Raw genomic sequence first — 57,103 nt, forward strand, 5'->3', positions numbered from 1 at the left:
TCGGCCAGCGTGACCGCTCAGGCCGCGGGCGAAGATCCGGGCCTGTCGAGCTGGGTCGCCGATGAGGTCGCGGAAAGCGACCGGCCGGAACTGACCTCGGCGGGCCGCGTCGTCTCGGGCGGGCGCGGCGTCGGATCGGAGGAAAACTTCGCCATCATCGAGGCGCTCGCCGACAAACTGGGCGCCGCCGTCGGTGCATCCCGCGCGGCGGTCGATTCAGGCTTTGCGCCCAACGACTGGCAGGTCGGCCAGACCGGCAAGATCGTGGCGCCCGAACTTTACGTGGCCGTCGGCATCTCGGGCGCGATCCAGCACCTTGCGGGGATGAAGGATTCGAAGGTCATCGTCGCGATCAACAAGGACGAAGAAGCGCCAATCTTCCAGGTCGCCGATTACGGCCTTGTGGGTGACTTGTTCCAGATCGTGCCGGAACTGACTGAGAAGCTTTAAGGCATCGCCGAAAAATCCCGAAACGCCCCGAGGCATCCCCTCGGGGCGTTTTCATTTGGGGGCGGTCATCGCGGACGCTTTCATGTTAGACTGATCCTGAAGGGGGTCATCATGGCATCAGTATTCATTATCGGCGGCGCGGGCGGTGTTGGCAGACGGCTGGGCCCGCTGCTTCTGTCCGCAGGACACGGCGCAGGACCGATGGCGCGCAAGCCCGAGCAGATCGAGGCGTTGCGCAAGCAAGGGCTGACACCTGTCGAAGGCGACCTTCTCGCGCTCGATTCAGCGGGGCTTTCGTCGCTGATGTCGGGCTTCGATACCGTGGTTTTCAGTGCCGGTGCCGGCGGCAAGGGCGGACCGGAAATGACCCGTGCGGTCGATGGCGACGGGCTGGAAAAGGCGGTCAGCGCGGCGAAAGGCGCGGGGATCAGCCGCTTCATTCTCGTGTCGGCCTTCCCCGATGCCGGGCGCGGTGCAAACCCGCCGAATGATCGGTTCGAACTGTATATGCAGATCAAGCGCAAGGCTGACGTGCGTCTGACGGACAGCGGCCTCGATTGGGTGATCCTGCGGCCCGGCACGCTGACGGATGAGGCGGGCAACGGCAAGGTCCGCGCGGGTGCGGCGATCCCTTACGGCAATATCAGCCGGGACAATGTGGCGGCGACGCTGGCGGCGATCGTGGCCAATCCGGCTGTGAGCCGCCAGATCATTGAGGTGACAGACGGCGACACCCCCGCCGACAAAGCCGTCGCGGCGCTGACAGGCTGAGATTGCCCTAACCCACCGCCTGGCCGCGATAAGCGCCGGGCGTAGCACCATAAGCCTCGCGATAGGCGCGGGTGAACTGTGAACGCGAGGCATAGCCTGCGGCATCCGCAGCCTCGGTCACGCTGGCACCGGTTCGCAGGGCCGCCTCTGCCGCGTCCATCCGCACCTCTGCCAGAAGCTGCCGGAACGGCCGGCCCGCCGCGGTCAGGCGGCGGCGCAGGGTGGATGCGCCGATGGCAAGCTGATCCGCCATTTCAGCGACCGTCCAGTCATGGCTGGGGCGCGCGGCCAACTGCCAGCGCGCGCGGGCGACCAGATCGCTGGCGGCCAGCATCTGACCTGCCGGATCGCAGTCGAGAAGCAGAAGAAGTTCTGTCAGGCGAAGCTGCGCAAGGGCGTCGCAATGTTCGGTGGTGGCAATCGCGGTCGCTGCATGGCCAAGCGATTCGATAAGCGCCGGCGTCAACGCGACGGCGAAATCGGGAATGCGGCGGGGCAGCGCGCGTGGACGGATCTGCGGCGGCAGTTGCGGTACAGGCAGCAGAAGCGATTCATAAATGCCAGTGCGGTCATCGGGGATATTCACGATATCCAGCGATACGCCGCCCGGAAAGACAAAGACCGTGCCAGCCGTCAGCATCTGCGTGCGTCCGGCGTGCCAGACCTCTTTCGCGCCGCGGAGCACGATGCCGATGACCGGGTCGGATGGCGTGACCGACTTCAGCCTTTCCCTGTCGAGCGCGCAATAGCTGAACATCTGGCAGCCATGCGGATATTCGCCCTGCCTGTCAGCCGGGGCGAAAAAGGGACGAAGGCGCTGCAGCAGCAATTTGCGCAGATCGGGGGCGAGCATGTTCATGAAAGCTGTCTTAACGCCTTTTCAGCAACGTGTCGCAGCGGATTGAGCGTTTCGGGCACATATCGGGACGATCGGGGCGCATTATCGGCGTCCCGGGATGCGAGGAAGCGAGGCAGAAGAAGGAGAGTTTCATGCGTCGCTACATTATTGCCCTTGCCGCTTTCACGGCACTGCCCGCCACAGCCCAGACCCCGGAAATGGCGCTTTGGCGTCTGGATTGCGGGCGGATCGTGGTCAATGACCTGAATATGTTCTCGGACACGCTGGATTACAGCGGCAAATCGAAGGAACTGACCGACAGCTGCTATCTGATCCGCCATGACGACAGCTATATGCTGTGGGACGCGGGTTTGCCTGCCGCCATGCTGGGTGCGGAAAATGATCCGGCGCAACCGGCTGTCCCGATTCTTGACCGGCTGCTGACAGATCAGTTGGCCGAGATCGGCGTGACGGCGGATCAGATCAGCACCATCGGGATCAGTCACAACCATTTCGATCATCTTGGGCAGGCCGCAGATTTCCCGCAGGCGCGGCTGCTGATCGGGGCGCTGGATTGGCAGGGCTTGCAAGCCAGTCCGCCGAGCTATGGCGCTGACCCCGCACTGGTGCAGCCCTGGCTCGACGCGGGCAAGGTCGAGCCTGTCCACGGCGATCTGGACATCTTCGGCGATGGCAGCGCGATGATGCTGACAATGCCCGGCCACACGGCGGGGGAAACAGCGCTGCTGCTGCGCCTTCCCGAGACAGGGCCGGTCCTGCTGTCAGGCGATGTCGCGCATTTTACCGAGCAACTTGCCAATGAACGCGTGCCGCCGATCAACTTTGACCGGGCGGATTCGCTGGCGGCGATGGACCGGCTGCGAGATGTGGCCGCGTCGACAGGCGCCACGATCGTCATTCAGCACGAGCCTGCTGATATCGCGAAACTGCCTGCCTTCCCGGACCCGGCCCGCTAACCTCGTCCGCCCGGCGCATTCTTCATTGATCCCCTGCGCCGGCGGGCCTATCGTCCGGCGCAGGAAAAAGCGGGGGTTAAAATGGCTATTCAATCGGTTGGCGTCGTTGGCGCAGGGCAGATGGGCAACGGTATCGCGCATGTCTTTGCCCTTGCCGGATATAACGTGCTGATGACCGATATCAGCCAGGACGCGCTCGACAAGGCGATGAAGCTGGTGGCAAAGAACCTTGACCGGCAGGTGAAGGGCGAGAAGATCACCGAGGCCGAGAAAGATGCCGCCCTTGGCCGGATCGCGACGACGCTGACACTGACCGATCTGGGCAAATGCGACCTGATCATCGAGGCCGCGACCGAGAAAGAGGCCGTCAAAAGCAAGATCTTCGAAGAGCTTCTGCCGCATCTGAAGCCCGAAACGATCCTGACCTCCAACACCTCGTCGATCTCGATTACGCGGCTGGCGAGCCGGACCGACCGGCCGGAAAAGTTCATGGGCTTCCACTTCATGAACCCGGTTCCGATCATGCAGCTGGTCGAACTGATCCGCGGCATCGCCACGGACGAGGAAACCTACAACACCCTTCTGGAAGTTGTTGAAAATATCGGAAAAACAGCGGCCACCGCAGAAGATTTCCCGGCTTTCATTGTCAACCGCATCCTGATCCCGATGATTAACGAGGCTGTCTATACGCTTTACGAAGGCGTCGGCTCGGTCAAATCAATCGACCAGTCGATGAAGCTGGGTGCGAATTGGCCGATGGGCCCGCTGGAACTGGGCGATTTCATCGGGCTGGATACGTGCCTTGCAATCATGAACGTGCTGCATGACGGGCTGGCCGATACGAAATATCGCCCTTGCCCGCTGCTGGTAAAGTATGTCGAGGCCGGCTGGCTGGGCCGCAAATCGGGCCGGGGCTTCTATGATTATTCGGGCGAGACGCCAGTGCCGACACGCTGAGCGTTGCAACCATGAAAGAAAGGGCCGGGAAGCGATTGCTTTCCGGCCCTTTTTCTGTGTTCTCGTCCGATTACGCCTGGGACGGCGCGTCGCTGTCTTCAGGCTGGCGGCGGTCGCGGCGGTCCGACATGAATTGGTCGAACTCGGCCTTGTCGCGCGCCTCGCGCAGTCTGGTCAGGAAGGACATGAATTCTTCATGCTCGTCTTCCAGCCGCTTCAGCGTTTCCTCGCGATAGGCGTCGAAGGCACTGTTGCCGGTGCGGCCGGAATAGCGGCGCACGGAACCCTTGCGACGGTTTGCACATCCCGTCATGCGATTGCTCCCGATCATGTAAAACAGAATCGCCAGACCAACGGGCCAGACGAAAATGAAGGCTGCGATCATGGTGGCGATCCAGGCCGGGCGGCCCTTTTCATCCAACCAGTCACGTGCGCGGATCAAGCCTTGCTTGAAGCGGCTGATCAGCCCCGGACGGTCATCCCTGACCGGATAGTAATAGGTGGTAGCTCCCTGGTCCATACTGCATCCCTTTGCTATGTGAATACCATTCACATTAAATGAGATGGTGGGTGAAACGCCTCAATCAAGGGCGTTCGGCCGAAAAATCGCACATGGATCAGAAACTTCGCGCGGAGCGGGCTGTCTATTGCCCGATCAGGCCGAGCCCGCGCAGATAGACGAGCGCGGCGGAACTGAGCATATCCTCGGGCGAAATGGGCGAGCGCGCGCCGGGCGCGCCCCTGCCGAAAAGCTCGACCACGCCATGCGACATCGCCCATATATGATTGGCGAACATGCGCGGCGGCGGGCGTTTGTCGCGGGGCAGCGGCCGCGACAAGGCTTCGGCAGCGGCAAGGAGGACGCCGAAGCCGTGTTCGGAAAGCTCCCACAATTCGGTATTCGGGGCGAGTGCGACGCCGCTTTCGAACATGGCGATGTAATAGGCCGGCCGCTCGCGCGCGAAATCGAGATAGCATTGCCCGAGCCGCGAAAATGCCGCGAGCGGGTTGGGCAGGCCATCATCCCACGCATCCCACATTGCGCTGCCGAATTCCTCGAAACCGCGCTTTGCAATCTCCTCAAGCAGGTCGTCCCTGCCTTTGAAATGCCGGTAAGGTGCGGCAGCGGAAACGCCGGCGCGTCGCGCGGCCTCGGCAAGGGTGAAGCCCTGCGGACCCGATTCCTCGATCAGGGCGACCGCGGCCTCAACCAATGCCTCGCGCAGGTTTCCGTGATGATAGGGGCGGTGGTTCGGCAAAAATCAGGCGTCCTCACCGAATCTTTGCGCGACGAGGGTCGTCAATGCCTCGGCCAGTTCCGCGGCCTGAGGACCAGAGGTCTGAAGTGCGATCTCGCTGCCGCGACCAGCGGCCAGCATCAGCAGCCCCATGATCGAATCGCCCGAAACCGTCATGCCTTCCCGCGTCACCTTGGCATCCGCATCGTAGCTTTCGACCATCTCGACAAATTTCGCCGAGGCACGTGCGTGCAGGCCCTTCTCGTTCACGATGGGCAAGACCATGCTGACAGTTTCGTTCATTGAGCCACCTGACGCGGGACAAGCTCGTCATAGACATTGAAGCTGTCTATGTATTTTCGCCCTGCCTCGGCGGCCATCGCGGCGGCTTGCCCGGCCGGAAGCTGGCGCAGTTTGGCAAGTTTAAGCAACATGGGCAGATTCGCACCGTAAAGGATGACGCGGTTCTGCGCCGAACAGGCCGGAAGCGACAGGTTCGACGGCGAGCCGCCGAACAGGTCGGTCACGACAACGACGCCGTCGCCGGTATCCACCTCGTCAGCGGCAAGGCATATCTCGCGGCTTTTGGTGTTCCGGTCGTGGATATCTTCAATGGTTATGGTCCGCACCCCGGACAAAGGTCCGACGACATGCTCCATCGCGGCCAGATATTCCCGCGCGAGCCCGCCATGTGCGACGATGACAATTCCGATCAATTCTGCGTTCCCTGAGGCGTCGAAGCCGAAATCGTGTGAGATGCCGCGTCAGCGTCGCGGCGTTCAAGTTCCCTGTGGCGTATTGACACTTGCCAGCCCTGCTGAGCAAGCGCCTGTGACATCGTTTCCGTCAAAGTGACGGAACGATGTTGCCCACCCGTGCAACCAAAGCCGATTGCAAGGTGGGTTTTTCCTTCCGCAAGATGTGCGGGCAGAACAAAAAGAATCAAGTCCCGGACCCGATCAAAAAACTCGGCGAAGCGCGCATCCGACTGCACAAAACGCTGAACGGCCGCATCGCGACCGTCCTTTGCACGCAATTCCGCCTGCCAGTGCGGATTGTCCAGGAACCGGCAGTCGAACATCATGTCGATGCCGCGCGGCACGCCGCGCTTATACGAAAAGCTTTGCACCGAAACCGTCAGCCGCCTGTCGGCATCGGTTTCGAAAAAGCGCGCGAGTTCGGCCTTCAGGTCATGGGGCGACATGTCTGAGGTATTGACCAGAACATCGGCACGCGCCCGGATCGGGCGAAGCAGATCCTTCTCTGCCTGAATACCGTCAAGCGGCGCGCCCGCATCTGCCATCGGGTGACGGCGGCGGGTTTCGTTGAAGCGCCTGACAAGCGTCGTCGAGTCACAATCGAGATACAGGACCTCTGCCTCGTAACCGGGGTTGCGGGTCAGGCGGTCGATCAGTTCGATCACGGCGGTGGCGGAAAAGTCGCGGTTGCGCACATCCAGCCCAAGGGCAAGCGGCGCGAGCCTTGCAGGGCCATCCAGCAATCGCGGCACCAATGACAGCGGCAGGTTGTCGATTGCCTCGTAACCCATATCCTCAAGCACGTTGATTGCCGTCGAACGCCCCGCCCCTGAGGGTCCGGTCACAAGCACAACGCGTGTCAGCGCCTCGTCGGCGCCCGTCTGTCGGGCCGGTTCGGGCTGGGTCGATATTTCATTCATCGCGTGTCCGGTTACAGATCAGCCTCTGGATCAAGACGCCCACCCCGCAATAACAGGCAGATCGCCGGACAAAGATGGTCCGATAGAGGACCAAGGACAAGGGGGCGTGACATATCCATTACGGCAGTGTGGCGAATTGGCGGCAGCCTTTCTCGTTCCTCGCGGCCAAGATCGACGACCAGGCGCACCGGCGCAGGGGCGAATTCGGTTCGAATCAATCCGATCCCCCGTGCTTCGATCAGCCCTGCGATTCTGTCGGGCGGCGCGGCGATTACCTCTTCCTTGTCGCGGCGAAGGGCAATCCGGTCGTCGCCGATCAGGATGCCGCCGCTTCCGATCAGGCGCAGGGCCAGGGTCGATTTCCCTGAACCCGACGGGCCAAGGATCAGAACGCCCTGCCCGTCTATGGCAACCGCGCTGGCATGGATGTCTGACCCGAGAATCATCTCGCGCCCCCTTTTCGTCCAAATTTCTGCTGGGCCACGAACAGTTTACGCCCGTTGATTGCGCTAACTGAAACTGATTTCGCTAACATCCTGTCAACGCCTCTGTTTTAGCAGAATCGTCATGCTATAGGGGCTGAAACGCAATATACTGTCCTTTCCCCAGCCGGAGACATTCGCAGATGGCACAGCCCCGTGTTAACCCCAATTTCAGGATTGAAGATCAGGGAATAGAGGGCGTTGCTGCGGTCTATTACAACCTGCTGGAACCGGCACTGATCGAACACGCGATCAGCCGCGGCGAAGGCAAGCTGGGCAAGGGTGGGGCGTTTCTGGTTTCGACCGGCAGCCACACCGGCCGGTCGCCCAAGGACAAGCATGTGGTGCGCACCCCGGACGTCGAAGACAGCATCTGGTGGGAAAACAACCGCGCGATGGAGCCGGCGGCCTTTGACCGGCTTTACGCGGACATGCTGGCCCATATGAAGGGCAAGGAATATTTCGTGCAGGACCTTTACGCCGGGGCGGATGCCGAACAGCGTCTGGATGTGCGGGTCGTATCGGAACTGGCCTGGCATAACCTGTTCATCCGCCACCTGCTGCGCAGGCCCGACGCATCCGAACTGGCAGAGTTCGTGCCCGAATTCACGATCATAAATTGCCCCAGTTTCAAGGCGGATCCCGAACGCCACGGCTGCCGGTCGGAAACCGTGATCGCGCTGAACTTCGAAAAGAAGCTGATCCTGATCGGCAACACCGAATATTCCGGCGAGAACAAGAAGGGTGTGTTCACGCTGCTGAACTATATCCTTCCCGCGCGCGGCGTGATGCCGATGCATTGCAGCGCCAATCATGCGCATGACGATTCTGACGACGTGGCCGTGTTCTTCGGGCTGTCCGGGACCGGCAAGACGACGCTTTCGGCCGATCCTTCGCGCGTGCTGATCGGTGATGATGAGCATGGCTGGTCGGATAATGGCGTGTTCAACTTTGAGGGCGGCTGCTACGCCAAGACGATCAATCTGTCCGAGAAAGCAGAGCCGGAAATCTACGCCACCACCCATAAGTTCGGCACCGTGATCGAGAACATGGTCTATGATCCGGAAACGCTGGAACTGGATTTCGAAGACAGCAGCATTACCGAAAACATGCGCTGCGCCTATCCGCTCGATTACATCTCGAATGCATCGAAAACCGGCCTTGGCGGCGTGCCGAAGAATGTCATCATGCTGACCTGCGACGCCTACGGCGTGCTGCCGCCCATCGCGCGGCTGACACCGGCGCAGGCGATGTATCACTTCCTGTCGGGCTTCACCTCGAAAACGCCGGGCACCGAGGTCGGCGTAACCGAACCGACGCCAACCTTCTCGACCTGTTTCGGCGCACCTTTCATGCCGCGCCGCCCCGAGGCCTATGGCGAGTTGTTGCAACAGAAGATCGCCGAGACGGGCGCGACCTGCTGGCTTGTGAATACCGGCTGGACCGGCGGCGCTTTCGGCACCGGCTCTCGTATGCCGATCAAGGCCACGCGCGCGCTGCTTACCGCTGCACTCGACGGGTCGCTGAACGACGCGCAATTCCGCAAGGACCCGAATTTCGGCTTCGAAGTTCCGGTTTCCGTGCCCGGCGTCTCTGACGTGTTGCTGGACCCGCGCCGCACCTGGGATGATGGTGCTGCGTATGACCGACAGGCAAAGAAGCTTGTCGAGATGTTCTCGGAAAACTTTGCCCAGTATATCGACAAGGTCGACGATCAGGTGAAATCGGCCGCCATCGGCTGAACCGATCCGCATCCTCCGAAACGCCGGTCCTTTGGGCCGGCGTTTTGCGTTCCTGCGGTTGTCACGCTGCGCACGGCATCGCAAGCTTGCGCCGAGGCATTTCACCGGAGGAACCACATTGCTTAGAATTTTATCGCGCCCGGCCACGCGCCTGATGGAGCGTTACCTGCCCGACGCCTTCATTTTCGTGCTGGTGCTGACGATCATCGCCATGCTTGCGGCGCTGGGAATCCAGCGGACGAACCCGATCGAGCTGATCCGCATCTGGGGCACCGGCTTCTGGGAATTGCTGAGCTTTTCAATGCAGATGCTGCTGGTGCTGGTGACGGGCTATATCCTCGCCTCGTCGCCGCCCGTCAGGAAGGTGCTGGCATCGCTTGCCACGCAGGCGAAATCGCCCGGAGCGGCAATTGTCATGGTCACGCTTGTTTCGCTGGCGGCAAGCTGGCTCAACTGGGGTTTCGGGCTGGTCGTCGGCGCGATCTTCGCGCGCGAACTGGCGCGGCATGTGAAGGTGGATTATCGCCTGCTGGTTGCCTCGGCCTATTCTGGCTTCGTGATCTGGCATGGCGGCATTTCGGGTTCGATCCCGCTGACCGTCGCAACCGAAGGCCATTTCACCGCCGACCAGATCGGCGTGATCCCGACATCGGAAACCATCTTCGCGTGGTGGAACCTGCTGATCGTCGGCGTGCTTGTGGTGGTTCTGCCCATCGCCAACCGCATGATGATGCCGCGACCCGAGGAAACTGTTCTGGTTGACCCGCGCGTGCTGGGCAATGACGAGGATCAGCCCCGGCTTCGATCCGACGCCACCCCGGCAGAGCGTCTGGAGAATTCGCGCATCCTGATCTATCTGGTCGGTATCCCCGGCATTATCTGGCTGATCCTGCACTTCGCCGCCGGCGGCGGCCTGAACCTGAATGTGGTGAATTTCGCATTCCTGTTCATTGGCCTGACCCTTCACGGAACGGCGCGCAGCGTCCTCGCGGCGCTTGATGATGCGGTCAAAGGCGGCGCCGGCATCGTCATCCAGTTCCCGTTCTATGCCGGGATCATGGCGATCATGACCGGCACCGGGCTGGCGGCGACGATGTCGGAATGGTTCGTCTCGATATCAAGCGCCACGACCCTACCCTTCTGGAGCTTTATCTCGGCCGGGATCGTCAACATCTTCGTGCCCTCTGGCGGCGGTCAATGGGCGGTTCAGGCACCGATCATGCTGCCCGCAGCAGAAGCGCTTGGCGCCGATATCAGCAAGGTCATCATGGGTGTCGCCTGGGGTGATGCCTGGACGAACCTGCTGCAGCCTTTCTGGGCGCTGCCGATGCTGGGCATCGCGGGCCTGAAGGCACGCGACATCATGGGCTTCTGTGTGGTTCTGCTGCTGATCACCGGCGTGATTATCGGCGGCATCCTGTGGGCGATCTGACCCTCGCGCGGCGATCAGGCGACGGTCAGACCGGCGCCGTCGCCTTTTCCAGCCAGGCCCGCGTTTCGTCATCGACGCGCGGGCTGATAAGGTCCAGCACCTGCGCGTGATAGGCATTCAGCCAGTCCCGCTCTGCCGGTGACAGCATATCGGTCACGATCATCCGCCGGTCGATGGGCGCGAAGGTAATCGTCTCGAAGCCCAGCATATCGCGCCCGTCGGGGCTTTCGGCCCGGATCACGACCAGAAGGTTTTCGATCCGTATCCCGAAAGCGCCCTCGCGGTAATAACCCGGCTCGTTCGACAGAATCATTCCGGGCTGCAGCGGCACCTCTGACACGCGGCTGATGCGCGCCGGACCTTCATGCACGCACAGGGCCGCGCCGACACCGTGTCCGGTTCCGTGGTCATAATCCAGCCCCACCGACCAAAGCGGCGCGCGCGCAACGGCGTCAATATCGCGACCCGACAGCCCCTGCGGAAAGCGCAGCCGCGACACCGCGATCATGCCCTGCAGGACGCGGGTGAAGGCGTCGCGCGCCGCATCCCCGACATCGCCGACCGCTATCGTGCGGGTAATGTCGGTCGTGCCGTTTTCATACTGCCCGCCGGAATCGACCAGCAGCACCTTGCCGTTTTCCAGCGGCAAATCACTCGCTTCGCTCGCGTGATAATGGGGCAGCGCGGCATGGTGGCCAACGCCGCTGATCGTGTCGAAACTGATGTCGAGAATGCCAGCCTCGCGCCGGAATTCCTCCAGCTTGTGCGCCACCGACATCTCAGTCAGGTCGCCCGGAGCATGATTGTCGAGCAAGGCGAGGAAGCGCGCCATTGCGGCCCCGTCGGCCAGATGGGCGGCGCGCATGCCTTCGATCTCGGCCTCGTTCTTGGTCGCCTTGGCCATCACCAGAGGGTCATCCGCTTCGGCAATCGTGACGTCGCGGTCCTGAAGGATACTGAACACGGCCTCGGGTGCCGATCCGGGGTCAAGCCGCACCGGCCCGGACAGGTTCGCAAGCGCCGCCTCGAAACCCTTGGGGTGGATGATCGAGACCTCGTTGCCAAGCGCCTGCCGAATGTCAGCGCCAAATTTCTCGGGGTCGGCAAAGACCTGCACGGCCCCATGCTCGTCAATGACCGCAAACCCCAGCACGACGGGGTTGCAAGGCAGATCGCTGCCGCGAATGTTCAGAAGCCATGACAGCGAATCCGCCAGCGTAATGACCGCTGCCACCTGCCCGGCCTTGCGCAATTCCCCCGCAATCCGGGCGCGCTTGTCAGCCGCGCTGGCACCCGCAAGCCGGTCGTCATGCAACCTGACGCGGCCTTTCGGCGGCTCGGGTCGGTCAGACCAGATGCGATCGACAAGGTTTTCGACCGGGATGAGGCCGATATTATCGTCCTCCAGGCGTGCGCGCAGCTTCTCGACCTCATCATGCGTGTGCAGCCAGGGATCGAAGCCGACACGTCCCCCATCAGCAAGCGCGTCTTCCAGCCAGTCGGCAGGCCGGGTCTTGGGGAAATCAACCGGCGCGAAATGATCGAGATCGAGCTCCTCTTTCGCCTGCACCGTATAGCGCCCATCCACGAGCACCGCTGCCTGATCGGCGGTGACAATGGCGACACCCGCGCTGCCCGAGAACCCGGTCAGCCAGCGCAGCCGGGCATCGGCATCCGCGACATATTCGCCCTGATGCGCATCCGCGCGCGGGATCAGGAAGGCGTCAAGGTCTTCGGCGGCCATGGCCTCGCGCAGATCGGCAAGCCTTTGCGGATGACCTGACCTTTTATCGGCCTTCTCGAAATGCTGCGCACTCAATTGAAGCTTCCTTTTGCTGATGCCACGCCACCGATCACGCCGTTCGCCGGGAAGATACGCCAGACGGCGCCATCAATGGCGGCCTTGCGCCCGGTTTCAAAAAGCGAGCGCATATAGGACTGATCGAAGGGCATTTCGGGCTGAACCGGGAAATTCGGCGGCACGGCGGTCAGATGGAAGGCAAATCCATCCTCGCGCGCCTGCTCCCGCATCGTCTGAATGTCGGCATTGGACTGCGCCTTGATCATCGTGCTGATGCTGCGCCCGGAAATCGCGACGATATTGCCGCCGGTTTCGTCATATTCAGGGGTCAGCTTGCTGTTGCGGATCACCCACATATGACGCGGCGCGGTCCGCACCGGAGGGTTTGCGCCCGGCGGATAAGCGAAGATACCGCGCGTCACGCCTCCATCGACATGCATTTCCTGATAGCGCTGTCCGTCGATTGTGACATCGATCCGCACGGGCGGAAACGCGCCGGGGATCGAGGCAGAGGCCAGAAGAACCTTGTGGATCAATTCGACCCGATCCGGCTGGCCCGAGGCTGCAATCCGCCCGATGTCCCAAACGACCTGCCGTTGCGCGTCGAGATTCGTGGTGCCGACCAGCAGCAGCCGTCCCTTGCGCCGTTCGGCCGCAATGGCGTCGATTACGGCAGGCGTCATCGCCGTGCGGATCTGCCGCGCGAGCGGCGCGCTGTCGCCAACGCTGCTGCTGCCGAACAGCGCCGTGATCGGGCGCGGCAGGACAATGTCTGAAACCTTGGTCTGCGTGTAGAAATCGCGCAGTTGACGGTCATACGCGGGGCCAAGAAAGGCGAAGGGTGCGATCAGCGCGCCGGTCGAAACGCCAGTCACGATGGTGAATTCCGGGCGGTCGCCATGCTGCGTCCAGCCGTTCAACACACCCGCGCCATACGCGCCCGCGTCCGATCCGCCCGAAAGCGCCAGCAGGTCGATCCGTCCTGCGCCGAGACGCACGGCCGCCGCGCGGGTCAGCGCGTCCTGGGGCGCGGTATAATCCTGAAGGTCAGCATAGACGCGTATCGACTGATAGCCCGCAACTTGCGCCAGATCATAGCGTTCGGCGGGCGGGATCGCGCGCGGCGTGCCGCCGCAGCCTGCCAGAATGATCGCCAGCAGCAGGCCCGCAACGGACTTCCGCATCAGCCGTTTCTCCGCATTGCCTGCCTGCCCATGGCCCGCGCACGCTGACGCGGATCGGATTCGAACAATCCGGCAAGTTGCTCGGTCATCGCCCCGCCCAACTGTTCAGCATCGGTTATCGTGACGGCGCGTTCATAGTATCTGGTCACGTCATGGCCGATGCCGATGGCAAGCAGTTCGACCTGACGGCGCTTTTCGACCATGGCGATCACATCGCGCAGGTGCTTTTCCAGATAGTTCGCCGGATTGACGGAAAGCGTCGAATCATCGACAGGTGCGCCGTCCGAAATCACCATCAGGATCTTGCGGGCCTCGGGCCGCTTCACCAGCCGGCGATGCGCCCATTCCAGCGCCTCGCCGTCGATGTTTTCCTTCAGCAACCCTTCCTTCATCATCAAGCCAAGGTTCGGACGCACCCGACGCCAGGGTGCATCGGCACCCTTGTAGATGATATGGCGAAGGTCGTTCAGGCGCCCCGGCGTGGCGGGGCGGTTTTCCTTCAGCCATTGCTCGCGGCTTTGACCGCCCTTCCATGCACGCGTGGTAAAGCCGAGGATTTCGACCTTGACCTGCGAGCGTTCCAGCGTCCGCGCGAGCACATCGGCGCAAATGGCGGCGATGCTGATCGGACGGCCGCGCATGGAGCCGGAATTGTCGATCAGCAGCGTAACCACCGTATCGCGAAACTCGGTATCCTTCTCGACCTTGAAGCTCAGGGGCGTCGTCGGATTGGCGACCACGCGCGCAAGGCGGCCCGCATCCAGCACGCCTTCTTCCTTGTCGAATTCCCAGCTGCGGTTCTGTTGCGCCTGAAGCCGGCGCTGCAGCTTGTTCGCCAGCCGGCTGACCGCGCCGCGCAGGGGTTCAAGCTGCTTGTCCAGATAGGCGCGCAGCCGTTCCAGTTCGGCGGGCTCGGCAAGATCTTCCGCCCGGATCTCCTCGTCATAGGCCTGGGTAAAGACCTTGTAATCCGCGCTCGCATCGCTGACCGGCGGCGGCAGCTCCTCGGGCATTTCGCTGTCGGCCATCTCGGCATCTTCCGAGAACTCCTCTTCCGAGGAATCGTCCATCGAGACCTGCGCCTGCCGTTCGTCCTGCGTGCGTTCCTGACTGCGCTCGGGCGAGGATTCGCTGTCCTCGCTTTCGTCCTGATCGCGGGCCTGATTGTCGCCGGCCTCGGGATCGGGTTCCGCCTCTTCGCTGGCATCGTCTTCCGGTTCGGCATCCGGGTCCTCGCCCAGCTGGTCGCCATAACCGAGATCTTCGATCATCTGCCTGGCAAGACGTGCGAAAGCGGCCTGATCGGGCAACGTCTCGCGCGCCGCATCAAGGACATGGCCGGCCTGCTGGCTGACGAACGGACGCCACAAATCGGCGACATGCGCGGCGGCAGGCGGCAATTTTCGGCCCGTTGCCGCCTCGCGCAGCAGATAGCCTGCCGCGACGGACAGGGGCACATCGGCAGGCTGCTTGACCTGCGCGTAGCCGCGCTTTTCGGCCTCTGCCCCCATCTTTGCGTCTATGTTCGACAGTGCACCCGGCATCGCGCGCGCGCCAAGCGCTTCGACGCGCGCTGTCTCCACAGCGTCGAAAATCTCGCGTGCCATGGGACCGGCCGGTGCATATTTCGCATGCGTCGATGGGTCATGATGACGAAGCCGCATCGCCAGCGCGTCGGCGGTGCCGCGTGCCTGAATGATTTCATCGCGCCCCATCCGCCGGCTGATCTGGGGCAACCGCATCGTATCGCCCGCCACCCCCGACGGATCGGCGGAAAATGTCACGTTCAGCTCTGCCTCATCCGCCAGCGCGCGGGTCGCTTCGGTCAGGGCCTTCTTGAACGGATCGGCGGGGTTGTCGGTCTTGTTCATCATTCCACTCCGGCTTCTGCCAGCGTCTTCCGGCCGGTCGCAAGATCGGCAAGGACGGCCGCATGAATCTCCAACGCGTCGATCACGGGGAAGCCCGGATCACGGCCGTCGAAGGCCAGCAGCAGATCAGTTCCGGCAAGGGCGACAGCTTCGGCACCTTTCCGGATCATCCCGGCACCAGCCGCGAAAAGCAAGCTGCGGGTGGCATCGTCACAGGACGCGTTGACGGCCATGTCCTGATAGGCCTTGCCCGATTCCTCAAAATTTTCAGGAACGATCACGGGGATGCGGGTCATCTGCCCAAACAGGCGCGTACGCATCGCCCTGGCCGTCCCCAAGAGGCCGATCTTGTCATAACCCCGATCGGCGCAATAGTCCTCCAGCGGCCGGATCGCTGACAGCATCGGCAACGGGCTGAGGGCGCGCGTTTCCTGCCAGCAGAAATGAGGGCCAATGGCGGTGATTGATGCGAAATCCGCCCCCGCAGCCTTCAATCTGCGCAACAGATCAGCGAAGATTTCGGCCTGCTCCTGCGTGCGGCCAGAAAGGTTATTGGCCAGAACCTCGCGGATGTTTCCCTCGACCATCGTCAGTTCCAGCTTGCAGCCGCGCGCGGCAGCGGCATCCGTCAGGCGCTGGTAATAAACGATGCTCGCCGCCGGACCGAGGCCGGTGATCAGACCGACATGCAATGCTTTCGATCCGGCAGTCTGCCCCATCACCCGGCCTTGGCCGCAGCGCTTTCCGGCAGTTCTTCGTCGAACAGGCGCTGATAGAACTCTGCCACGGTCTGGCGCTCCAACTCGTCGCATTTGTTCAGGAAGGTCAGGCGGAAGGCGTAACCCACATTGTCGAAGATGCGGGCGTTCTGGGCCCAGCTGATGACGGTGCGTGGCGACATGACCGTCGACAGGTCGCCCTGCATGAAGGCGGTCCGCGTCAGATCGGCCAGCGTCACCATGCGGGAAATCACGTCGCGGCCCTTCTCGTTATTATAGTTCGGGTTCTTGGCAAGAACGATGGCAGCTTCTGCATCGTGGCTGAGATAGTTCAGCGTCGAGACCAGCGACCAGCGGTCCATCTGGCCCTGGTTGATCTGCTGGGTGCCGTGATAAAGGCCCGTCGTATCGCCAAGACCGACCGTGTTGGCGGTCGCGAACAGGCGGAAATAGGGGTTCGGCGTGATGACCTCGTTCTGGTCGAGAAGCGTCAGCTTGCCGTCAGCTTCCAGCACGCGCTGGATGACGAACATAACGTCAGCGCGGCCTGCGTCATATTCATCGAACACAATCGCGGTCGGGTTGCGCAGCGCCCAGGGCAGGATGCCTTCATGAAATACCGTGACCTGCTTGCCGTCGACCAGCTTGATCGCGTCCTTGCCGATCAGGTCGATCCGCGACACGTGACTGTCGAGGTTCACGCGCACGCAGGGCCAGTTCAGGCGCGCGGCGATCTGTTCGATATGCGTGGATTTCCCGGTGCCGTGATAGCCTTGGATCATCACGCGGCGGTTATAGGCAAAGCCCGCAAGGATCGCCAAAGTCGTGTCGGGATCGAACTTATACGTCGAATCCACGTCCGGCACACGGTCGGTCCTGTCAGCGAAACCCTTGACCTTCATGTCGCTGTCCAGACCGAAAACCTCGCGCAGGTCAATTTCCTCGGTCGGTTTCGCGCTCGTTTCCAGATCGGCCATGATCTCGCCCTTTCCCTTGCATCGCGGATGTAGTGAAGGATTCCCGCCCGCAGTGCAAGCACGGCCCGCTATGGAACCTTCGGGCTTCGGCGCTATTATGCGTGTGCGGCAAGGAAAGGACATCGCATGAGCGGCTTGATCGCCCTACTCGACGACGTGGCAGGCATAGCGAAGGTGGCGGCGGCCTCTATCGACGATGTGACCGGCATGGCAGCCAAGGCAGGCGCGAAGGCGGCGGGCGCGGTGATCGACGATGCGGCGGTGACGCCTAAATACGTTCACGGCTTCGATGCAAAGCGCGAATTGCCGATCATCTGGAAGATCGCCAAGGGGTCGATCTTCAACAAGGTGGTGATCCTGCTGCCGATCGCGCTGCTCTTGTCTGCTTTTGCGCCCTGGCTGATCTCTCCGCTGCTGATGCTGGGCGGGTCTTATCTGTGTTTCGAAGGCGCCGAGAAGGTTTATCACGCGATTTCGCCCCATAACGATCCGCATGACCATTACGAGGGCGGAAAGGGCGACCCGACCAAGCTGGAAGAAACGAAGGTCGCCGGCGCGATCAAGACCGACTTCATCCTTTCGGCCGAGATCATGACGATTGCGCTGAATGAAGTTACCGCGCTGATGGCCGATACGCCGCTGCATGGCACGGCGAAATTCGCGACCGAGGCAGGGGTCCTGTTCGTCGTCGCAGTGGCAATCACGCTGGTCGTCTATGGCTCTGTTGCGCTGATCGTGAAGGCGGATGATGTCGGCGTGGCGCTGGCGAAACGTGGCAATGGCATCATCGCGGCGCTTGGCCGGGGACTGGTCAAGCTGATGCCGGTGATGATGAAGGTGCTGACCGTCGTCGGCACCGCCGCGATGATCTGGGTCGGCGGCAATATCATCGTGCATGGCCTGCACGATCTGGGCTGGCACCTGCCCTATGAATGGATCCATCATCAGGCCGAGGCCGCAGCCCACGCCCTGCCGCAATTCGCCGGCATCGTGTCCTGGGCTGTCACCGCGTTCTTTGACGGCATCATTGGCCTTGTCTGGGGCCTGATCCTGATCCCGCTGTCTGAATACATCATCGTGCCTCTGGCGAACGCGACCATCGTTCCGCTTATCAACGGCGTGAAATCGCTGTTCGGCCGCAGCGAGGCATAGGCTGCGCAGAAATTCGGCATAAGGGGCGGCAGGTTAATCCGGGCCGCCCTTTTTTCAGACTGTTGACCGACGGCTCAATTCTGTCACATTTCCTTCACAGAACCGACACCCGCCATTCACGCGGCGGGACTAGTCAGGCGACGCCCTCAACAGGAAGGACAATGAGAATGAATCGCATATTTACCGCATCGGCCGTGGCGCTGATCGCATCGCTTTCGGCAGCAAATGCCGCGACCGAAATCCAGTGGTGGCACGCCATGGGCGGCGAGCTGGGCGCGAAAGTCGAAGAGATCGCCAAGAACTTCAACGAATCGCAGTCGGATTATGTCGTTGTCCCATCCTACAAGGGCAACTATGTCGAGACGATGACCGCCGCGATCGCGGCCTTCCGCGCGAAGGAACAGCCTGCAGTCGTGCAGGTGTTCGAGGTCGGAACCGGCACCATGATCGCCGCGCAGGGCGCGATCTATCCGGTCTATCAACTGATGGCCGACAATAACGAGCCGTTCGATCCCGCAAGCTATCTGCCTGCCGTGGCCGGGTATTATACCGATACCGACGGCAACATGCTGTCGATGCCGTTCAACAGCTCGACCCCGATCATGTATTACAACAAGACCGTGTTCGAGAAGGCCGGCCTTGATCCGAACGCCCCGCCCAAGACTTGGGCCGAAATGGAAGAAGCATCCAAGAAGATCGTCGAATCAGGTGCGGCGACCTGCGGCTTTACCACTGGCTGGATCAGCTGGATCCAGACCGAAAACCTGTCCGCATGGCACAACGTTCCGATCGGCACGCTTGAAAACGGCTTTGGCGGGCTGGACGCGCGACTGGAGCTGAATGGCCCGGTGCAGGTCAAGCATTGGGGCAACATGAAGAAGTGGGCCGATGAGGGTCTGTACAAATATGCTGGCCCGCTTGGCGGCGATAACGCCCCGCCAATGTTCTACAGCCAGGAATGCGCGATGATGATGAACTCGTCGGGCTCGCGCGCGGCAGTTGTTGAAAATTCCAAGGATTTCGAACTTGGCTATGCGATGCTGCCCTACTACGACGATGTGGAAGGGGCCCCGCAGAACTCGATCATCGGGGGCGCGACGCTCTGGGTGCTTCAGGGCCGTCCGGCCGAGGAATATGCAGGTGTCGCGAAGTTCTTCACCTATCTGTCCTCGCCCGAGGTGCAGGCCGACTGGCATCAGGTTACCGGCTACCTGCCCATCACCACGGCTGCCTACGAGCTGTCGCAGGAGCAAGGCTATTACGAGGCCAATCCGGGCGCCGACACCGCGATCAAGCAGATCAACCTGAACCCGCCGACGCCGAATTCAAAGGGTCTGCGCTTCGGGAATTACGTGCAGGTCCGCACCATCATCGACGAAGAGTTCGAGGCGCTTCTGGGTGGTTCCAAGGATGCACAGGGCGCGCTTGATGCGGTGGTCGAGCGTGGCAACAAGCTGATCGAAGAGTTCCAGGCCCAGAACCAGTAATCACCACACGCGCCCGCGGCATTCCCGCGGGCGCTTTCTTCTGCCGGAGCCGTCGATGAAGCGTGCCCTTTTCCACAATAAATTTCTGCCCTGGCTGCTGTTGGCCCCACAGTTGATCGTCACCGCGATCTTTTTTCTGTGGCCGGCCGCGCAGGCAATCCGTCAAAGCTTTCTGCGCGAAGATGCCTTCGGCCTTCGCAGCCAGTTCGTCGGACTTGCGAATTATCGTGCGCTTTGGGGAAGCAGCGAATATCTGAACAGCTTCAAGGTCACGCTGATCTTCACCGTGTCCGTCACTGTGCTGACCATGGTCTTTGCGCTGCTGATGGCGGTCGCTGTGGACCGCCTTGTGCGGTCCGAGAAGGTCTATACGACGCTGCTGATCTGGCCCTACGCGGTGGCGCCCGCCGTGGCTGGCGTGCTGTGGTGGTTCATCTTCAACCCCTCCATCGGCATCCTGCCCTACGTTCTCAGCCAGATCGGGATCAGCTTCAACTGGATCTACGACAAGACCGACGCGATGATCTTCGTCGTCATCGCCTCGGCCTGGAGCCGCATTTCCTATTCGTTCCTGTTCTTCGTGGCTGGCCTGCAATCCATCCCCGGATCACTGCGCGAGGCCGCCGCAATCGACGGCGCCGGGCCGGTGAAGCGCTTCTTCACGATCACCTTGCCCCTTCTGTCGCCGACAACCTTCTTCCTGCTGGTGGTCAACCTTGTCTATGCGATGTTCGAAACCTTCGCGGTGATTGACGCGACCACGCTTGGCGGCCCCGCGCAGTCGACGAACATTCTTGTCTACAAGGTCTATCAGGACGGCTTCGTCGGGCAGAATCTCGGCTCATCTGCGGCACAATCCGTTGTACTGATGGTGATCGTGATCGCGCTGACCGTGATCCAGTTCCGTTTCATCGAAAAGAGGGTGGCCTACTGATGGTCGAAAATCGCCCCTTCCTCAATTTCCTCGCGCATCTGGTGCTGATCCTCGGCGTCGTCGTTGTGGCGCTGCCGGTCTGGATCGCGCTTGTCGCATCGACTCGCGCCTCGAACGATTTTCTGCAGGGCGTCGTGCCGATGTGGTTCGGCACTCATGGCCCTGAAAACTATGCCCGGATGCTGGGTCAGGGCATCTCGACCTCTGGCATGCCTCCGGTGGGCTGGATGATGGTCAATTCGCTTATCATGGCGCTTGGCATCTCGTTCGGGAAAATCGCCATCTCGATCACATCGGCCTTCGCCATCGTCTATTTCCGCTTCCCGTTCCGCATGGTCGCGTTCTGGATCATCTTCGCGACGCTGATGCTTCCGGTCGAGGTGCGGATCGTTCCGACCTTCAAGGTGGTCGCCGATCTGGGGATGCTGAACAGCTATCCCGGCCTTATCATCCCGCTGATCGCGTCGGCCACGGCCACCTTCCTGTTCAGGCAGGTCTTTCTGACCATGCCGGACGAGTTGACCGAGGCCGCGCGAATCGACGGCGCAGGCCCGATGAAATTCTTCCGCGACATCCTGCTTCCGCTGTCGCGCACAAATATCGCGGCGCTTTTCGTCATCATGTTCATCTATGGCTGGAACCAGTATCTCTGGCCGCTTCTCATCACGACCGGATCGGACATGTATACCGTCGTCGCGGGCATCAAGCGGATGACCACGGTGGCCGATACCGACCCGCAATGGAACTACATCATGGCCACGGCAGTCATGGCCATGCTTCCGCCGCTTCTTGTCGTCATCTTCATGCAGCGGCTTTTCGTCAAAGGCCTTGTGGAAACGGAAAAATAAGAATGGCTCAGATCACCATCGACAAACTCGGCAAGGTCTATACCGGCGGCACCCACGCGGTCGAAGATATCAATATCGACATCGCTGACGGCGAATTCATCGTCCTTGTCGGGCCGTCCGGCTGCGGCAAGTCGACGCTTCTGCGCATGGTCGCGGGCCTCGAATCGATCACCGAAGGCACTGTGTCCATCGGCGGTCGCGTCGTGAACGACGTCGAGCCTGCGGAACGCGACATCGCCATGGTGTTCCAGAACTATGCTCTCTATCCGCATATGACGGTGCGCCAGAACCTCGCCTATGGGCTGAAGAATCGCGGCACCTCGAAGCCCGAGATCGAACGTCGCGTGGCAGAAGCTGCCGAGATCCTTCAGATCGGTGCCTTTCTTGACCGGAAGCCGCGCGCGCTTTCAGGCGGTCAGCGTCAGCGCGTCGCGATGGGGCGCGCCATTGTGCGCGAGCCTGCGGCATTCCTGTTCGACGAACCGCTGTCAAATCTGGACGCGAAGCTGCGCATCACGATGCGGCTTGAGATCAAGGAGCTGCAAAAGCGGCTTGGCACGACGTCGATCTATGTCACCCACGACCAGTTGGAGGCGATGACACTGGCTGACCGGCTTGTCGTGCTGAACAAGGGCCGGGTCGAACAGATCGGCTCGCCGCTGGAGGTATATCGCAAACCTGCCTCTGCCTTCGTCGCGGGCTTTATCGGCAGCCCGGCAATGAACCTGATCCAGGCCCGCGCCGTGCCGCATCTGCCGGGCACCGGCCATGCCGGACTGATCGGGATTCGCCCCGAAGACCTGCACCCCGCCACCGACGGACAAATCGAGATGAAGGTCGACGCGGTCGAGGAACTGGGTGCAACCCGTTTGGTTCACGGCAATATCGGTGGCGAGAATGTCACCGTCACATTGCCTGCCGATGCCGATCTGCCGGAAAGCCTCCGCCTTGCGGTTGCGCCGGGTGCGCTGCATCTGTTCCATGCCGAAACCGGGGCGCGCATCGCGTGACCCCAGCCTGACATCTGGTAGCGCCGCGGATTTCATCCACAAGATTTTGTCGAAATTAACGAAAAATTTCTTTACAGCGGCCGCCTGCTGGCACACCCTTATCTTGTAGGGCGGATACGGAAAACCACATCCTGTCGCGGTCCTACACGATAAAAGGTGGGATGTACCACCGGAACACGAAGGGGCAGCAGGCATGGCACAGGCGGACAGCTTTATCCTTAGCAGCGAGATCCACCCGATCGACATCGTCGAGACCATCGCAACACATCATGACTGGGATTTCGACCGGCTGGCCGACGATCAGATCGCCATGGCGGTCGAGGGGCAATGGCGCACCTATTCCATCACCCTCGCATGGTCGGCGGCCGAGGATATGCTGCGCCTGATCTGCACTTTCGACATGGACCCGCCGGCGGACCGGATGCCCGCGCTTTACGAGGCGTTGAACATGGCCAATGATCAGGTCTGGGACGGCGCTTTCACCTTCTGGCCCTCGCAGCGGATGATGGTGTGGCGGTACGGGCTGTGTCTGGCGGGTGATTCCATCGCCAGCGCAGAACAGATCGACCACATGATCCGCAACGCATTCGAGCAGGCCGAACGGCTTTATCCAGCCTTCCAACTCGTGTCATGGGGCGACAGCACGGCAGAGGCCGCTATGGACATCGCGATGGGCGCAGCCTACGGACGGGCATAGGCGGGGCCGCATCCGGCGCGGCCCCTGGATGACGGGGGACGCAATGGAATTTTCCGATATCAATTCGCGCGGGCTGGTGCTTGTGGGCTGCGGACGCATGGGCGGGGCGATGCTCCGCGGCTGGCTGGCGAATGGGATCGCGCCAGAGGCCGTGACGGTGATCGACCCGAATGCCCGCCCGGAGCTTGCCGACAAAGGCGTGCATGTGAATGAAGCCCCACCCGCCGACCCGGCCGTGCTGGTGCTTGCCGTCAAGCCGCAGATGATGGGCGATGTCCTTCACGGCATGAATGTCGGGCCTGACACGCTGGTCGTATCGGTTGCCGCCGGCGTCACCCTTGCCACCTATGGCAGCGCATTCCCGGATGCCCCGGTGGTGCGCGCCATGCCCAATACGCCAGCAGCAATCGGCCGTGGGATCACCGCGCTTATCGGTAATGATGCGACTGCCGCCGAAGATCTGGACCGGGCCGAGGCGTTGATGTCCGTGGTGGGCGAAGTCGTGCGCCTTCAGAACGAGGCGCAGATGGATGCCGTGACCGGGCTTTCCGGTTCCGGCCCGGCATATGTGTTCCACATGATCGAGGCGCTGACCGAGGCCGGCGTGGCGCAGGGTCTGTCGGCGAATATAGCGCTGCAACTGGCCCGCGCGACGGTCGCAGGGGCTGGTGCGTTGGCGATGGCAGACGACACACCCCCCGCTTCGCTGCGCGAGGCCGTCACATCGCCCAACGGAACCACCGCTGCGGGGCTTGAGGTGCTGATGGACAGGAACACAGGGCTTCCCCCGCTGATCGGGCGCACCGTCGCCGCAGCCGCCGACCGCTCTCGGGAACTGGGCAAGTGAACATCACATTTGACGACTTCCAGAAGGTCGATATCCGCGTCGGTACGATCATCCGCGCAGAACCCTTTCCCGAGGCGCGAAAGCCCGCGATCAAGCTGTGGATCGATTTCGGCCCCGAGATAGGCGAGCGGAAAAGCTCTGCCCAGATCACCCGCCACTACTCGACGGACGATCTGCCCGGACGGCAGGTTCTGGGCGTGGTAAACTTTCCCCCGCGACAGATCGGCAGATTCATGTCCGAGGTTCTGGTTCTGGGCCTGCCCGACGCGGATGGCGAGGTCGTGCTGATCGAGCCATCGCAGCCGGTGCCAAACGGTGGAAGGATGTATTGATGAAGCTGCTGGTAACGCGGCGCATGACAGCGGCGGCCGAAGACGAGATCACCGCCTGTTTCACCGGTGTTCGGTTTCGCGACAGCAACCTGCCCCTGACGCTGGACGAGGCCTGCGCAGCGCTCGCCGATCACGACCTGATCATGCCGACACTGGGCGATGCCTTTCGTGGTCCCGCCTTTCGCGCCGGCACCCCGCGCACCAAGCTTCTGGCGAATTTCGGGGCCGGCTATAATCATATCGAGATCGAGGCCGCGCGCTCTGCTGGGGTTGCTGTAACCAACACGCCCGACGTGGTGACGGATGCGACCGCCGATCTGGCCGTGACCCTGCTTCTGATGACCGCGCGACGCGCCGGCGAAGGCGAGCGTCTGGCGAGGCGTGGTGAGTGGACCGGCTGGCACCCGACGCAGTTACTGGGCACCCATGTCAGCGATCGAACCGTCGGGATCGTCGGCATGGGCCGGATCGGGCGCGCGATTGCCCGCCGCCTTCATTTTGGCTTTGGCATGCAGATCCTGTTCTTCAACCGCTCGCAGATTCAGCCGCGCGCCTTCCCGGCGCGCCAGACGGACAGTCTGGAAGCGTTGATGTCGCTTTCTGATTTCATCGTCATAGCCGTTCCGGGCGGCGCGGAGACGCATCACCTTATAAACGCCAAAATGCTTTCGGCGCTCGGCCCGGATGGAATCCTTATCAATATCGCGCGTGGTGATGTGATTGACGAGGACGCGCTTATCCGGGCGCTTCAGGGCGGCACGATCAAGGCCGCAGGGCTTGATGTCTATGAGAACGAGCCGGACATTCCGTCAGAACTGCGCGATCTGGAGAATGTCGTTCTTCTTCCGCACCTTGGCACAGCGGTCGAGGAAACGCGGACAGAGATGGCCTTGCGTGCGCTTGGAAATCTGATGGCGTTCAGGAATGGAGAGCCGTTGCCTGACCTTATCACGACGGCGTGACTAACCAAGATTAATGAAACCCGGATTTCGCCAGATCGTTATCACAGCACAATGACGCCAACCGAAAGGATTTTGTCATGAACTGGGATATTGTCGAAGGCAAATGGGACCAGCTGAAAGGCTCCGTCAAGGAAAAATGGGGCCAGATGACCGATGATGAACTGACCGAAGCGGGCGGGAAGAAAGACAAGCTGTCCGGCAAGCTTCAGGAAAAGTACGGCTGGACCAAGGAAGAAGCAGACAATGAGCTGGACAACTTCTTCCGCGACAAGAGCTGATCGGAAATTATTTCCGAATGAAGAAAGGGCGCCCATCGGGCGCCCTTTTTCTTTGCAGCCGCGGCTGTGTCTTTCGACACAGCCGCCACTCTAACACACCACTCTTTACACGATGTGAACGTAACAAACATTTCGGGTTTTGCGCAGTCGAATTTGGCCGTTTGACCTGTCTTTTTCGGCAGATACAGGTAACAAAATTACTCAAAACCACCCTGTCGCGGGCCTGAGACTGAACAACGTTCAAAACATCACGAATCAATCACCGGATCGTGAGCGTTTGATGCCTTTGGTCTATCTTTACGTAAACGTTACCGTTAACGTTCCTGACCATGCGGCACCGCAGAATTATTTCCCGGTTTGCCGACCTGCGTGGCGCCTCATCCATACGCCAGCGAACCTGCGTCGCGTGCACATGTCCTGAGTGCCCGTTTGCAGACTTCGCCCTTGACGAAAACCGCGCCTGCCGCCACCACAGTCACCATCGACGGGGGCCAAATGCTGCGCGCTTATAAACAGGACGGCGATCATCTGGTCGAGCAGGGTTCCGGCGCGAACCTGGCAGATGCGGCATGGCTCGATCTCTACCGTCCTCTGCCGGAACAGATCGCTAGTGCCGAAGCGCTCGGCGTGATGATCCCGACCCTGGAAGACATGTCCGAGATCGAGATTTCATCGCGGCTCTATCTTGACGGTCAGGTGGCTTACATGACCGCGATGCTGCCCGGCCTGACCCCCGACAAGCAGGCAGTCTCCGGTCCCGTTACCTTCGTTCTGACGCCGGAGCGGATGTTCACGGTCCGACACCACGCGCCGCGCCCCTTTGATACCTTTGCCGAACATGCCTCGAAATCCGCAAGCGGCATCCGCACGACAGAACGCCTGTTTCTGGGCCTGATTGAAGAAATCATTGCCCGACAGGCCGATCTGCTGGAAGGCGCGGGCAAGGTCCTGGACGAAACCCTGCGAGAGGTCTTCAGCCCGCAATCGCGCAAGCGCCCGCAGATACTGCAAATGGCGCTGGAGCGGATCGGTCAGGAATCGGATGTCATCGCGCGGATCAGGCTGGCGCTTCTGTCGCTGGAACGGGTTCTGTCCTTCTACAGTGCCACCCAGCCCGCGCGCCCCGGCGATGGAACCAAGCTGAAAGTTATCCTGAAGGGCCACCAGCGCGACCTGCAGGCCTTGCAGGAGCATGCTGACTTTCTGTCGTCGCGGGTCAGCCTTTCGGTCGACGCAACCATCGGGATGATCAGTCTGCAGCAGAACGATACGGTCCGCGTCCTGTCGGTGGTCGCGGCGCTTTTCCTGCCGCCGACGCTGATCGCCTCGACCTATGGCATGAACTTCAAGAATATGCCTGAACTTGAATGGGCTTATGGCTATGAATGGGCACTGGGACTGATGGCGGCGACGGTCGTGGGGACCTGGCTGCTTCTGCGGTGGAAGAAGTGGCTATAGCGCAAAACGTTCGATCACGTGAAAGCGGCCGTCCGCTGCCTCTCCGGCAAGCGATAGGGCATCAAGCGTAAAGGGTCTGGGCACGACGGACAGCCTTGGGGTGAGCTGATCCATCACTGCCGACTGCTCCGCCTCGGCCAGCGACGAGGTCAGCGTCATGTGGTATCGGAACTCATCGAATACATAAGGGTAGCCCCAGCGATCCAGATAGGCGCGCTGGCGGGGGCTCAATGCGTCGGGATTGCGGCGCGCGATCTCGGCCGCCGTCAGCGCATCGCGAAAGGGATCAAGCGTCTTCACGACCTCTGCGGCGAGTTCGTTCAGCCCGGCCGTCTCGCCCACCGGGGTCAGCGCCAGAAACCCGCCGATGCGGCTTAACGTTAACCCGTCAAGCGTCACCGGCGACAGCCTTTCCGCCAGCTTTTCGACCGCCGCGTATAGTGCGTCCGAACCGCGGTCGGCTGCGAGCCTGAAGGGCGCCTTGAGAGTCGCGTGAAAGCCGTATTTGCGTGGCGCGCTGGTGATTTTCGCGATATCCAGCCCCGGCAGAACGGGTTGCGCGACCTCGCGTCCCGCGACCGCGTCCCAGCCGAGCCAGCGCGCGGCGAAATCTGCGAATTGACCCTGCGGCGGGGTGTAATAGACCGCGTATCTGCGATACTGAAACATTTCGAACCCTAGCTGGATGCCATGATGCAAGAAACCGTGCTGGCCAATGCGACGCTGATCCTGCCCGATCAATTGGCGAAAGGCCATCTTGTCATCCGCGACGGGCTTATTGCCGAGATTGGCCAAGGCACGGCGCCACGCAGCGCGACGGATTGCGACGGCGACCATATCGCCCCCGGCCTGATCGAGCTGCATACCGATAACCTTGAACGACACATTCAGCCTCGTCCCGGCGTCGACTGGCCCCATGCCGCAGCCATCTATGCCCACGACGCCGAACTTGCAGGCTGCGGGATCACCACCGTATTCGACGCGATGCGCGTGGGCTCCATACCCTCGCGCAACGATTACGCGCCCTATGCGCGAAAGCTGGCATCCGAGCTGATCGCGCAGGTGGCCGCCAACAATCTTCGGATCAGCCATCACCTGCATCTGCGCGCCGAAATCTGTTGCGAGACACTGCTGGACGAACTTGAGACATTCGGACCGAAGGATCGCGTCGGTCTTGTCAGCCTGATGGATCACACGCCGGGACAGCGTCAGTTTCGCGATACGTCCTCGTTCCGGACCTATCTGCGCAGCAAGGTTCAGTTGAGCGACGATCAGATCGACGGCTATTTCGCCCAGCTTCGCGCGTTGTCGGAAAAGAACGGTCCCGCGCATGAGGCGGGGGCCGTCGCCTTTGCCGCGCGGATGGGCGCGGTTCTGGCCAGTCACGACGATTCGACACGCGAAGAGGTCGCGCGCTCTGCTGCGCATGGGATAGGGCTTGCCGAATTTCCGACCACGCGCGAAGCCGCCGAGGAATGTCATCGGCACGCGATACGCACCATCATGGGCGCGCCGAACCTGATCCGCGGCGGATCGCATTCCGGCAATGTCGCTGCGCGCGAACTGGCAGAGGCCGGGCTGCTGGATATCGTCAGTTCTGACTATGTGCCGTCCGCCCTGCTGTCGGCGGCAGCCCTGCTGGCCGATCTCTGGGGAGACTGGTCCCGCGCAATCGCCTGCGTCAGTGCGACGCCCGCCGCTGCTGCGGGCTTCGATGACCGGGGCCGTCTTGCGGAAGGTCTTCGCGCCGATGTGATCCGTTTCCGCATGGTCGGGAACACGCCGGCGCTGCGTGAAACATGGGTGCGCGGTCAGCGCGTCGCCTGACGATCGGGCCACTTGCCGGAACAGACGCAGCTTGCTGTGGAACCGCAGCCACAGCGGCCGAACAGCACGCGCGGCCCATCTGGACGGCACCGGCAAGTTCTGCGACCATTTTGGACATATTTTTCTTGCGATGCGGCATTCGGCCGCGAGGGATGGATTGATGACCGGTTTTCTCATGCTCGCCACGCTGTTCCTGCTGGCCGGTGTCATCGCGGTGCCGCTTGCGTCGCGCTTCGGGCTTGGCTCGGTTCTGGGCTATCTGGTCGCGGGTATCGTCATTTCGCCGATGCTGGGCTGGCTGCATGTCGATGTGACCGCGATCCAGCATTTCGCCGAATTCGGCGTCGTGATGATGCTGTTCCTTGTCGGGCTGGAACTGGAACCAAGGATGCTGTGGCAGATGCGCAGCAAGCTGCTGGGTCTTGGCGGGTTGCAGGTCGTCGTCACGACCCTGGCGGTCGCGGCAGTCGGCATCGCCTTCGGGCTTTACTGGACCATTGCACTGACGCTGGGGATGGTCTTTGCGCTGTCCTCGACCGCGATCGTGCTGCAGACGCTGGGGGAAAAGGGGCTGCTGCGGTCTGAAGGCGGACAGGCCTCTTTCTCGGTCCTGCTGTTTCAGGATATCGCCGTCATCCCGATGCTGGCCTTCATCCCGCTGCTGGCCATGCCGTCGCTGATGGATGCAGCCCCCGCCGCCGAACATGCGGCAGAGGCCGCGCATCAAAGCTTCAGCCTTGTCGAAGGCCGCCCCGGCTGGCAGGTCGCGCTGATCACGCTTGCCGCGATTGCCGCCGTCATTGCCGCCGGGATCTATCTGACGCGGCCCGTATTCCGCTATGTCGCGATGGCCGGCCTGCGAGAGATCTTTGTCGCGACCGCCCTTGCCTTCGTGGTCGGCATCGCGCTGCTGATGACAGCCGTTGGCCTGTCGCCCGCACTTGGCACCTTCATCGCCGGGGTCGTTCTGGCTGGCAGCGAATACCGGCACGAGCTGGAAAGCGACATCGACCCCTTCCGCGGATTGCTGCTCGGGCTGTTCTTCATGACCGTGGGTGCCAGCATCGACTTTGGCCTGCTTCTGGACAACGCCGTTCTGGTCATTGGTGCAACGCTTGGGCTGATGCTGCTGAAGGCGGCGGTGCTGTATGTGCTGGGCTGGGTGTTCGGCGTGACCGGCAGCGACCGCTGCCTGTTCGCCCTTGCGCTGGCGCAGGCGGGTGAATTCGGCTTCGTGCTGCTGTCCTTCACCGTCGCCAATGACGTGATCCCGCAAAGCATCGCCGACATCGCCCTGCTGATCGTGGCGCTGTCCATGCTGCTGACGCCGGGCCTGTTCATCATCTATGACCGGATCGTTGCGCCGAGGTTTCTGGACACGCAGCAGCGCGAGATGGACCAGATCCAGGAGCCGGGCAAGATCATCGTGCTGGGCCATGGCCGCTTCGGTGGGATCGTCGCGCGGATGATGCGCGCGCTTGGCAAGCAGATGGTCGTGGTGGACTATTCGTCCAAGCAGCTTGAAATGCTGCGCGCCTTCGGGGTGCAGGCCTATTACGGCGACGCAACCCGCCCCGACCTGCTGCACGCGACCGGGATCGGCGATGCGAAGGTGCTGGTCGTCGCTATCGACAACAAGGACCAGACGACGGAAATCGTGCAATATGTCAGGCAGAATTTCCCGCATGTTCACGTGGTCGCCCGCGCCTTCGACCGGATACATGTCTATGAACTGTTCAACGCAGGCGCCCATGACATCATTCGCGAAACCTTCGACAGCTCGCTGCGCGCCGCGCGGTCGGTGCTGGAAGCGCTTGGCCTGACCCGCCCCGAGGCAGAGGAGATCACGGACGGGTTTGCTGCCGCCGATCAGGTCCATATGCGCCGTCTGGCCGAGAAGTGGCGTCCGGGCATCACCGCGCATGAGGATGAGGAATTCGTCAAGAACGCGCAGGCAGCGACAGAGGAACTGGAAAACCAGGTCCGCTCGATCGGCACGAAGATCAGGGAAGCGCGCGAAGCGGCGGGCCAGACTGCGCCGATTGCGGGCCATCCCGATACCGCCGCTGCCGAAGACAGCGCCGGGGATCGCGACCCGCCGGGCTACCCGGCCCCGGCCAGCTAGGCGTTCGCTGCCTGCCAGCCCTGCGCGTAAGCGCGCAGGGCAGCGGCATTGTCCGTCGGCGCGATCAGCCGCGTTTCGGGCGGGTCCGCCTGCCCCAGACACAAAAGCGCTGCGCCGACCGAGGTGCCGGTCGCGGATGCTGCGACCTCGACCCCCTCGGGGCGCAGCACGGCCAGCATGGCGCAGTAATCGGGGTTGCGGGCAAACGGCCCTTCGATGATCGTCGGGCCACGCGCGCCGATCAGGTTCAGGCAGGCATCGGTCATCAGTGCCAGATACCAGGACAGCGCCACCATGCGCTGCCCATCGCTGGCAGCTCGCGCGGTCCATCGCATCTCGCGTCCCGGAAACGGACCCGACCCCGTCTCGACCGAGGGCAGGATCATCAGCCCGGCTTGCAGGACCGCCGCGCGGTCGTCACCCGTTGGCTGCGCATCGCTGCCCGCCCGGATGATTTCGTATTCACGCCCGCCCATGAAACGCGCCGAGGGCACCGGTTCGCCAAGCGCGTTGACGTTCACCAGCACATCGCGCGTCGGGTCCAATGCGACCTGATCGCCGCCCACCGCCATCGCCACGACCCATGTCCCGGTCGAGACCACCGTGAACGGCGCCCTCCGGCCCAGCACATAAGGATAAAGCGAGGCGTTGCTGTCATGGATGCCCACCGCCACCGGCTTATCGGGGCGCAGTCCCGTCTGCGCAGCAATCTGCGGCAACAGCGTTCCCAGAACCTCATCCGCGCGGCGCGCGGGCGCGATCTTGCCTTCCAGGCCCAATGCCTTGACCAGCCCTGAAAATTCGCCGCGCCACGGGTTCCACAGGTCGGTGTGACATCCAAGCGAGGTCACATCAGTCGCCAGTTCCCCTGTCAGGCGCAGACCCCAATATTGCGGATAGGTCACGATATGGGCGATACGATCCGCCAGATCGGGATGGGTTTCCAGCAGCCAGAACAACTGCGCGCCAAGGTTCAACCCGATGGGCAACCGTGGCGAGCCGGTCGCGGCGAAGTCCGGCCGCACCGCATCATAGCGGGCGTGCAGTGTATCGGGGCCGGGATGTTCGTAATCCAGCATCGGCACAGCAACCCGTCCCTGCGCATCCAGCAGCACCGCAGCCGCCCCGTGCGTGGTGACAGAGATCGCGTCTATGCCATGCTCGGTATGGAAGCGGGCCAGATGGTCAAGGAAGAAGTCCCAATGTCCGTCCAGATCGACATGCGGCCAAGGCGGACCGGGCAGCGGGCGATTGGCGCGGGTGACGACGGCAATTTCGGTCAGCGTATCGCCATCGACAAGCGCCAGCTTGGCATTGGTCTTCCCAATATCAATGACCGCGATATGGGTCATGGCATGTGAAACATCGGAATCAGCGGCACGGCAACGGGTTCGTTATCGGCGCGCGTCTGCATAAGGTCGGCCATATGCGCCCACCATTTCTGCATCACCGGATGCGATGGCAGGTCGTCCATGCCGTGATCGTCGTCGCGCCACAGCACGCCGAACAAGGCATTGGTTTCCGGGTCGAGATGGATCGAATAATCGCTGACCCCTGCCCCTTTCAGCAGCGTGACCAGTTCCGGCCAGATCTCCAGATGGCGGCGGCGGTATTCGGCCTCCATCCCTGGATTCAGCTGCATGCGGAAGGCGTATTTCTGCATCATCTCCTCCGCGCCATGGACCACAGGCGTGGCAGCGCGATCACGCCGATCAGCAGCAAACCCATGATGATGGACATGACGATGCCCGGCACATTCAGAAGGCCCAGCCCGAAGGTCACAAGCCCCATCACCAGCGCCGCGATGACGACGCCGGGGATGGACCCTGACCCGCCAAGGATGCTGACCCCGCCAAGGACGACGATTGTGACGACCTCCAGTTCAAACCCCGCCGCGATGCTGGGCCGCGTGGACCCAAGGCGAGAGGTCAGGCAGATGGCGGCGATCCCGCTCATCAAGCCGGTCAGCAGGAACAGGGTGAACTTGATGCGCTCGACCCGGATGCCGCTGAAACGCGCGGCGGTGGCGTTATTGCCGATGGCATAGACCATGCGCCCGAAATTGGTGCGATGCAGCAGGATGCCGAAGATGATCGCAGCGATGGTGAAGATCACCAGTTCGACCGTGATGACCCAGAAGACATAGCCCTGCCCGAACCATGCGAAGCCGGACGGATAGCCGGTAAAGGCGCTGTCGCCCAGCACGATATAGCTGATGCCGCGAAACAGGCTCATCGTGCCGATGGTGACGACGATGGACGGCAGGCCGAAGCGCGCGACAAGCAGGCCGTTGAAGGCCCCGCACAGCAATCCGGTCGCCAGCCCCACCAGCACCAGCACAGGCGTCCCCGCCCCCGCCTGCATTGCCAGCCCCATCGCGGTCGAGGCAAGCGCGATGATCGCCCCAACCGACAGGTCGATCTCGCCCGAGATGATCAGCAGCGCCATGGCAAAGGCGATCATGGCCTTTTCGGTGAAATTGAAGGTCGCGTCCGACAGGTTCCACGGGTCGAGGAAATAGGGCGAGGCCATGGAATTCGCGATGAAAATCGCGACGGCGACGACCAGCAGCAGGGCCTCCCAGCTTTGCAGGGCACGGGTCAGCGGGTTTTGCAGCCGGTCGGGGATCTGGCGGCCGGTATGGGTCGGGGCTTCGGTCGCGTCGCTCATGATCTGTGCTCCGCCTGTTTCAGGATGATGCGGCCGGGCGCGCGGTTCGACCGGGCGTTGAAGGCAATGGCGATCAGGATGGCGCTGCCGGAAATCGCCATTTGCCAGAATGGAGAGATGCCGACGACTGGCAGCGCGTTCTTGATGATGCCCAGAAACAGCGCGCCCATCACGCAACCGGCGACCGTGCCCGCGCCGCCCGCAATGGCGATGCCGCCAATGACGCAGGCGGCAACCACGTCCAGTTCGAACCCGCCCGCAATATCGACATAGGCCACGGCATAGCGCGCAACCCACAGATAGCCGGTCAGCCCGGCCAATGCGCCCGCGAATACGAAAGCCCAGAACTGCGTCCGACCGACCGAAATCCCGGTATAGACCGCCGCATGCGGGTTGCCCCCCACGGCATAAAAGGCGCGGCCAAGCGCGGTGCGGCTTAGCAGGAATGCGAAGGCGATGATGACGGCAATCGCAATCCACGCCATGATCGGCAGACCAAGGATCAGCGTGCGGGGCAGCGCCTTGAACGCATCGCTCATCTGATGGGCGTTGATCCACGCGCCATCGGTCAGAAGAAAGATCGTGCCGCGAAAGATCGTCATGGTGCCAAGCGTCACGACGATGGACGGTATGCCCAGCGTCCAGACCAGCAGCCCGTTCACTGCCCCAAGCGCCGCGCCAAGCGCGATCACCGCCAGCACAATCACCGGCACCGGCACGCCCGCCCCGTCCATCAGCGCGGCGATCATCCCGCAAAGCGCAAGATTGGCGGCGACCGACAGGTCGATACACTTGGTCAGGATCACCACCATCTGCCCAAGCGCCAGCAGGATCAGAGGCGAGGTATCGGTGAAGACATTCGCCAGATTCTGCGGGCGGATGAAGGCCGGGAAGCGGCTGGCAATGATCGCCAGCAGCACCAGTATGGCGATACCAAGGATCGTTTCACGCGATTTCAGGATGTTCATGCGGTGGCCCCCTCTATCCCGACAGCCGCGCGGACAAGGTTTTCCGGCGTCATCTGATCGCCCGCGAATTCGGCGGCGATGCGGCCCTCTCGCATGACGATCACTCGGTCGGCCATGCCCAGCACTTCCGGGATTTCGCTGCTGACCATGATGACGGCCAGCCCTTCTGCGGCGAGTTCGGACATGAAGTCATGCACAGCGGCCTTCGATCCGATGTCGATGCCCTTTGTCGGTTCGTCCAGAATGATGACACGCGGCTTTGTCGCCAGCCATTTCGCGATGACAACCTTCTGCTGGTTACCGCCCGACAGCAGCCCCACATCCTGATCGAGGCTTGCCGCCCGCAGATCCAGCCGCTGTGTATAGTCGCGGGCAAGCGCAAATTCGTTGGCGAGTTTCAGAAACCCGTTCCGGCTGGTCTGCGACAGCGACGGCAGGGTCACGTTCTCGAATATCGGAAGGCCCTTGACGACACCCTGCCGGCCCCGATCCTCAGGCACATAGACGATCCCCGCATCGACGGCCTGCGAGGTGGACCGCAAGACCCGCACATCATCCCCGATCCTTGTCGCGCCCTTGGACGGCTGGGTGATGCCGAACAGTGCCTGCATGACCTCGCTGCGCCCAGCCCCGACAAGGCCATAAAAGCCAAGAATTTCACCCTGATGCAGGGTGAAGGTGATGTCCTCGAATTCAGTCGGGTGGCTGTAGCCTGACACGGTCAAAACGGGCGCGCCGATCTGCGCCGGGCGCTTGGGATAGATCTGATCGACGGAACGGCCAACCATCAGGCGGACCAGATCGGCCTCGGTCGTGCCGTCCATCATGCCCTCGCCCACGAACTGGCCGTCACGGAAGACGGTCCAGCGGTCGGCGATGCGGAAGATTTCGTCAAACTTGTGGCTGATGAACAGGATCGCCTTGCCCTGTGCCTTCAGCTTTTCGACCAGCTCGTAAAGCTCGGCGATTTCCTTGTGCGACAGCGCGGCGGTCGGTTCGTCCATGATGACGACGCGGGCGTCGATGGACAGGGCGCGCGCGATGGCGACAAGGTGTTTCGAGGCGATGCCGAGATCCGCCAGCTTCACGCCGGGATCAAGGTCCGCGTCGATGGAGTTCAATATCTCGCGCGCCCGCGCCTTCATTGCCTTGCGGTCGATCAGCCCGAATCGGCCCTTGGGCGCGTGGCCGATGAAGATGTTTTCGGCCACGGTCAATTCGTCAAACAGCACCGTTTCCTGATGGATCGCGGTCACACCCGCCTGCCCCGCCGCCTGCGCGGTCGGAAAGCGCGTCTCGGCCCCGTCGACGAAAATCTGTCCCTCATCCGGCTGATAGATGCCGGTCAGGGTCTTCACGATGGTCGATTTCCCGGCGCCGTTTTCACCGATCAGCGCGGTGACCTGACCGGGGTAAAGATCAAGCTGCACCCCATCCAGCGCGCGCACGCCCGGAAATGTCTTTACGATGCCCCGCAGGGAAAGCACCGGCTTTTTCGTATCGGCCTGCATGGACACCCCCCTTTGAAGAAAGGGGCCCGGACGCGCCGGACCCCATAAAACTCAGAACACCGAGCTGAACTCGTCGATATTGCTCGCGTCATAGGTGAAGGGATCGGCCATCGCGGCCTCGGTATTGTCGTCCAGCGTCACCTCGCCCATGCGGCCAATTGCGATGGTGGCACCCGGTTCGGCGGTCGCATCACCCTTCGCCAGATGATAGGCGATCATGGTCGCCGAATAGCCCAGATCAATCGGGTTCCAGATCGCAAAGCTTTGTGATGCGCCCGATTTCACATGGCCCGCCATTTCCGATGGCAGCCCAAGGCCCGTGACATTCACCTGCCCCACCTTGCCCGCATCCGTCACCGCCTGCGCAGCTGCCACGATGCCCACGCTGGTCGGCGCGATGATCGCCTTCAGGTCAGGATAGGACTGCATCAGCCCCTGCGCCTCGCGATAGGACTTGTCGGCCAGATCGTCGCCGTAAACGGTCGCCACGACGTTGATATTCGGATAATCGCCCTTGACCTTGTTCATCTCCTCGATCCAGGTGTTCTGGTTGGTCGAGGTGGTGGTCGCCGACAACACCGCCACATCGCCGCCTTCGGGCAGGTGATCGGCGGCCAGCTTGATGATCGTGTTGCCGATCAGGGGCGCGGATGACGGGTTCAGCTGCATCGCGCGGCCTTCCGGGGCCACGCCCGAATCCCAGCTGATGACGGTGATCCCGCGCTGCATCGCCTTTTTCAGCGTCGGCACCAGCGCGTCGGTGTCATTGGCGCTGATGGCGATGGCATCGACCTTCTGCGCGATCAGGCTGTTGATTACCTCGATCTGGCCTTCCGCGGTGGTGTCGGTCGGGCCGGTATAGATGATCTCGACATCGCCCAGTTCCGCCGCGGCTTCCTCGGCGCCCTTGTTCGCGGCTTCAAAGAAGCCGATGCCAAGCGCCTTGGCGACAAGCGCGATCCGCATCTTCTCGCCGTCCTGCGCATGGGCTGAACCGGCAATCAGCGCAGTCGCCAATGCGGCGGTGGTCAGTGCCTTTTTCAGAATGCTCATCTGTTTCCTCCCCTATGAGCGTTTTGCGCGTCACTCCTCCGCGCGCTTCTTGCGGTCTGCCGCGGCGACCCCGGCCACGATCAGACGAATTTCGGCAGCTTCCAGCATCTGCGCCTCGCGGTCCCCGATCCCGTCATCGGTGATGACGGTGTGGATACGGCTTAACGGGCACAAAAGCAGGCTGGAGCGCTGGCGGAACTTGGAACTGTCGGCCAGCACGATCAGTTCATCCGCCTGCCCGATCAGCTTCTGCTCGGCCTGAACCAGCAGCGGATCGCCTTCCATCAGCCCCAGCGGACCAAGGGCACGGCAGCCCATGAACATGCGCCTGGCATAGAAATGGCTGGACCCATCAGCATCGAAGGGCGACAGGATGATGTTCTGCTCGCGATAGATCGCGCCGGCGGGCAGCAGCACGGTATTCTTCGACTGCTTCAGCAGATGCTCGGCAATCGGGAAGCTGTTGGTGAAGACCTGCATCCGTTTGGTGGCCAGCGGGTGGACCATCTGGAAGGTCGTCGTGCCGCCATTGATGATGATCGCCTCGCCATCCTCGCACAGATCCACCGCCGCCTGCGCAATCGCGCGCTTTTCGGCCACGTTGACGGTCTGGTTCACCGCAAAGGGGCGCGCATTGATGCCCGCGAACAAGGGCGGGGCAATCGCCTCGGCCCCGCCGCGCACCCGGCGCAGCTTCTTCGCCAGATGCAGCGTGCCGATATCGCGGCGCACCGTCGCCTCGGACGCGCCGGTCAGGGCGCACAGATCGGCAACAGTCACGACGGGCTTTTCCTGCACGGCGGACAGAATGATGCGATGGCGCTCGGTTTCCAGCATGGGCTCTCCTCTGGCCGGCAGATTTTCATCTCTTTCGATCACTGTCAATCATTTTCAATCGCAGAAAGTCATTCTGCGCCTGCATAGTGATCGATTATGATTGAAAATGATTGACGATTGGCCGGTTTCGCGTGTAGCGAAGGCTGGAAAGCGGGCCACCGTCCGCAGCTCAGGGAGGCATCAATGACCCAATCCGGCGCCGGGAATCGTCTTGAAAATCTGTGGGATGACGCGAAAGCCGCATCCATGACCGAATCGGAAAAGCTGCTGTACCGGTCGAACCTGCTGGGCTCTGACAAGCGGGTGACGAATTACGGCGGCGGCAACACCTCGGCCAAGGCGATGGAGGTCGATCCTCTGTCCGGCGAGGCGGTCGAGGTGCTGTGGGTCAAGGGCTCGGGCGGGGATATTGGGTCCATGAAGATGGACGGTTTCGCCTCGCTGTACATGGATAAGCTGGAAGCGCTGAAGGGCAAGTATCGCGGGCTGGAACATGAAGACGAGATGGTCGGCTATCTGCCCCATTGCACCTTCGACCTGAACCCGCGCGCCGCCAGTATCGACACGCCGCTGCACGCCTATGTCCCGCGCAAGCATGTCGATCACGTACATTCCGACGCGATCATTGCGATTGCGGCTTCGGTCAACTCGAAGGACCTGACGGCCGAGATCTTCGGCGATGAAATCGGCTGGCTGCCGTGGAAGAAGCCGGGGTTTGAACTGGGCCTGTGGCTGGAGAAATTCGCGAAAGACAACCCCGAGGCCAAGGGCGCCGTGCTGGAAAGCCACGGGCTTTTCACCTGGGGCGATACAGCCGAGGAGTGCTATCAGACGACGCTCGACGTTATCAACAAGGCCGCCGAATGGCTGGAGGACCGGACCGCCGGCAAGCCGGTTTTCGGCGGTGAAAAGCTTCCCACCCTGCCCGCCGAACAACGTCGCGACATTGCCGCAAAGCTGATGCCGGTCATTCGCGGGCTGATTTCCAAGGACCGCCACAAGGTCGGGCATTTCGACGGTCAGCAGGCAGTTCTGGAATTCGTCGGTTCGAACATGCTGGAGGAACTGGCCCCGCTTGGCACGTCCTGCCCGGACCATTTCCTGCGCACCAAGATCCGCCCGCTGGTGGTCGATTTCGATCCCGCCAACCCCGATTTGGACGCCACCATCGCCAGCCTGCCCGACGCGATCGCCGCCTACCGCGACGATTACGCAGCCTATTATGACCGCTGCAAGCATACCGACAGCCCGGCGCTGCGCGACCCCAACGCGGTCGTCTATCTGATCCCCGGCGTCGGCATGATTACCTTTGCGCTGGATAAGGCGACGGCCCGGATCTCGGGCGAATTCTATGTGAACGCAATCAATGTGATGCGCGGCGCGTCCGGCGTGTCAACCTATCAGGGCCTGCCCGAGCAGGAGGCGTTCGATATCGAATACTGGCTGCTGGAAGAAGCGAAGCTGCAGCGTATGCCCAAGCCGAAATCGCTGGCCGGACGCATCGCGCTTGTCACCGGCGGCGCGGGCGGAATTGGTGCCGCCACCGCCGAACGGCTGCTGCGCGAGGGCGCCTGCGTGATGCTGGCCGATATCGACGCGACCGCACTGGAAGAAGTCACCAAGGGCTTCGCCGCCCGCCACGGCAAGGACGCGGTGCGCGGCGTGCAGATGAACGTCACCGACGAAGCGCAGGTCGCCCGCGCCTTTGCTGAAACGGCGGTAGAATTCGGCGGCCTCGACATTCTGGTATCCAATGCCGGGATCGCTTCATCCTCGCCGGTCGAGGAAACGACGCTGGCACTGTGGAACAAGAACATGGACATCCTGTCCACCGGCTATTTCCTTGTCAGCCGCGACGCTTTCCGCATGCTGCGCGCGCAGGACATTGGCGGATCAGTGGTCTTCGTGGCATCGAAGAACGGCCTTGCCGCAAGCCCTAATGCCAGCGCCTATTGCACCGCCAAGGCCGCTGAAATCCACCTTGCCCGCTGTCTGGCGCTGGAAGGGGCCGAAGGCGGCATCCGCGTCAATGTCGTCAACCCCGATGCCGTTCTGCGGGGATCGAAGATCTGGGAAGGTGACTGGCTGGATCAGCGCGCCTCGACCTACAAGACCGACAAGGAGGGGCTGGAGGAGATGTATCGCCAGCGATCCATGCTGAAACGATCCGTGCTGCCTGAAGACATTGCCGAAGGCATTTATTTCTTCGCCAGCGACCTGTCGGCCAAATCGACCGGCAACATCATCAACGTGGACGCCGGCAACGTCCAGGCATTCACGCGGTGACCGCCATGATCGACAAGCACCTGATCGAGGCCGAAAACGTCACGCGCATGGACAATCTTGCCGCCGATTACGACGCGCTTGGCGAAAGGCTGGACCGTCGTGGCATCGACATCGGCGCGCTGACCTGCCGCGCCACGGGCTTCGGTGTCGCCATCCCCAGCTGGGGCACCGGCACCGGCGGCACCCGCTTTGCCCGCTTCCCCGGCGAGGGAGAGCCGAACGGCATCATGGACAAGCTGGACGATTGCGGCGTGATCCATCAGCTGACGGCCGCGACGCCAACGGTCAGCCTGCATATTCCGTGGGACAAGGCCGACCCGGCCGATCTGCTGGCCAAGGCCGAGGAAAAGGGCCTCGGCTTCGACGCGATGAATTCGAACACCTTTCAGGATCACGCGGATCACCCGCTCAGCTATAAATACGGCTCGCTGTCGCATACCGATGCGGCAACCCGTCAGCAGGCGATCGAGCATAATCTGGAATGTATCGAGATCGGCCAGAAGATCGGATCAAAGTCGCTGACCGTCTGGATCGGCGACGGGTCGAACTTTCCGGGCCAGACTTCGATGTACAAGCAGTTCGACCGCTATCTGGAATCGATGAAGGCCGTCTATGCAGGGCTGCCCGATGACTGGCGGATTTTCAGCGAACACAAGATCTATGAACCGGCCTTCTATTCGACTGTGGTGCAGGACTGGGGCACCAGTCTGATGATCGCGCAGGAACTGGGCAACAAGGCGCAATGCCTTGTGGACCTTGGCCACCACGCGCCGAATGTGAACATCGAAATGATCGTCGCCCGCCTGATCCGGGCTGGCAAGCTGGGCGGCTTCCATTTCAACGACAGCAAATATGGCGATGACGATCTGGACAGCGGCACGATTGACCCCTTCCGCCTGTTCCTCGTTTTCAACGAACTGGTCGAACTGGAAGACACGCCGGGCCTTAACCTGTCGCACATGATCGATCAAAGCCATAATGTCACCGACCCCATAGAAAGCCTGATCGTCAGCGCCTGCGAGATTCAGCGCGCCTTCGTGCAGGCCTCGCTGGTGGATCGCGAGGCGCTTGAGGGCTATCGGCAGGACAATGATGCGCTGATGGCGGCAGCCACGCTGCGCGCTGCTTTCCGCACCGATGTGGAACCGATTCTGGGCATGGTCCGCGCGCGTGCTGGCGGTGCGATCGACCCGGTGGCGACCTATCGCGCCTCGGGCTATCGGGCGGCGGTTGCGGCGAAACGACCGAAATCAGCCGGCGGTGGCGGCGGGATCGTCTGATCCGCCGCCGACCGGTCAATGCTGCGGTGATTGTTGGGGAACGTCGCCGGCAGCGACAAGATGCTGCGCATTCCGGGCGTGGCGCTGTGCGAAACGCCGGCCCTGCCGACCCGTCGCCATCTGGCGTGCAGGCTTGAAGCGGTGACAACCAGAGCGGAGCAGCGGGAAGATTGCGAAAACCTCCTCGCGCAGCGCGGGGCCGATACCGCCAAGCGCCTCTGCGCCGGTAAACAGGCTTTCGGCCTCGGCCCCGTTCGCGAAAACGATCTCGTGCGCGGCGAAGAGGATGTGAAAATATTCGACCTCGTGCAGGTCTTCGGCGATCTCGATGCCGTCAATGGCAAGAAGATGCTTTGCTGCCACGAGGATTTCACTGGCTCCGAACATGCGCTGCGCAATCCCGGACCGCCCAAGCATCCTGTGCTGCGGGCTGACCAGCAGATCCGCCGCAGGCAGCCCTGTGCCAAGCGCGCCTGCACGAATGCGGATCGGCCGCAGATGTGGGTCGGCGGCCAGCCGCGCCGCGTTCAGCCGCGCCGACATGATCCACAGGATCGGCTGCGGCCCGTTATCGGCGGTCAGAACCATATCGCCTGCCCGCAGCGTTTCGATCAGCCGTTCGCCGTCGGGCGTGCGGATCAGCGTGCCGCGCGTGAAGCATGGCGGCGTCAGCTTGCCGGGCCGGAACGGATCGAAATGCCCGACACCGCCCTTATAGTTCCCCGCCACGCTTGTCGCGGTGATCGGGTCGAGCGTGATTATGACGGCTTCTTTTGCGGAAGTGATGGACTTTCCGTCCACAGCCATTCCGACCGAAGGCGCAGTCCCGGCGGGACCGGCACCGTCGGGGTCGATGTCCTGCGTGCCGAGGAAGCCGGCATTATTGGGAAACGAATAGCTGCCGTTATAGGCAGACATCGCGGCCCGCGCCTCGTCTGCATCAACCAGACCGTCCATACTTATGATGTGGATATCATAAGCACCCTGTTCCGCAGCACTGAGTGCATTCCATTCGGCCGTGGTCCCGAACCAGACCTCGACCGCTCTCGAAGGACCACCGACAGTCCAGGGCGCGCCGTTGGTCGCGCGACTGACCTCGGTGAGATACCAAGTGACAGTTTCCGCCATGTTTTCCTCCCCGTTTCAGACAGGGTGCGCCATGGCGCGGCACACACTATCGCAGGCTGCGACTGCGACAGCGCCCCATTCGGACGCAGATCGATTTCCGCAGGCCTGACATCGCATCCAAGCGGCGCGATTCACTTTTATTAATTTCTGGTCGTGTGGCGGGAAACTGTATATTTAGACAGAATCCATTGTTCTTTCGGGATAATTTTTGGCAGGACGCGCTTCCTCGGCTGAGCGCTATCGCCGATGTGGCGCGTCTCTGCGTGATAGGCTTAACCGTGATGCGCCACAGGAAAGCGGGCCGGATCGTTGCACCGATCCGGCCCGCCTTCACCGCAGATGCCGGGGGTCTCTGCCCTCCCCGACCGGTCACTCGCTACCACACAACACCCCGCCACACCCGCGGGAAACTCTTCAACTCACCCATCGAAGCCGGGCACCTGAACCGCAGCGGACATGCTGCGCGTCAGGAACTCTCCTCGATATTCGCCAAGATCATGACCTGCCCGATCCGCCCCCTCGCCGGTCACCTGTCCAGCATGGCGCAGCACACTCTTAAATTGTGCATCGCTGCGACCTCGCCGGCATAGGCTCAATAAACAGGCAAACCGTATGGTCTGATTTCGTTGAACTTATTCCATGTAACGCATGCTCACTTTACCGCAGGATGGCCCGCAGACAAAACGCGCAATCCGCGATTCCGATTATCTTTTTCGGCAGGTTTTCGCCCAGTTATCCACAAAACCACCGATTCGCTTGCAATATCATGTGTTCTTCGCGCACCCGGATGATTCGCATAAGCGCGGCGATCCCCCCTCGTCACAAACTTGTCGCAGGAATGCCATGACGCCGTTACAGCGCGCGGCAATTCATCCGCCATTCCCTTCCCAAGCTGGTGAGATGATGCTTCTTCGTTCGACACTAACCTCTGCCCTGTCGCTGACCGTCGCCCTGCCGGCCGTCGCCGATCCTGCCTTCAATCGCATCGCCAGTTTCGCGACGACCGAGAACATGGGCGCGGGCGAGGATCGCAATCGCGAAACCTCGGCCGAGATCATGGCGGTGACCGAAGACGGCAACCGGCTGATCTATTCCGACAGCCCGCTCGGCGCGATCGGGCTGATCGACATCACGGACCCTAAGGCCCCGAAACCCCTGGGCAATATCGCGATGGATGGCGAACCGACGACAACGGTCGTCAAGGGCGACGCAGCGTTCGTGGGCGTCAACACTTCGGCCTCATTCACTGAACCGTCGGGGGTGCTTCGCAGCGTGGATCTGGCCAGTAAGACCGTGACCGCAAGCTGCGATCTGGGCGGCCAGCCCGACAGTGTCGCGATCTCGCCGGCGGGTGACATGATCGCCGTCGCCATCGAAAACGAGCGCGACGAGGATGTGAATGACGGCGCGCTGCCGCAAATGCCTGCGGGATTTGTGGTCCGGCTGCCGCTGAAAGACGGTGCGGTTGATTGCGAGGGACGGCAGATTGTTGAATTGACCGGACTTGCCGATGTCGCGCCCGACGACCCTGAACCAGAGTTTCTGTCCTTCAACGATGCCGGAGAGCTTGCCGTCACCCTGCAAGAGAACAACCACATCGTCGTGATTGGCGCAGATGGTGCGGTCGCCGCGCATTTCAGCGCGGGCAGCGTCGATCTGGACGACATAGATACCGAGGATGACGGCAAGATCGACCCGTCCGCCAGCCTGAACGCCGTGCCGAGAGAGCCTGACGCAATCGCCTGGATCGACGCGGATCACTTCGTGACGGCGAATGAAGGCGACTGGAAGGGCGGCAGCCGGGGCTTCACGATCTGGAACCGCGATGGACGCGTCACCTATGACAGCGGCAACCTGCTTGACCACGAACTCATGCGGATCGGTCACTACCCGGACGCCCGATCCGACAACAAGGGCGGAGAGCCCGAAGCCGTCATCTTCGCTCGCTATGACGATCGTCCGCTGATCTTCGTCGCCTCGGAACGTGGCAGCGTGGTCTTCGTCTTTGATGTCAGCGACCCGGCAAACCCGCAGCTACTGCAGGCCCTTCCCTCTGGTATCGGGCCGGAAGGTCTGGTCGCGATCCCTTCGCGCAGCCTGTTCGCGACCGCGAATGAAACCGATCTGGGCGAGGATGGTGCGGCACGCGCGCATGTGATGCTTTATGAGCTTGGCGATGTCACGCCTGGCTATCCCACGATCACCGCAGCGGACGGCGTGACCGGCTGGGGTGCGCTGTCGGGCCTGACAACCGACCCCGCCTCGGCGACGACGCTTCATGCGGTCAGCGACAGCGCCTATGATGCGGCGCCCGCGATCTATACCATCGACGCCTCGTCCAAGCCGGCGCGCATCACGGCGAAAACCGTTGTAACCCGCGACGGCGCGCCGGCCGCAAAGCTGGATCTGGAAGGCATTGCCAGCGATGGCGAGGGCGGTTTCTGGCTGGCTTCCGAAGGCAATACCGAAAAGGACGTGCCGCATGCCGTTCTTCACACAGATGCATCCGGCGCAATCACGCAGGAATTCGCCCTGCCCGACGCGCTTGCGGCGCAGGAAAAGCGTTTCGGCTTCGAAGGCATCGCGCTGATCGACGGGAAGCTCTGGCTGGCTGTGCAGCGCGAATGGGGCGACGACCCGGTAGGTCAGGCGAAACTTCTGCGGCTTGATCCGGCGACGGGCGAATGGGCAGGCGCCCGCTATCCGCTCGACAGCGGCGAAGGTTGGGTCGGCCTGTCGGAGCTGGCCGCCCATGAGGGCTATCTTTACCTCATCGAACGCGACAACCTGATCGGCGATGCAGCAAAGCTGAAAGCCGTGACCCGCGTGCCGCTGGCGGACCTGTCGCCCGTGCCTCTGGACGGGGAATTGCCCGTGGTGGAAAAAGAGACTGTCCGCGACCTGATCCCGGACCTGAAGGCATGGGGTGGTTACACGCAGGACAAGGTCGAGGGCATGGCCATCGCCGATGACGGCACTGTCTGGATGGTCACCGACAATGACGGCGTCGATGACGCCTCGGGCGAGACGCTTTTCTGGTCCTTCAGGCTGGACTGACCTTCATCCGCTGCCCCGTCGGGATGCAGAAACAGGCCCCGCGTCGCGCGGGGCCTGTGGCGTATTTCCCCGGGCTCTCAGACCAGCCAGCCCATCGCGATCAGGAAAGCCCCGAACGGCGCGGCGATCAGGATGCTCAGCGCGGTGCGGATATACCATGTCGCCAACAATTCGCTGAAGCTGAGCGGAATGGACGTCGCCATCACGCAGGGGATCGACGCGGACAGGAAAAGCACCTGACTGACCGACACGACGCCCGCGACATAGCGCGTCGCAAGCTCGGCCTCCTTCAGCAGGATCGCCGGAAGAAACATCTCGGCCAGCCCCGATGACAGGGCCTTCGCAGCATCCATCGGCGCAGCCAGCCCGCCCAGCCAAGTGAACGGATAAAGCGTCAGTCCAAGCCAGTCGAAGATGGGCGTGTATTTTGCCGCGATCAGTCCAAGCAGACCGACCGACATGATGCTGGGCAGGATCAGCGACGCCATGCGCAGCCCGTCGATCAGCGTCGCTTTCAGCAGCGACAAAAGCGGGGGCGCGTTCCGTGCCTGCTCCATCCCGGCTGCAACCGCCGCCGCAAAGCGCCCGGTACCGGCCGGAAGCGCCTCGTCCTCGCTGGTATCAGAAGCCTTGCCAGTCAGGGGCCAGAGGCGAGCGGTCATCGCCGTGACAATGAATGTGATGACCAGCGTGGACCAGAAATACAGGTTCCAGCTTCCCATCAGGTTCAGCGTCTTTGCGACGATGACCATGAATGTCGCCGACACCGTCGAAAAGCCCGTCGCGATGATCGCAGCTTCGCGCGCGCTGTATTTGCCTTTTTTATAGACCCGGTCGGTTATCAGCAGCGCAAGCGAATAGCTGCCCACGAAAGACGCGACCGCATCTATTGCTGACCAGCCGGGCGTGCGCCAGATCGGGCGCATCACGGGATTGACCAGCACCCCGGTCATTTCAAGAAGCCCATAGCCGACCAGAAATGCCAGCGCCAGCGCCCCGAGCGGAACGATCAGGCCGACCGAGAGGACAAGCTTGTCAAACAGGAAGGGCAGCATATCGGGGGCAAAAATCGCCGCAGGCCCGATCCCGAGAAGATAGGCCAGCGTCAGAACCAGACCGAGAACCCGTAGCACGGAAAATATCGTCGCCGTCAGATTCCGGTTCCAGTCGCCGCGGATAAAGGGCGCGACGGCACCCCACGCGATCAGCGCACAGACAAAAGTCACCGCGAGCGGCCGCATATTCGCCGCAATCGCAGATGCCGCGTGATCCAGCAGGATCGTCGAGCGTCCGCCAATGGTCACCGGAACGAAAAAGAAGATGATGCCGATGCCGCTATAGGCAATCAGCCGGATCAGCGGACCCATACCCTTCTCGGGATGCCGCGCGGTTGTTTCGGTCACTGTTTCTCCTCCTGTTATTGATAATCTGGCGTCGGCGCTAGATCAGCAGCCGCCGGGCGATCAGCGCCGCCACACGCGCGCTCAGCCCGGCCGTATCGCGGGGCGGCGACAGCTCGACCATATCCGCCAGCCGGACCTTGCCCGACGCAAGCGCGCGGTCGATCAGCGCCTCGACCACATGCAGGGGCACGCCACGCGCGGCGGGCGCGCTGACGCCGGGCGCGACGGATGCCGGCAGCACGTCGAGATCGACGGTCAGATAAAGCGCATCGTTCCGCGCCGCGATGGCGTCGATCGCGGCAAAGCCCGCTTCGGCTGACACCTGCAACTCGCGGTCCGCGATCATATCGACGCCCCAATCCTGCGCGCGGGCAGTCAGCGCCTGCGTATTGCCCTCGGGCGCAAGGCCAAGCACGGCGTAATCGAAGCCATGGGGGTCGTCCTGATGGATCTGGAAGAACGGCGTGCCGGATGAAGCGCCGGCGGCGCCAAGGGCGCGGATATCCAGATGGGCGTCGATATTGACGATGCCGATCTTCGCCTCGGGCAGCGCGCGGCGCAGGCCCTGCCAGCTTCCGAAGGCCGTTTCATGCCCACCGCCCAGCACCACGACACGGCGATAGTCGCCGATCAGTGCGGCAAGTTCCGCGGCAAGAACGTCCTGACCGGGACCGGGGTCGTCACCCGTCACCGCAATATCGCCGGCATCGCGGAACCCGTCGAAGCCCGCAGGCGCGGCAAGACCCGCCAGCGCCGCGCGGATCGCGCCCGGCGCTTCTGCGGCGCCGGGATTGCCCTTGTTGCGCACCACGCCCGCATCGCAGCAGAACCCGATCAGCGCTGCACCTGCCCCGGCCTTCCCGGCAAGGTGATGCATCCTCAGCGCAAGCGCCCCATCCTCCGGGTCGCTGCGCCCTGTCCAGACGGGCGGGGGCAGTGTCTGAACCGGCATCAGCCCAGAATGCCCGGCAGGTTCAGCTGATGCTCGCGCGCGCAATCCAGCGCGATGTCATAGCCCGCATCTGCATGACGCCACACACCCGAGGCCGGGTCGTTCCACAACACACGCTCCAGCCGCCTGGCCGCTTCGGGCGTGCCGTCGGCGCAGATCACCACGCCGGAATGCTGCGAAAAGCCCATCCCGACGCCGCCGCCATGGTGCAGCGACACCCAGGTCGCACCGGATGCCGTGTTCACCAGCGCGTTCAGCAGCGGCCAGTCGGACACCGCGTCCGAGCCGTCCTTCATCGCCTCTGTCTCGCGGTTGGGCGAGGCGACGGAACCACTGTCGAGGTGGTCGCGACCGATCACGACCGGCGCCTTCAGCTCGCCCGAGGCGACCATTTCGTTGAACTTCAGACCGGCGCGGTGACGATCGCCAAGCCCGATCCAGCAGATACGGGCTGGAAGGCCCTGAAACGCGATACGCTCGCGCGCCATATCCAGCCAGCGGTGAAGATGCTCGTTTTCCGGGAACAGTTCCTTCATCGCCTGATCGGTCTTGTAAATATCCTCGGGGTCGCCCGACAGGGCCGCCCAACGAAAAGGACCGATACCCTTGCAAAACAGCGGGCGGATATAGGCCGGCACGAAGCCCGGAAAGGCGAAGGCATTCTGCAGACCCTCCTCCTTCGCGACCTGCCGGATGTTGTTGCCATAATCGAGCGTCGGCACCCCCTCGTTCCAGAACCCGACCATTGCTTCGACATGATCGCGCATGCTGGCCCGCGCGGCCTTTTCGACGGCTTTCGGATCGCTCTCCTGCTTCGCGCGCCATTCGGCGACGCTCCAGCCTTTCGGCAGATAGCCGTGGATCGGATCATGCGCCGAGGTCTGATCGGTGACGATGTCGGGGCGGCCATTGGGCAGTGCTTCGCCCGCCTTCATGCGGCGCAGGATTTCGGGGAATATCTCGGCGGCATTGCCGATCAGCGCCACCGACTTCGCCTCTCCGGCCTTCGTCCAGCGGTCGATCATCGCCAGCGCCTCGTCCAGCGAATGCGCCTTCTCGTCGCAATAGCGGGTGCGGATGCGGAAATCGGCGCGGGTTTCGTCGCATTCGACGGCCAGACAGCATGCCCCGGCCATGACAGCGGCCAGGGGCTGCGCCCCGCCCATGCCGCCCAGCCCGCCGGTCAGAATCCAGCGGCCCTGCAGGTTGCCATCGTAATGCTGCCGCCCGGCTTCGGCGAAGGTTTCATAGGTGCCCTGCACGATGCCCTGTGTGCCGATATAGATCCACGAGCCGGCGGTCATCTGGCCATACATGGCCAGTCCCTTCTTATCGAGCTCGTTGAAATGGTCCCAGTTCGCCCAATGCGGCACCAGATTGGAATTCGCGATCAGCACGCGCGGCGCGTCGGCATGTGTCCTGACCACCGCGACAGGCTTGCCCGATTGCACCACAAGCGTTTCATCCGCTTCCAGTTTCTTCAGGCTTTCGACGATCATATCGAAATCGCGCCAGGTCCGCGCCGCCCGGCCGATACCACCATAAACGACCAGCTCATGCGGGTTTTCGGCGACATCCGGGTGCAGGTTGTTCATCAGCATCCGCAGCGGCGCTTCGGTCAGCCAGCTTTTCGCATTCAGCGTGGTGCCGGTCGGCGGGAAGATGTCGCGGGCATTGTGGCGGGGATCGGCATTCATGAGCGTTCTCCTTGGAATGGGGGTGACGTGCAGATCAAAGCGGCAGGGCAACGCCCGCCGCATCGGCAAGCGTCCCGGTGTCGATCAGCGACCCGGCCGCGGCGAGATCGGGCGCGAGATAGCGGTCGTCGCCCATTGTCGCCACCTCCGCGCGGATCGCATTCATCGCAGCGGACAGCGGCGCAGAGGTCGTCAGCGGCGCGCGGAATTCGATGCCCTGCGCGGCGCATATCGCCTCGACCCCGACGATCACGGCAAGGTTGCGGGTCATCAGGCCAACCCGGCGCGCACCATGCGCCGCCATGCTGACATGATCCTCCTGATTGGCGGATGTCGGGGTGGAATCGACCGAACAGGGCGCGGCGAGATGTTTGTTCTCGCTCATCAATGCGGCAGTCGTGACCTCGGCGATCATCAATCCGCTGTTCAATCCGGGCTGAGGGGTCAGGAAAGGCGGCAGGCCGAAATTCATCGCAGGATCGACCATCAGCGCGACGCGGCGTTGCGAAATGGCGCCGATCTCGGCCACGGCAAGCGCGATCTGATCGGCGGCGAATGCCACCGGCTCGGCATGAAAATTGCCGCCCGATACGATCTGGCCGTCCGACAGCACCAGCGGATTGTCGGTCACGGCATTCGCCTCGGTCAGCAGGGTGTTCGCGGCAAAGCGCAAAAGATCCATCGCCGCGCCCGTGACCTGCGGCTGGCAGCGGATGCAATAGGGGTCCTGCACGCGCAGATCGTCGTCGCGATGGCTTTCGCGGATTTCACTGCCCTCAAGAAGATCGCGCGTGATCGCGGCGACCTCGATCTGGCCGGGCTGGCCGCGGAGGCTGTGGATCTCGGGGTGAAACGGCGCGGTCGAACCCATGATCGCGTCCGTCGACATCGCGCTTGTCACCAGCGCCGACCGCAGGCAGGCCCAGGCCCGGAACAGACCGATCAGCGCCAGCGCGGCGGAAAACTGGGTGCCGTTTATCAGCGCCAGCCCTTCCTTCGCGCCCAGCACAACCGGCGAAAGGCCCGCGCGGCGAAGGGCCTCTGCGCCCGGCAGGCGCTCGCCCTGAAAGAAAGCCTCGCCCTCGCCCAGCATGACCGCCGCCATATGCGCCAGCGGCGCCAGATCGCCCGACGCCCCGACGCTGCCCTGCTCGGGCACCATCGGCAGCACGCCGTGTTCCAGCATCGCCTCGATCAGCGCGACGATTTCGATGCGCACGCCCGATGCACCACGCCCGAGGCTCATCAGTTTCAGTGCCATCATCAGCCGGACAGCATCGCCATCCATCGGCTGGCCCACGCCGCAGCAATGCGACAGGATCAGGTTGCGCTGCAGTGTCGCAGTATCGGCGGGCGCGATGCGGACCGAGGCAAGCTTGCCGAAGCCGGTATTGACGCCGTAAACCGCCGCATCGCCCGCCGAGGCCGCTGCAATCCGTTCGGCCGACGCGATGATGCCCGCGCGGGCGGCATCGTCCAGCCTGATCGGCGAGGCACCGCGCCAGATCTGTGCCAGTTCGTTCAGCGTGACTTTTCCCGGTGTCAGGATCAGCATGGCTCACCTTCCAGATAGCGTTGATGAAGCGGGTTGAAGCCGATCCGGTAGGACAGCTCTGCCGGGTGGCCGATATCCCAGACCGCGAGATCGGCGCGCATTCCGGGCGCAAGAACGCCCGTGTCGCGCAGTCCAAGCGCTTGGGCGGCATTCGCCGTCACCCCGCGAAGGCATTCCTGCGGGGTCATCCGAAACAGTGTCGCGCCCATATTCATCGCCAGCAGAAGCGAGGTCATGGGCGCCGTGCCGGGATTGCAGTCGGTGGCAAGCGCCATTGCGCATCCTGCGTCGCGGAAAGCGTCAACGGGCGGCAACTGCGTTTCGCGCAGGGTATAGAAGGCCCCCGGCAGCAACACCGCGACCGTGCCCGCAGCAGCCATCGCCGCCGCATCCGCCGCATCGGCATACTCGACATGATCCGCCGACAACCCGCCGCGCGACGCGACAAGCGATGCGCCGCCCTGATGCGAAAGCTGTTCGGCGTGCAGCTTGACCGGCAACCCGAGTTCGCTTGCAGCATCGAATACCCGCGCCATCTGGGTCGCCGAAAAAGCGATGTTCTCGCAGAACCCGTCCACTGCATCGACAAGCCCGGCCGCATGCGCGGCGCGAAGGCCGGGAATGACGATCTCGTCCAGATAGGCCTCGTCGCGGCCCTTGTATTCCGGCGGCACAGCGTGGGCGGCCAGCCAAGTCGTGACGATCCTGACAGGCCGGTGCTGCCCCAGCTTGCGCGCCGCACGCAGCATCTTCAGTTCATCGTCAACGGTCAGGCCATAACCGGACTTTATCTCGACCGTGCCGACACCTTCGGCCAGAAGCGCATCCAGGCGCGGCAGGGCGCTGGCGACCAGGTCGTCTTCGGAAGCGGCGCGCGTCGCGGTGACGCTGGACAGGATACCGCCGCCGGCGCGGGCGATTTCCTCGTATGAGGCTCCGTTCAGTCGCATCTCGAACTCGACAGCGCGGTCGCCGCCAAAGACGATGTGAGTGTGACAGTCGATGAGGGCGGGCGTAACGATCCGCCCTGCCAGATCGACGCGCTCCGCATCGGCGAAGCCCTGCGGCTCCGCCCCGATCGCCACGATGCGGCCGTCCTCGATCGCGATGCAGCCCGTCCGGGCATCATAACCCGCGTCGCCGGGCGCGCAGGTCACCAGCCGTGCATCTGTCAGAATCTTGCGAATCATCCGGGTCCCCTCCTGTTTCTATGTCTAGTCATAATGACGCTTTATGTCTAGACATTAATCATGGCATTGTCACGGCAACTCACGTAAGCTCGCCCGTATGAACAGGCATGACGAAATACGAGAAGAGATGCTGCGCCGCATCAACGCCGGCGAATGGCCGGTCGGTGCAGATATCCCGAACGAGGTCGAACTGGTCGCCGAATTCAGCGCCGCGCGCGGCACCATACAGCGGGCGCTGTCCTCGCTGGTCGAACAGGGCCTGATCGAGCGGCGCAAACGCGCCGGCAGTCGTGTCGTGCCGCCACGCGCCCATGCCTCGAAGCTCAGCATCCCGCTGATCCGTGAAGAGATCGAGACGCGGGGCTTCGGCTATGGCTACAAACTGCTGGAACGGCGCGTGCTGCCTGCATCGAAGGGCACAGGCAAGCGGCTGCGCCTCGTCTGCCTTCATCTCGCTGACGGGCGGCCCTTCCAGCTTGAACGGCGCGACATCAACCTCGCCGCATTGCCGCAGGCAGAGCGCGAAAGCTTCCAGTCCGCCGGACCGAATGAATGGCTGGTCAGAGAGGTTCCCGCGACACGGATCGTCACCCGGATCTCGGCCGAGGCGGCAGATGCCGCGACTGCGCGCCTGCTTGATCTGCCCGAGGCGTCGCCGCTTCTGATCGTCGCGCGTGAAACCTTCAAGGCCGATGCACCCCTGACCGAGGTTCGGATGCTGCACCCTGCGGACAGTTACGAAGTCACAACCGTATCCTTCTAGCCGCCGCTGCGGCAAAAGGACTGCGGCATCCGCTCTCTGAACTGGTTAGGAATAGCAAGCCGAGAGCATGACACCGATTCGAAGAGGGCCATGGAGCCAGATGACCGACAAGGACAGCCACGACCATAACGACCGCGACGATCACGCGGCGGACGCGAAGGATCATTCGGGCCACGATCACGCGAAGGGCGATCATTCAGGTCACGACCATTCCGGGCATGATGGCCATGACGGGCACGGCCACAGCCATGCCGTGACCGTCACTGCAGGAAATGAAAAGCGCATGCGCTTCGTTTTCGCGATGACTGTCGGCTATGCGATCATTCAGGCGATCGGCGGTATTCTGTCGGGCTCGCTCGCGCTGGTTGCGGATGCGGGGCATATGGTGTCCGACGCCGCCGCGTTGCTGCTGGCCCTGATCGCCTATCGCGTGGCCCGGCGCGCGGCCACGCCAGAGGTCAGCTATGGCTTCCACCGCGTTCGCGTGCTGGCGGCGCTGGCAAACGGGGCCTCGCTTCTGCTGCTTGTCGCATGGATCACATATGAGGCGATCCGGCGGTTCCAGCAGCCTGCCGAGGTGCTGGCCGGCCCGATGCTGATTGTCGCCGTGATCGGCATGATCGTAAATATTGCGGGCTTCCTGATCCTGCGCGCGGGCAATGCAGATGACGCCAATTTGCGGGGCGCGATGCTGCATGTGCTGGGCGATCTTCTTGGGTCTGTCGGGGCGATCGGGGCGGCCATCGGGATCATGATGACAGGCTGGACAGTGCTTGACCCGATCCTGTCGGTGCTGGTCGCGGTTCTGGTCGTGCGTTCGGCCTGGTCCCTAGTGGCGGAATCGGTGCTGGTGCTGATGCAGGCGACCCCGCGCGGTCTGGACCCGAAGGCGGTCATGGCCGACCTGACCAATGTGCCCGGCGTGTCAGAGGTCGGACACCTGCATGTCTGGACGCTGACAGACAGCCGCAGCGTCGCGACCGTTCACGTGACCCCGGAAGACGGTGCCGATCCGCTTGATCTGCCGCGCCTCGTCTCGGTCCGGCTTGCCGAGCGCCACGAGATTGCCCATGTCACGGTCGAGGTGAACCGTCCCGGCGGCATCCCGACCGAAACCTGACAGCGACCTTTCGGCATTGCCCTAAGCCCGAGACAGAAGGAGCAGATGATGAAAAGCGCGACCCATTCCGCTTTCGGCGACCCGACAGAGTTGCTTTCCCTGACCGACAGCGCCCTGCCCGAACCCGGTCCGGGACAGGTCAGGATCAGAACGATCCTCAGCCCGATCCACAATCACGACCTTGTCACGGTGCAGGGACAATATGGCTACAAACCCGACCTGCCGGCCATCGGCGGAACCGAGGCGGTCGGCATCGTCGATGCGCTTGGCGAAGGGGTCAGCGGCGTCAGCACGGGTCAGCGCGTGGCCGTGGCCTCTGTGCATGGGACATGGGCGGAATATTTCCTCGCCCCCGCTGCCGGTGTGGTCCCTGTGCCGGACAGCGTGCCCGATGAAGCCGCGGCGCAGATGATCGCCATGCCTTTCAGCGCGGTCATGCTGCTTGAGTTTCTGGGCGTCGAAAGCTGCGACTGGGTGATCCAGAATGCAGCGAATGGCGCGGTGGGCAAGATGCTGGCGATGCTGGCCGGGGCGCGCGGCATCAACGTCATCAACCTCGTGCGCCGCGATGCCGGTGTGGAAGAGCTTTCCGCGCTCGGCATCCGCAATGCCGTGTCAACCGCAGGCGATGACTGGCAGAACAAGGTGCTGGCCCTGACAGGCGGCGCGCCGATCCGCGCTGCCACCGATTCCATCGGCGGCGAGGCGAGCGGCGATCTTCTGTCGCTTCTGGGCGAGGACGGCCTGCTTGTGACGTTCGGCGCCCTGACCGGTCAGCCGATGTCGCTGCCACCGGGCGACCTGATCTTCAAGCAGGCAACCGTGAAGGGGTTCTGGGCCAGCAAGGTCAGCGCCGCGATGCCAGCCGAAACACGCGCAAAACTGTTCGGCGAGCTGCTGCGCATGGTTGCCGACGGGACGCTGAAACTGCCGGTCGAGGGGATATTCCCGCTGGATCGCATCACCGACGCCGTGACGGCGGCGCTGACCCCCGGCCGCAACGGCAAGGTTCTGCTGAAGCCCTGACCGCTTCGCCTTAACCAGCGGGGCCGCGCTGTCACGGCCCCGTGCTGTTACTGCTGCCGCGCGCCTATTGCGGGCAGGGCTGACCTGCCGCGACCCAAAGCTGGACGTCGCGGACATGTTCGTCAAAGGTGCCGGGTGCCTTTTCGCGCCCGCCGCCCGGCGCAAAGCCCCACGGAACAAAACCGTCCTTTTCGGCATCGTGGATCAGATGCTCGACCAGACCGTCGCCGTCGCGTCCGCCATTGCGCTCGGGGTCTTTAAGCTGGGCGCAGATCTCGGGGCCGGTCTTGTCGAACCATTGCATTTCGACCGGGGCAAGCTGCCACTCGATCCCGGCATGAGGCGGTGCATGGGCCACGTCATTCGGCGCGGTCGATGTGACGTGACAGGTCTGACAGGCCAGCGTCTCGGCCCCGATCCGGCTTTCGCCGGCATGGATGTTCATCCCATGCGGACGGGTCTTGTCCTCGCCGACGATGCTCCACATCGGCAGGTTGTCGGGGCCGGTATGGCAATTGGCGCAGCGGGGATGGCTGACCACGGCCTCGATCCGCGCCCATGCGTCCAGCCCTTCGGCTTCGGACACGCTGCCCGGTTCGGGCGCGGGCGGCGCGGCAATGTCGGCGGCCGCCAGCGGCAAGGCAAGCAGCACCAGCAGCGGGGCGACAAGAAACGGGGCGAGATTTGCGGGTTTCATCTCTGGCCTCCCTCAGACGAAGTCGATGAAGCGGTTGAACGGCATCTCACGGATGCGTTGCCCGGTGGCGGCGAAGATCGCATTCGCAAGCGCCGGCGCGGCGGGTGGAACCGGCGGCTCGCCGATCCCGCGTATCTTCGGGCCATTGGCCAGACCGCGCACCTCGATCGCCGGGCATTGATGAATGCGCATCCCCTCATGGGCCTGATAATTGGTCTGCTGAACCTGCCCGCCGGCATAGGTCAGCTCGCAATTCATCGCATGCCCCAGCGCCCAGACGACGCCGCCCTGAACGAGGTTCTGGAAGTTCACCGGATCAAGCACCGGGCCGACATCTGCGGCGACCCAGACATTGTCGAGGCGAATACCGTTTTCGGTCGCCGTGACCTCGACCACTTCGCAGACAGGCACACCGAAGGATTCCACGAAGGCGACCCCCCTGCCCTTGCCGTCGCCAAGCGGCCCCTGCCAGCCGCACATCTCTCCGGCGGCTTCGATGACCTTGCGGTGATAGTCGATCTTGCACATGTCGATCCGCGCCTGCAAAGGATCGAGGCCAGCGGCATGGATCAGTTCGTCAATGAAGCTTTCCGAGAAGAAGCCGCCCGTCGAGGCCCCGACAGAGCGCCAGCTTGAGACGGGCGAAAGCCCCGTCGCAGCATAGGTCGAGACGCGCAGGTTCGGGATGCCGTAACTCATCGGACGCACGCCCATCGGGGTCTGCGCGTCCGGGCCCTCGACCGGCATACCAAGCCGTCCCATCTGCGAGGCCATGACCGGGGTCGATGAAATCAGGAACTCCGCCGCCTCGATGGTGCCTTCGCGCGCCACGCCAC

Annotated in this window: 53 protein-coding genes (1 of these 53 cut by a window edge); 25 read left to right on the forward strand and 28 right to left on the reverse strand. The window is 62.6% G+C overall.

Annotated elements, in window-relative coordinates; translation table 11 throughout:
• On the forward strand, positions 1-450 hold a 450-nt coding region (locus FQV27_RS08285; protein ID WP_222611678.1), incomplete at its 5' end, for an electron transfer flavoprotein subunit alpha/FixB family protein.
• A 111-nt stretch (positions 451-561) separates the two neighbouring features.
• Positions 562-1,221, forward strand: coding sequence for an SDR family oxidoreductase (locus FQV27_RS08290; protein ID WP_147097440.1), 660 nt, complete (start codon positions 562-564; stop codon positions 1,219-1,221).
• Between the two features lie 7 nt (positions 1,222-1,228).
• Here the strand turns inward: FQV27_RS08290 and FQV27_RS08295 are convergent, their stop codons facing one another.
• Positions 1,229-2,080: a helix-turn-helix transcriptional regulator gene (locus FQV27_RS08295; protein ID WP_147097442.1), complete on the reverse strand. Its 852-nt coding sequence runs from the start codon at positions 2,078-2,080 to the stop codon at positions 1,229-1,231.
• A 131-nt stretch (positions 2,081-2,211) separates the two neighbouring features.
• On the opposite strand from FQV27_RS08295, the gene FQV27_RS08300 reads away from it, so the two are divergent.
• Both FQV27_RS08300 and FQV27_RS08305 read left to right on the forward strand, forming a co-directional pair.
• Positions 2,212-3,036 (forward strand): N-acyl homoserine lactonase family protein, encoded by an 825-nt coding sequence (locus FQV27_RS08300; protein WP_147097444.1) that lies wholly within the window; start codon positions 2,212-2,214, stop codon positions 3,034-3,036.
• A gap of 81 nt (positions 3,037-3,117) precedes the next feature.
• Positions 3,118-3,993: a 3-hydroxybutyryl-CoA dehydrogenase gene (locus tag FQV27_RS08305; RefSeq protein ID WP_147097447.1), complete on the forward strand. Its 876-nt coding sequence runs from the start codon at positions 3,118-3,120 to the stop codon at positions 3,991-3,993.
• Positions 3,994-4,063: 70 nt separating this feature from the next.
• On the opposite strand, the gene FQV27_RS08310 is transcribed toward FQV27_RS08305, so the two are convergent.
• The 6 genes from FQV27_RS08310 to FQV27_RS08335 form a co-directional block, all read right to left on the reverse strand.
• Entirely contained in the window at positions 4,064-4,513 is a 450-nt protein-coding gene (locus FQV27_RS08310; RefSeq protein ID WP_147097449.1) for a DUF2852 domain-containing protein, read from the reverse strand.
• Between the two features lie 124 nt (positions 4,514-4,637).
• Positions 4,638-5,252, reverse strand: coding sequence for a TetR/AcrR family transcriptional regulator (locus tag FQV27_RS08315; RefSeq protein WP_147097451.1), 615 nt, complete (start codon positions 5,250-5,252; stop codon positions 4,638-4,640).
• Positions 5,253-5,255: 3 nt separating this feature from the next.
• Entirely contained in the window at positions 5,256-5,534 is a 279-nt protein-coding gene (locus tag FQV27_RS08320; RefSeq protein ID WP_147097453.1) for an HPr family phosphocarrier protein, read from the reverse strand.
• A complete protein-coding gene (locus FQV27_RS08325; RefSeq protein WP_147097455.1) occupies positions 5,531-5,947 on the reverse strand; it encodes a PTS sugar transporter subunit IIA in 417 nt (138 codons plus the stop codon). The genes FQV27_RS08320 and FQV27_RS08325 overlap by 4 nt, the downstream gene beginning before the upstream one ends.
• The gene (gene rapZ, locus FQV27_RS08330) at positions 5,944-6,909 is read right to left on the reverse strand and encodes an RNase adapter RapZ (protein ID WP_147097457.1); all 966 of its coding nucleotides are present in this window, start codon (positions 6,907-6,909) and stop codon (positions 5,944-5,946) included. Before rapZ ends, FQV27_RS08325 begins: the two co-directional genes overlap by 4 nt.
• An 11-nt stretch (positions 6,910-6,920) precedes the next feature.
• On the reverse strand, positions 6,921-7,355 hold the full coding sequence (locus tag FQV27_RS08335; protein ID WP_147097458.1) for an HPr kinase/phosphorylase: 435 nt from the start codon (positions 7,353-7,355) through the stop codon (positions 6,921-6,923).
• Positions 7,356-7,534: 179 nt separating this feature from the next.
• Here FQV27_RS08335 and FQV27_RS08340 point away from each other — a divergent pair, with 179 nt between their 5' ends.
• Positions 7,535-9,133 (forward strand): phosphoenolpyruvate carboxykinase, encoded by a 1,599-nt coding sequence (locus FQV27_RS08340; RefSeq protein ID WP_147097460.1) that lies wholly within the window; start codon positions 7,535-7,537, stop codon positions 9,131-9,133.
• Between the two features lie 118 nt (positions 9,134-9,251).
• Positions 9,252-10,565, forward strand: a complete 1,314-nt coding sequence (locus tag FQV27_RS08345) for a short-chain fatty acid transporter (protein WP_147097463.1) — start codon at positions 9,252-9,254, stop codon at positions 10,563-10,565.
• A 25-nt stretch (positions 10,566-10,590) separates the two neighbouring features.
• Here the strand turns inward: FQV27_RS08345 and FQV27_RS08350 are convergent, their stop codons facing one another.
• From FQV27_RS08350 to cobS, 5 genes are read right to left on the reverse strand one after another with little or no spacing between them, the layout of a single operon-like run.
• Positions 10,591-12,384 carry an aminopeptidase P family protein gene (locus FQV27_RS08350; RefSeq protein WP_246133050.1) on the reverse strand — a complete coding sequence of 598 codons (1,794 nt, stop codon included), beginning with the start codon at positions 12,382-12,384 and terminating at the stop codon, positions 10,591-10,593.
• Positions 12,381-13,550, reverse strand: coding sequence for a patatin-like phospholipase family protein (locus tag FQV27_RS08355; RefSeq protein WP_147097464.1), 1,170 nt, complete (start codon positions 13,548-13,550; stop codon positions 12,381-12,383). The genes FQV27_RS08350 and FQV27_RS08355 overlap by 4 nt, the downstream gene beginning before the upstream one ends.
• Complete coding sequence (gene cobT / locus FQV27_RS08360; RefSeq protein WP_377768706.1) at positions 13,550-15,424, reverse strand: cobaltochelatase subunit CobT; 1,875 nt, start codon at positions 15,422-15,424, stop codon at positions 13,550-13,552. Before cobT ends, FQV27_RS08355 begins: the two co-directional genes overlap by 1 nt.
• Entirely contained in the window at positions 15,421-16,140 is a 720-nt protein-coding gene (locus FQV27_RS08365) for an aspartate/glutamate racemase family protein (protein ID WP_246133051.1), read from the reverse strand. The genes cobT and FQV27_RS08365 overlap by 4 nt, the downstream gene beginning before the upstream one ends.
• A complete protein-coding gene (cobS, locus tag FQV27_RS08370; protein WP_147097468.1) occupies positions 16,140-17,117 on the reverse strand; it encodes a cobaltochelatase subunit CobS in 978 nt (325 codons plus the stop codon). The genes FQV27_RS08365 and cobS overlap by 1 nt, the downstream gene beginning before the upstream one ends.
• Before the next feature lie 126 nt (positions 17,118-17,243).
• Here cobS and FQV27_RS08375 point away from each other — a divergent pair, with 126 nt between their 5' ends.
• The 11 genes from FQV27_RS08375 to FQV27_RS08425 all read left to right on the forward strand — a co-directional run bounded on the left by FQV27_RS08375 (position 17,244) and on the right by FQV27_RS08425 (position 27,122).
• Complete coding sequence (locus tag FQV27_RS08375; protein ID WP_147097470.1) at positions 17,244-18,269, forward strand: DUF808 domain-containing protein; 1,026 nt, start codon at positions 17,244-17,246, stop codon at positions 18,267-18,269.
• Positions 18,270-18,430: 161 nt separating this feature from the next.
• The gene (gene ugpB, locus FQV27_RS08380; protein WP_147097472.1) at positions 18,431-19,756 is read left to right on the forward strand and encodes a sn-glycerol-3-phosphate ABC transporter substrate-binding protein UgpB; all 1,326 of its coding nucleotides are present in this window, start codon (positions 18,431-18,433) and stop codon (positions 19,754-19,756) included.
• Positions 19,757-19,811: 55 nt separating this feature from the next.
• Positions 19,812-20,690, forward strand: a complete 879-nt coding sequence (gene ugpA, locus FQV27_RS08385) for a sn-glycerol-3-phosphate ABC transporter permease UgpA (protein ID WP_147097474.1) — start codon at positions 19,812-19,814, stop codon at positions 20,688-20,690.
• Positions 20,690-21,538: a sn-glycerol-3-phosphate ABC transporter permease UgpE gene (gene ugpE / locus FQV27_RS08390; protein WP_147097476.1), complete on the forward strand. Its 849-nt coding sequence runs from the start codon at positions 20,690-20,692 to the stop codon at positions 21,536-21,538. Before ugpA ends, ugpE begins: the two co-directional genes overlap by 1 nt.
• Positions 21,539-21,540: 2 nt before the next feature.
• Positions 21,541-22,548, forward strand: coding sequence for a sn-glycerol-3-phosphate import ATP-binding protein UgpC (locus FQV27_RS08395; protein WP_147097478.1), 1,008 nt, complete (start codon positions 21,541-21,543; stop codon positions 22,546-22,548).
• Positions 22,549-22,741: 193 nt separating this feature from the next.
• Positions 22,742-23,245, forward strand: a complete 504-nt coding sequence (locus FQV27_RS08400; protein ID WP_147097479.1) for a type III secretion system chaperone family protein — start codon at positions 22,742-22,744, stop codon at positions 23,243-23,245.
• A 43-nt stretch (positions 23,246-23,288) separates the two neighbouring features.
• On the forward strand, positions 23,289-24,092 hold the full coding sequence (proC, locus tag FQV27_RS08405) for a pyrroline-5-carboxylate reductase (protein ID WP_147097481.1): 804 nt from the start codon (positions 23,289-23,291) through the stop codon (positions 24,090-24,092).
• A complete protein-coding gene (locus tag FQV27_RS08410; RefSeq protein ID WP_147097483.1) occupies positions 24,089-24,424 on the forward strand; it encodes a tRNA-binding protein in 336 nt (111 codons plus the stop codon). The genes proC and FQV27_RS08410 overlap by 4 nt, the downstream gene beginning before the upstream one ends.
• Positions 24,424-25,386: a 2-hydroxyacid dehydrogenase gene (locus tag FQV27_RS08415; RefSeq protein WP_147097485.1), complete on the forward strand. Its 963-nt coding sequence runs from the start codon at positions 24,424-24,426 to the stop codon at positions 25,384-25,386. The genes FQV27_RS08410 and FQV27_RS08415 overlap by 1 nt, the downstream gene beginning before the upstream one ends.
• 77 nt (positions 25,387-25,463) lie before the next feature.
• The gene (locus tag FQV27_RS08420; RefSeq protein ID WP_147097488.1) at positions 25,464-25,664 is read left to right on the forward strand and encodes a CsbD family protein; all 201 of its coding nucleotides are present in this window, start codon (positions 25,464-25,466) and stop codon (positions 25,662-25,664) included.
• Positions 25,665-26,159: 495 nt separating this feature from the next.
• Positions 26,160-27,122 carry a magnesium transporter CorA family protein gene (locus FQV27_RS08425; RefSeq protein WP_147097491.1) on the forward strand — a complete coding sequence of 321 codons (963 nt, stop codon included), beginning with the start codon at positions 26,160-26,162 and terminating at the stop codon, positions 27,120-27,122.
• On the opposite strand, the gene FQV27_RS08430 is transcribed toward FQV27_RS08425, so the two are convergent.
• Positions 27,117-27,791: a DUF1045 domain-containing protein gene (locus FQV27_RS08430; protein WP_147097493.1), complete on the reverse strand. Its 675-nt coding sequence runs from the start codon at positions 27,789-27,791 to the stop codon at positions 27,117-27,119. The genes FQV27_RS08425 and FQV27_RS08430 overlap by 6 nt on opposite strands.
• Positions 27,792-27,812: 21 nt before the next feature.
• Between FQV27_RS08430 and FQV27_RS08435 the strand changes: the two genes are divergently transcribed.
• Together FQV27_RS08435 and FQV27_RS08440 are read left to right on the forward strand one after the other, a co-directional pair.
• Positions 27,813-28,949: an alpha-D-ribose 1-methylphosphonate 5-triphosphate diphosphatase gene (locus FQV27_RS08435; protein WP_186827266.1), complete on the forward strand. Its 1,137-nt coding sequence runs from the start codon at positions 27,813-27,815 to the stop codon at positions 28,947-28,949.
• Between the two features lie 160 nt (positions 28,950-29,109).
• Positions 29,110-31,074, forward strand: coding sequence for a cation:proton antiporter domain-containing protein (locus tag FQV27_RS08440; protein ID WP_147097495.1), 1,965 nt, complete (start codon positions 29,110-29,112; stop codon positions 31,072-31,074).
• Here FQV27_RS08440 and FQV27_RS08445 read toward each other — a convergent pair.
• Genes FQV27_RS08445 through FQV27_RS08475 form a run of 7 tightly spaced genes read right to left on the reverse strand, consistent with a single transcriptional unit; the run spans position 31,071 to position 38,113 of the window.
• The gene (locus FQV27_RS08445; RefSeq protein ID WP_147097497.1) at positions 31,071-32,426 is read right to left on the reverse strand and encodes an FGGY-family carbohydrate kinase; all 1,356 of its coding nucleotides are present in this window, start codon (positions 32,424-32,426) and stop codon (positions 31,071-31,073) included. The two genes, FQV27_RS08440 and FQV27_RS08445, sit on opposite strands and share 4 nt — an antisense overlap.
• Positions 32,423-32,737 (reverse strand): L-rhamnose mutarotase, encoded by a 315-nt coding sequence (gene rhaM / locus FQV27_RS08450; protein ID WP_147097500.1) that lies wholly within the window; start codon positions 32,735-32,737, stop codon positions 32,423-32,425. The genes FQV27_RS08445 and rhaM overlap by 4 nt, the downstream gene beginning before the upstream one ends.
• Positions 32,737-33,744 (reverse strand): ABC transporter permease, encoded by a 1,008-nt coding sequence (locus tag FQV27_RS08455; protein WP_147097501.1) that lies wholly within the window; start codon positions 33,742-33,744, stop codon positions 32,737-32,739. Before FQV27_RS08455 ends, rhaM begins: the two co-directional genes overlap by 1 nt.
• Entirely contained in the window at positions 33,741-34,712 is a 972-nt protein-coding gene (locus tag FQV27_RS08460) for an ABC transporter permease (protein WP_147097503.1), read from the reverse strand. The genes FQV27_RS08455 and FQV27_RS08460 overlap by 4 nt, the downstream gene beginning before the upstream one ends.
• Positions 34,709-36,223: a sugar ABC transporter ATP-binding protein gene (locus FQV27_RS08465; protein ID WP_147097505.1), complete on the reverse strand. Its 1,515-nt coding sequence runs from the start codon at positions 36,221-36,223 to the stop codon at positions 34,709-34,711. Before FQV27_RS08465 ends, FQV27_RS08460 begins: the two co-directional genes overlap by 4 nt.
• A 51-nt stretch (positions 36,224-36,274) precedes the next feature.
• On the reverse strand, positions 36,275-37,276 hold the full coding sequence (gene rhaS, locus FQV27_RS08470) for a rhamnose ABC transporter substrate-binding protein (RefSeq protein WP_147097507.1): 1,002 nt from the start codon (positions 37,274-37,276) through the stop codon (positions 36,275-36,277).
• A gap of 30 nt (positions 37,277-37,306) precedes the next feature.
• Entirely contained in the window at positions 37,307-38,113 is an 807-nt protein-coding gene (locus FQV27_RS08475) for a DeoR/GlpR family DNA-binding transcription regulator (RefSeq protein ID WP_147098119.1), read from the reverse strand.
• Positions 38,114-38,296: 183 nt separating this feature from the next.
• Here FQV27_RS08475 and FQV27_RS08480 point away from each other — a divergent pair, with 183 nt between their 5' ends.
• Positions 38,297-40,399, forward strand: a complete 2,103-nt coding sequence (locus FQV27_RS08480) for a bifunctional rhamnulose-1-phosphate aldolase/short-chain dehydrogenase (RefSeq protein WP_147097509.1) — start codon at positions 38,297-38,299, stop codon at positions 40,397-40,399.
• Positions 40,400-40,404: 5 nt separating this feature from the next.
• Positions 40,405-41,679: an L-rhamnose catabolism isomerase gene (rhaI, locus tag FQV27_RS08485; RefSeq protein ID WP_147097511.1), complete on the forward strand. Its 1,275-nt coding sequence runs from the start codon at positions 40,405-40,407 to the stop codon at positions 41,677-41,679.
• Positions 41,680-41,694: 15 nt separating this feature from the next.
• Here rhaI and FQV27_RS08490 read toward each other — a convergent pair whose 3' ends face one another.
• On the reverse strand, positions 41,695-42,807 hold the full coding sequence (locus FQV27_RS08490; protein ID WP_147097513.1) for a Hint domain-containing protein: 1,113 nt from the start codon (positions 42,805-42,807) through the stop codon (positions 41,695-41,697).
• Positions 42,808-43,707: 900 nt separating this feature from the next.
• Here FQV27_RS08490 and FQV27_RS08495 point away from each other — a divergent pair.
• Positions 43,708-45,864 (forward strand): esterase-like activity of phytase family protein, encoded by a 2,157-nt coding sequence (locus FQV27_RS08495; protein ID WP_147097515.1) that lies wholly within the window; start codon positions 43,708-43,710, stop codon positions 45,862-45,864.
• Between the two features lie 77 nt (positions 45,865-45,941).
• Here the strand turns inward: FQV27_RS08495 and FQV27_RS08500 are convergent, their stop codons facing one another.
• From FQV27_RS08500 to hutI, 5 genes are read right to left on the reverse strand one after another with little or no spacing between them, the layout of a single operon-like run.
• On the reverse strand, positions 45,942-47,267 hold the full coding sequence (locus FQV27_RS08500; protein WP_222611679.1) for a YjiH family protein: 1,326 nt from the start codon (positions 47,265-47,267) through the stop codon (positions 45,942-45,944).
• 37 nt (positions 47,268-47,304) lie between these two features.
• Entirely contained in the window at positions 47,305-48,219 is a 915-nt protein-coding gene (hutG, locus tag FQV27_RS08505; protein ID WP_147097517.1) for a formimidoylglutamase, read from the reverse strand.
• Complete coding sequence (gene hutU / locus FQV27_RS08510) at positions 48,219-49,916, reverse strand: urocanate hydratase (protein ID WP_147097519.1); 1,698 nt, start codon at positions 49,914-49,916, stop codon at positions 48,219-48,221. Before hutU ends, hutG begins: the two co-directional genes overlap by 1 nt.
• A gap of 34 nt (positions 49,917-49,950) precedes the next feature.
• Complete coding sequence (gene hutH, locus FQV27_RS08515) at positions 49,951-51,471, reverse strand: histidine ammonia-lyase (RefSeq protein ID WP_147097521.1); 1,521 nt, start codon at positions 51,469-51,471, stop codon at positions 49,951-49,953.
• On the reverse strand, positions 51,465-52,661 hold the full coding sequence (gene hutI / locus FQV27_RS08520; RefSeq protein ID WP_147097523.1) for an imidazolonepropionase: 1,197 nt from the start codon (positions 52,659-52,661) through the stop codon (positions 51,465-51,467). Before hutI ends, hutH begins: the two co-directional genes overlap by 7 nt.
• 97 nt (positions 52,662-52,758) lie before the next feature.
• Here hutI and FQV27_RS08525 point away from each other — a divergent pair, with 97 nt between their 5' ends.
• The 3 genes from FQV27_RS08525 (at position 52,759) to FQV27_RS08535 (ending at position 55,570) form a co-directional block, all read left to right on the forward strand.
• Positions 52,759-53,424, forward strand: coding sequence for a histidine utilization transcriptional repressor HutC (locus FQV27_RS08525; RefSeq protein WP_147097525.1), 666 nt, complete (start codon positions 52,759-52,761; stop codon positions 53,422-53,424).
• Between the two features lie 100 nt (positions 53,425-53,524).
• The gene (locus FQV27_RS08530) at positions 53,525-54,544 is read left to right on the forward strand and encodes a cation diffusion facilitator family transporter (RefSeq protein ID WP_147097527.1); all 1,020 of its coding nucleotides are present in this window, start codon (positions 53,525-53,527) and stop codon (positions 54,542-54,544) included.
• Between the two features lie 48 nt (positions 54,545-54,592).
• Positions 54,593-55,570: a zinc-binding dehydrogenase gene (locus FQV27_RS08535; RefSeq protein WP_147097529.1), complete on the forward strand. Its 978-nt coding sequence runs from the start codon at positions 54,593-54,595 to the stop codon at positions 55,568-55,570.
• A gap of 64 nt (positions 55,571-55,634) precedes the next feature.
• On the opposite strand, the gene FQV27_RS08540 is transcribed toward FQV27_RS08535, so the two are convergent.
• Both FQV27_RS08540 and FQV27_RS08545 read right to left on the reverse strand, forming a co-directional pair.
• On the reverse strand, positions 55,635-56,267 hold the full coding sequence (locus FQV27_RS08540; protein WP_147097530.1) for a hypothetical protein: 633 nt from the start codon (positions 56,265-56,267) through the stop codon (positions 55,635-55,637).
• A 12-nt stretch (positions 56,268-56,279) separates the two neighbouring features.
• A protein-coding gene (locus FQV27_RS08545) for a molybdopterin cofactor-binding domain-containing protein (protein WP_246133052.1) crosses the window boundary here: on the reverse strand, positions 56,280-57,103 show its 3' end. Its footprint extends 1,405 nt past the window's final position; only the last 824 of its 2,229 coding nucleotides appear in the window; its start codon lies beyond the right edge, outside the window — the gene reads right to left on this strand; it ends in the stop codon at positions 56,280-56,282.

This window comes from Paracoccus aurantiacus (assembly GCF_007993065.1).
In the GTDB taxonomy this organism is placed as follows: Bacteria; Pseudomonadota; Alphaproteobacteria; order Rhodobacterales; family Rhodobacteraceae; genus Paracoccus; species Paracoccus aurantiacus.

Bases quoted from the DNA above. Each gene is read 5' to 3' on its own strand.
- FQV27_RS08290 (WP_147097440.1), top strand. From the start codon at position 562: ATGGCATCAGTATTCATTATCGGCGGCGCGGGCGGTGTTGGCAGACGG.
- FQV27_RS08295 (WP_147097442.1), bottom strand. From the start codon at position 2,080: ATGAACATGCTCGCCCCCGATCTGCGCAAATTGCTGCTGCAGCGCCTT.
- FQV27_RS08300 (WP_147097444.1), top strand. From the start codon at position 2,212: ATGCGTCGCTACATTATTGCCCTTGCCGCTTTCACGGCACTGCCCGCC.
- FQV27_RS08305 (WP_147097447.1), top strand. From the start codon at position 3,118: ATGGCTATTCAATCGGTTGGCGTCGTTGGCGCAGGGCAGATGGGCAAC.
- FQV27_RS08310 (WP_147097449.1), bottom strand. From the start codon at position 4,513: ATGGACCAGGGAGCTACCACCTATTACTATCCGGTCAGGGATGACCGT.
- FQV27_RS08320 (WP_147097453.1), bottom strand. From the start codon at position 5,534: ATGAACGAAACTGTCAGCATGGTCTTGCCCATCGTGAACGAGAAGGGC.
- rapZ (WP_147097457.1), bottom strand. From the start codon at position 6,909: ATGAATGAAATATCGACCCAGCCCGAACCGGCCCGACAGACGGGCGCC.
- FQV27_RS08335 (WP_147097458.1), bottom strand. From the start codon at position 7,355: ATGATTCTCGGGTCAGACATCCATGCCAGCGCGGTTGCCATAGACGGG.
- FQV27_RS08340 (WP_147097460.1), top strand. From the start codon at position 7,535: ATGGCACAGCCCCGTGTTAACCCCAATTTCAGGATTGAAGATCAGGGA.
- FQV27_RS08355 (WP_147097464.1), bottom strand. From the start codon at position 13,550: ATGCGGAAGTCCGTTGCGGGCCTGCTGCTGGCGATCATTCTGGCAGGC.
- cobT (WP_377768706.1), bottom strand. From the start codon at position 15,424: ATGATGAACAAGACCGACAACCCCGCCGATCCGTTCAAGAAGGCCCTG.
- FQV27_RS08365 (WP_246133051.1), bottom strand. From the start codon at position 16,140: ATGGGGCAGACTGCCGGATCGAAAGCATTGCATGTCGGTCTGATCACC.
- cobS (WP_147097468.1), bottom strand. From the start codon at position 17,117: ATGGCCGATCTGGAAACGAGCGCGAAACCGACCGAGGAAATTGACCTG.
- FQV27_RS08375 (WP_147097470.1), top strand. From the start codon at position 17,244: ATGAGCGGCTTGATCGCCCTACTCGACGACGTGGCAGGCATAGCGAAG.
- ugpB (WP_147097472.1), top strand. From the start codon at position 18,431: ATGAGAATGAATCGCATATTTACCGCATCGGCCGTGGCGCTGATCGCA.
- ugpA (WP_147097474.1), top strand. From the start codon at position 19,812: ATGAAGCGTGCCCTTTTCCACAATAAATTTCTGCCCTGGCTGCTGTTG.
- ugpE (WP_147097476.1), top strand. From the start codon at position 20,690: ATGGTCGAAAATCGCCCCTTCCTCAATTTCCTCGCGCATCTGGTGCTG.
- FQV27_RS08395 (WP_147097478.1), top strand. From the start codon at position 21,541: ATGGCTCAGATCACCATCGACAAACTCGGCAAGGTCTATACCGGCGGC.
- FQV27_RS08400 (WP_147097479.1), top strand. From the start codon at position 22,742: ATGGCACAGGCGGACAGCTTTATCCTTAGCAGCGAGATCCACCCGATC.
- proC (WP_147097481.1), top strand. From the start codon at position 23,289: ATGGAATTTTCCGATATCAATTCGCGCGGGCTGGTGCTTGTGGGCTGC.
- FQV27_RS08415 (WP_147097485.1), top strand. From the start codon at position 24,424: ATGAAGCTGCTGGTAACGCGGCGCATGACAGCGGCGGCCGAAGACGAG.
- FQV27_RS08420 (WP_147097488.1), top strand. From the start codon at position 25,464: ATGAACTGGGATATTGTCGAAGGCAAATGGGACCAGCTGAAAGGCTCC.
- FQV27_RS08425 (WP_147097491.1), top strand. From the start codon at position 26,160: ATGCTGCGCGCTTATAAACAGGACGGCGATCATCTGGTCGAGCAGGGT.
- FQV27_RS08430 (WP_147097493.1), bottom strand. From the start codon at position 27,791: ATGTTTCAGTATCGCAGATACGCGGTCTATTACACCCCGCCGCAGGGT.
- FQV27_RS08435 (WP_186827266.1), top strand. From the start codon at position 27,813: ATGATGCAAGAAACCGTGCTGGCCAATGCGACGCTGATCCTGCCCGAT.
- FQV27_RS08440 (WP_147097495.1), top strand. From the start codon at position 29,110: ATGACCGGTTTTCTCATGCTCGCCACGCTGTTCCTGCTGGCCGGTGTC.
- FQV27_RS08445 (WP_147097497.1), bottom strand. From the start codon at position 32,426: ATGACCCATATCGCGGTCATTGATATTGGGAAGACCAATGCCAAGCTG.
- rhaM (WP_147097500.1), bottom strand. From the start codon at position 32,737: ATGCAGAAATACGCCTTCCGCATGCAGCTGAATCCAGGGATGGAGGCC.
- FQV27_RS08455 (WP_147097501.1), bottom strand. From the start codon at position 33,744: ATGAGCGACGCGACCGAAGCCCCGACCCATACCGGCCGCCAGATCCCC.
- FQV27_RS08460 (WP_147097503.1), bottom strand. From the start codon at position 34,712: ATGAACATCCTGAAATCGCGTGAAACGATCCTTGGTATCGCCATACTG.
- FQV27_RS08465 (WP_147097505.1), bottom strand. From the start codon at position 36,223: ATGCAGGCCGATACGAAAAAGCCGGTGCTTTCCCTGCGGGGCATCGTA.
- rhaS (WP_147097507.1), bottom strand. From the start codon at position 37,276: ATGAGCATTCTGAAAAAGGCACTGACCACCGCCGCATTGGCGACTGCG.
- FQV27_RS08475 (WP_147098119.1), bottom strand. From the start codon at position 38,113: ATGCTGGAAACCGAGCGCCATCGCATCATTCTGTCCGCCGTGCAGGAA.
- FQV27_RS08480 (WP_147097509.1), top strand. From the start codon at position 38,297: ATGACCCAATCCGGCGCCGGGAATCGTCTTGAAAATCTGTGGGATGAC.
- rhaI (WP_147097511.1), top strand. From the start codon at position 40,405: ATGATCGACAAGCACCTGATCGAGGCCGAAAACGTCACGCGCATGGAC.
- FQV27_RS08490 (WP_147097513.1), bottom strand. From the start codon at position 42,807: ATGGCGGAAACTGTCACTTGGTATCTCACCGAGGTCAGTCGCGCGACC.
- FQV27_RS08495 (WP_147097515.1), top strand. From the start codon at position 43,708: ATGATGCTTCTTCGTTCGACACTAACCTCTGCCCTGTCGCTGACCGTC.
- hutG (WP_147097517.1), bottom strand. From the start codon at position 48,219: ATGCCGGTTCAGACACTGCCCCCGCCCGTCTGGACAGGGCGCAGCGAC.
- hutU (WP_147097519.1), bottom strand. From the start codon at position 49,916: ATGAATGCCGATCCCCGCCACAATGCCCGCGACATCTTCCCGCCGACC.
- hutH (WP_147097521.1), bottom strand. From the start codon at position 51,471: ATGCTGATCCTGACACCGGGAAAAGTCACGCTGAACGAACTGGCACAG.
- hutI (WP_147097523.1), bottom strand. From the start codon at position 52,661: ATGATTCGCAAGATTCTGACAGATGCACGGCTGGTGACCTGCGCGCCC.
- FQV27_RS08525 (WP_147097525.1), top strand. From the start codon at position 52,759: ATGAACAGGCATGACGAAATACGAGAAGAGATGCTGCGCCGCATCAAC.
- FQV27_RS08530 (WP_147097527.1), top strand. From the start codon at position 53,525: ATGACCGACAAGGACAGCCACGACCATAACGACCGCGACGATCACGCG.
- FQV27_RS08535 (WP_147097529.1), top strand. From the start codon at position 54,593: ATGAAAAGCGCGACCCATTCCGCTTTCGGCGACCCGACAGAGTTGCTT.
- FQV27_RS08540 (WP_147097530.1), bottom strand. From the start codon at position 56,267: ATGAAACCCGCAAATCTCGCCCCGTTTCTTGTCGCCCCGCTGCTGGTG.